At 38.5% G+C, this 57671-nt stretch carries 59 protein-coding genes, 1 other RNA gene and 1 riboswitch (2 of these 61 cut by a window edge); of the genes, 15 read left to right on the top strand and 45 right to left on the bottom strand.

Annotated elements, in window-relative coordinates; genetic code table 11:
• Positions 1-592, bottom strand: the 5' portion of a protein-coding gene (locus H0185_RS07445; protein ID WP_221872656.1) for an anthrax toxin lethal factor-related metalloendopeptidase. Its footprint begins 110 nt before the window's first position; the window shows 592 of its 702 coding nt (coding positions 1-592); its start codon is at positions 590-592; its stop codon lies beyond the left edge, outside the window.
• A gap of 175 nt (positions 593-767) precedes the next feature.
• Here H0185_RS07445 and H0185_RS07440 point away from each other — a divergent pair, with 175 nt between their 5' ends.
• The gene (locus H0185_RS07440) at positions 768-1019 is read left to right on the top strand and encodes a hypothetical protein (protein ID WP_221872655.1); all 252 of its coding nucleotides are present in this window, start codon (positions 768-770) and stop codon (positions 1017-1019) included.
• 80 nt (positions 1020-1099) lie between these two features.
• Here H0185_RS07440 and H0185_RS07435 read toward each other — a convergent pair whose 3' ends face one another.
• The 9 genes from H0185_RS07435 to H0185_RS07395 all read right to left on the bottom strand — a co-directional run bounded on the left by H0185_RS07435 (position 1100) and on the right by H0185_RS07395 (position 10401).
• On the bottom strand, positions 1100-1678 hold the full coding sequence (locus H0185_RS07435; RefSeq protein ID WP_221872653.1) for a YpjP family protein: 579 nt from the start codon (positions 1676-1678) through the stop codon (positions 1100-1102).
• 431 nt (positions 1679-2109) lie between these two features.
• Positions 2110-2892 (bottom strand): class I SAM-dependent methyltransferase, encoded by a 783-nt coding sequence (locus H0185_RS07430; protein ID WP_221872651.1) that lies wholly within the window; start codon positions 2890-2892, stop codon positions 2110-2112.
• Between the two features lie 100 nt (positions 2893-2992).
• Complete coding sequence (locus H0185_RS07425; RefSeq protein WP_221872649.1) at positions 2993-3427, bottom strand: BrxA/BrxB family bacilliredoxin; 435 nt, start codon at positions 3425-3427, stop codon at positions 2993-2995.
• Between the two features lie 88 nt (positions 3428-3515).
• Positions 3516-4655, bottom strand: coding sequence for a glucose-1-phosphate adenylyltransferase (locus H0185_RS07420; RefSeq protein ID WP_221872647.1), 1140 nt, complete (start codon positions 4653-4655; stop codon positions 3516-3518).
• 314 nt (positions 4656-4969) lie between these two features.
• Positions 4970-6094 carry a conserved virulence factor C family protein gene (locus H0185_RS07415; protein ID WP_221872645.1) on the bottom strand — a complete coding sequence of 375 codons (1125 nt, stop codon included), beginning with the start codon at positions 6092-6094 and terminating at the stop codon, positions 4970-4972.
• Positions 6095-6192: 98 nt separating this feature from the next.
• Complete coding sequence (locus tag H0185_RS07410) at positions 6193-8076, bottom strand: ABC-F family ATP-binding cassette domain-containing protein (protein WP_221872643.1); 1884 nt, start codon at positions 8074-8076, stop codon at positions 6193-6195.
• Positions 8073-8717 carry an HD domain-containing protein gene (locus H0185_RS07405; RefSeq protein WP_221872641.1) on the bottom strand — a complete coding sequence of 215 codons (645 nt, stop codon included), beginning with the start codon at positions 8715-8717 and terminating at the stop codon, positions 8073-8075. The genes H0185_RS07410 and H0185_RS07405 overlap by 4 nt, the downstream gene beginning before the upstream one ends.
• A gap of 100 nt (positions 8718-8817) precedes the next feature.
• Complete coding sequence (locus H0185_RS07400) at positions 8818-9666, bottom strand: DegV family protein (RefSeq protein WP_221872640.1); 849 nt, start codon at positions 9664-9666, stop codon at positions 8818-8820.
• A gap of 204 nt (positions 9667-9870) precedes the next feature.
• On the bottom strand, positions 9871-10401 hold the full coding sequence (locus tag H0185_RS07395; protein ID WP_221872638.1) for a PNPOx family protein: 531 nt from the start codon (positions 10399-10401) through the stop codon (positions 9871-9873).
• A 167-nt stretch (positions 10402-10568) separates the two neighbouring features.
• Here H0185_RS07395 and metA point away from each other — a divergent pair, with 167 nt between their 5' ends.
• Both metA and H0185_RS07385 read left to right on the top strand, forming a co-directional pair.
• Positions 10569-11477: a homoserine O-acetyltransferase MetA gene (gene metA, locus H0185_RS07390; protein ID WP_221872636.1), complete on the top strand. Its 909-nt coding sequence runs from the start codon at positions 10569-10571 to the stop codon at positions 11475-11477.
• A 116-nt stretch (positions 11478-11593) separates the two neighbouring features.
• Complete coding sequence (locus tag H0185_RS07385) at positions 11594-11809, top strand: DUF3892 domain-containing protein (RefSeq protein ID WP_221872634.1); 216 nt, start codon at positions 11594-11596, stop codon at positions 11807-11809.
• Between the two features lie 35 nt (positions 11810-11844).
• Here the strand turns inward: H0185_RS07385 and mntR are convergent, their stop codons facing one another.
• The 3 genes from mntR to H0185_RS07370 form a co-directional block, all read right to left on the bottom strand.
• Positions 11845-12273 carry a transcriptional regulator MntR gene (gene mntR / locus H0185_RS07380; protein ID WP_221872633.1) on the bottom strand — a complete coding sequence of 143 codons (429 nt, stop codon included), beginning with the start codon at positions 12271-12273 and terminating at the stop codon, positions 11845-11847.
• Between the two features lie 79 nt (positions 12274-12352).
• Positions 12353-14515 (bottom strand): DNA topoisomerase III, encoded by a 2163-nt coding sequence (locus tag H0185_RS07375; RefSeq protein WP_221872631.1) that lies wholly within the window; start codon positions 14513-14515, stop codon positions 12353-12355.
• A 148-nt stretch (positions 14516-14663) separates the two neighbouring features.
• Positions 14664-14945, bottom strand: coding sequence for a hypothetical protein (locus H0185_RS07370; RefSeq protein WP_221872629.1), 282 nt, complete (start codon positions 14943-14945; stop codon positions 14664-14666).
• 267 nt (positions 14946-15212) lie between these two features.
• On the opposite strand from H0185_RS07370, the gene cspD reads away from it, so the two are divergent.
• Entirely contained in the window at positions 15213-15413 is a 201-nt protein-coding gene (gene cspD / locus H0185_RS07365) for a cold-shock protein CspD (protein ID WP_046524220.1), read from the top strand.
• A 128-nt stretch (positions 15414-15541) separates the two neighbouring features.
• On the opposite strand, the gene H0185_RS07360 is transcribed toward cspD, so the two are convergent.
• Together H0185_RS07360 and H0185_RS07355 are read right to left on the bottom strand one after the other, a co-directional pair.
• The gene (locus tag H0185_RS07360; RefSeq protein ID WP_221872627.1) at positions 15542-15739 is read right to left on the bottom strand and encodes a zinc-finger domain-containing protein; all 198 of its coding nucleotides are present in this window, start codon (positions 15737-15739) and stop codon (positions 15542-15544) included.
• Between the two features lie 17 nt (positions 15740-15756).
• Positions 15757-16413, bottom strand: a complete 657-nt coding sequence (locus H0185_RS07355) for a ribonuclease H family protein (RefSeq protein ID WP_221872625.1) — start codon at positions 16411-16413, stop codon at positions 15757-15759.
• A 120-nt stretch (positions 16414-16533) separates the two neighbouring features.
• Here H0185_RS07355 and H0185_RS07350 point away from each other — a divergent pair, with 120 nt between their 5' ends.
• Both H0185_RS07350 and H0185_RS07345 read left to right on the top strand, forming a co-directional pair.
• Positions 16534-16941, top strand: coding sequence for a reverse transcriptase-like protein (locus tag H0185_RS07350; RefSeq protein ID WP_221872624.1), 408 nt, complete (start codon positions 16534-16536; stop codon positions 16939-16941).
• The gene (locus H0185_RS07345) at positions 16938-17882 is read left to right on the top strand and encodes a DMT family transporter (protein WP_221872622.1); all 945 of its coding nucleotides are present in this window, start codon (positions 16938-16940) and stop codon (positions 17880-17882) included. Before H0185_RS07350 ends, H0185_RS07345 begins: the two co-directional genes overlap by 4 nt.
• 28 nt (positions 17883-17910) lie before the next feature.
• On the opposite strand, the gene H0185_RS07340 is transcribed toward H0185_RS07345, so the two are convergent.
• Both H0185_RS07340 and H0185_RS07335 read right to left on the bottom strand, forming a co-directional pair.
• Entirely contained in the window at positions 17911-18183 is a 273-nt protein-coding gene (locus tag H0185_RS07340) for a DUF6123 family protein (RefSeq protein ID WP_221872620.1), read from the bottom strand.
• Between the two features lie 69 nt (positions 18184-18252).
• Positions 18253-18714 (bottom strand): divergent PAP2 family protein, encoded by a 462-nt coding sequence (locus H0185_RS07335; RefSeq protein ID WP_221872618.1) that lies wholly within the window; start codon positions 18712-18714, stop codon positions 18253-18255.
• A 160-nt stretch (positions 18715-18874) separates the two neighbouring features.
• On the opposite strand from H0185_RS07335, the gene sspL reads away from it, so the two are divergent.
• The gene (gene sspL / locus H0185_RS07330; protein ID WP_221872616.1) at positions 18875-19006 is read left to right on the top strand and encodes a small, acid-soluble spore protein L; all 132 of its coding nucleotides are present in this window, start codon (positions 18875-18877) and stop codon (positions 19004-19006) included.
• A 136-nt stretch (positions 19007-19142) separates the two neighbouring features.
• On the opposite strand, the gene H0185_RS07325 is transcribed toward sspL, so the two are convergent.
• The 9 genes from H0185_RS07325 to H0185_RS07285 form a co-directional block, all read right to left on the bottom strand.
• Entirely contained in the window at positions 19143-20009 is an 867-nt protein-coding gene (locus H0185_RS07325; RefSeq protein ID WP_221873073.1) for a 5'-3' exonuclease, read from the bottom strand.
• A gap of 200 nt (positions 20010-20209) precedes the next feature.
• Positions 20210-20386 (bottom strand): hypothetical protein, encoded by a 177-nt coding sequence (locus H0185_RS07320; protein ID WP_221872614.1) that lies wholly within the window; start codon positions 20384-20386, stop codon positions 20210-20212.
• Between the two features lies 1 nt (position 20387).
• Positions 20388-21146, bottom strand: coding sequence for a nucleotidyltransferase domain-containing protein (locus H0185_RS07315; RefSeq protein ID WP_221872613.1), 759 nt, complete (start codon positions 21144-21146; stop codon positions 20388-20390).
• Between the two features lie 12 nt (positions 21147-21158).
• Positions 21159-24818 carry a dynamin family protein gene (locus H0185_RS07310; RefSeq protein WP_221872611.1) on the bottom strand — a complete coding sequence of 1220 codons (3660 nt, stop codon included), beginning with the start codon at positions 24816-24818 and terminating at the stop codon, positions 21159-21161.
• A gap of 475 nt (positions 24819-25293) precedes the next feature.
• Positions 25294-25866 carry an isoprenylcysteine carboxyl methyltransferase family protein gene (locus tag H0185_RS07305; RefSeq protein WP_221872609.1) on the bottom strand — a complete coding sequence of 191 codons (573 nt, stop codon included), beginning with the start codon at positions 25864-25866 and terminating at the stop codon, positions 25294-25296.
• Between the two features lies 1 nt (position 25867).
• Positions 25868-26953 carry a type III polyketide synthase gene (locus tag H0185_RS07300; protein ID WP_221872607.1) on the bottom strand — a complete coding sequence of 362 codons (1086 nt, stop codon included), beginning with the start codon at positions 26951-26953 and terminating at the stop codon, positions 25868-25870.
• A 198-nt stretch (positions 26954-27151) separates the two neighbouring features.
• On the bottom strand, positions 27152-27925 hold the full coding sequence (locus H0185_RS07295; RefSeq protein WP_221872606.1) for an SDR family NAD(P)-dependent oxidoreductase: 774 nt from the start codon (positions 27923-27925) through the stop codon (positions 27152-27154).
• A 300-nt stretch (positions 27926-28225) separates the two neighbouring features.
• Positions 28226-29533 carry a nucleobase:cation symporter-2 family protein gene (locus H0185_RS07290; protein ID WP_221872604.1) on the bottom strand — a complete coding sequence of 436 codons (1308 nt, stop codon included), beginning with the start codon at positions 29531-29533 and terminating at the stop codon, positions 28226-28228.
• Positions 29530-30126 (bottom strand): xanthine phosphoribosyltransferase, encoded by a 597-nt coding sequence (locus H0185_RS07285; protein ID WP_221872602.1) that lies wholly within the window; start codon positions 30124-30126, stop codon positions 29530-29532. The genes H0185_RS07290 and H0185_RS07285 overlap by 4 nt, the downstream gene beginning before the upstream one ends.
• A gap of 124 nt (positions 30127-30250) precedes the next feature.
• Positions 30251-30352: riboswitch (purine riboswitch) on the bottom strand.
• A 382-nt stretch (positions 30353-30734) separates the two neighbouring features.
• Here H0185_RS07285 and H0185_RS07280 point away from each other — a divergent pair.
• From H0185_RS07280 to H0185_RS07270, 3 genes are read left to right on the top strand one after another with little or no spacing between them, the layout of a single operon-like run.
• A complete protein-coding gene (locus H0185_RS07280) occupies positions 30735-30884 on the top strand; it encodes a cytochrome c oxidase subunit 2A (RefSeq protein ID WP_221872600.1) in 150 nt (49 codons plus the stop codon).
• A 21-nt stretch (positions 30885-30905) separates the two neighbouring features.
• Positions 30906-31382 carry a cytochrome c oxidase subunit II gene (locus H0185_RS07275; protein WP_221872598.1) on the top strand — a complete coding sequence of 159 codons (477 nt, stop codon included), beginning with the start codon at positions 30906-30908 and terminating at the stop codon, positions 31380-31382.
• The gene (locus H0185_RS07270; protein WP_221872596.1) at positions 31382-33040 is read left to right on the top strand and encodes a b(o/a)3-type cytochrome-c oxidase subunit 1; all 1659 of its coding nucleotides are present in this window, start codon (positions 31382-31384) and stop codon (positions 33038-33040) included. Before H0185_RS07275 ends, H0185_RS07270 begins: the two co-directional genes overlap by 1 nt.
• A gap of 57 nt (positions 33041-33097) precedes the next feature.
• On the opposite strand, the gene H0185_RS07265 is transcribed toward H0185_RS07270, so the two are convergent.
• Together H0185_RS07265 and H0185_RS07260 are read right to left on the bottom strand one after the other, a co-directional pair.
• Complete coding sequence (locus H0185_RS07265) at positions 33098-33973, bottom strand: DMT family transporter (RefSeq protein ID WP_246629060.1); 876 nt, start codon at positions 33971-33973, stop codon at positions 33098-33100.
• Positions 33974-34016: 43 nt separating this feature from the next.
• A complete protein-coding gene (locus H0185_RS07260; protein WP_221872594.1) occupies positions 34017-35522 on the bottom strand; it encodes a carboxypeptidase M32 in 1506 nt (501 codons plus the stop codon).
• A 400-nt stretch (positions 35523-35922) separates the two neighbouring features.
• On the opposite strand from H0185_RS07260, the gene H0185_RS07255 reads away from it, so the two are divergent.
• The gene (locus H0185_RS07255; RefSeq protein WP_221872592.1) at positions 35923-36156 is read left to right on the top strand and encodes a DUF2249 domain-containing protein; all 234 of its coding nucleotides are present in this window, start codon (positions 35923-35925) and stop codon (positions 36154-36156) included.
• Between the two features lie 59 nt (positions 36157-36215).
• Here H0185_RS07255 and H0185_RS07250 read toward each other — a convergent pair whose 3' ends face one another.
• The 8 genes from H0185_RS07250 to H0185_RS07215 all read right to left on the bottom strand — a co-directional run bounded on the left by H0185_RS07250 (position 36216) and on the right by H0185_RS07215 (position 45662).
• On the bottom strand, positions 36216-38147 hold the full coding sequence (locus H0185_RS07250) for an ATP-dependent DNA helicase (protein WP_221872590.1): 1932 nt from the start codon (positions 38145-38147) through the stop codon (positions 36216-36218).
• Positions 38148-38234: 87 nt separating this feature from the next.
• Positions 38235-39368: a THUMP domain-containing class I SAM-dependent RNA methyltransferase gene (locus H0185_RS07245; RefSeq protein WP_246629059.1), complete on the bottom strand. Its 1134-nt coding sequence runs from the start codon at positions 39366-39368 to the stop codon at positions 38235-38237.
• 382 nt (positions 39369-39750) lie between these two features.
• Positions 39751-40136, bottom strand: an RNA gene (gene rnpB / locus H0185_RS07240) — RNase P RNA component class B.
• A gap of 83 nt (positions 40137-40219) precedes the next feature.
• A complete protein-coding gene (gene gpsB, locus H0185_RS07235) occupies positions 40220-40519 on the bottom strand; it encodes a cell division regulator GpsB (protein WP_221872588.1) in 300 nt (99 codons plus the stop codon).
• 85 nt (positions 40520-40604) lie between these two features.
• Complete coding sequence (locus H0185_RS07230; protein WP_221872586.1) at positions 40605-41165, bottom strand: SLOG family protein; 561 nt, start codon at positions 41163-41165, stop codon at positions 40605-40607.
• 147 nt (positions 41166-41312) lie between these two features.
• Entirely contained in the window at positions 41313-41648 is a 336-nt protein-coding gene (locus tag H0185_RS07225; protein WP_221872584.1) for a CotD family spore coat protein, read from the bottom strand.
• A 425-nt stretch (positions 41649-42073) separates the two neighbouring features.
• Positions 42074-43345 carry a ribonuclease H-like domain-containing protein gene (locus H0185_RS07220; RefSeq protein ID WP_221872582.1) on the bottom strand — a complete coding sequence of 424 codons (1272 nt, stop codon included), beginning with the start codon at positions 43343-43345 and terminating at the stop codon, positions 42074-42076.
• 61 nt (positions 43346-43406) lie between these two features.
• A complete protein-coding gene (locus H0185_RS07215; protein WP_221873070.1) occupies positions 43407-45662 on the bottom strand; it encodes a DEAD/DEAH box helicase in 2256 nt (751 codons plus the stop codon).
• Positions 45663-45878: 216 nt separating this feature from the next.
• On the opposite strand from H0185_RS07215, the gene H0185_RS07210 reads away from it, so the two are divergent.
• The gene (locus H0185_RS07210) at positions 45879-46571 is read left to right on the top strand and encodes a Crp/Fnr family transcriptional regulator (RefSeq protein WP_221872580.1); all 693 of its coding nucleotides are present in this window, start codon (positions 45879-45881) and stop codon (positions 46569-46571) included.
• 282 nt (positions 46572-46853) lie between these two features.
• Here the strand turns inward: H0185_RS07210 and H0185_RS07205 are convergent, their stop codons facing one another.
• Positions 46854-47393, bottom strand: a complete 540-nt coding sequence (locus H0185_RS07205; RefSeq protein ID WP_246629057.1) for a YppG family protein — start codon at positions 47391-47393, stop codon at positions 46854-46856.
• Between the two features lie 188 nt (positions 47394-47581).
• Between H0185_RS07205 and yppF the strand changes: the two genes are divergently transcribed.
• Positions 47582-47776 carry a YppF family protein gene (gene yppF, locus H0185_RS07200; protein ID WP_221872578.1) on the top strand — a complete coding sequence of 65 codons (195 nt, stop codon included), beginning with the start codon at positions 47582-47584 and terminating at the stop codon, positions 47774-47776.
• 60 nt (positions 47777-47836) lie between these two features.
• On the opposite strand, the gene H0185_RS07195 is transcribed toward yppF, so the two are convergent.
• From H0185_RS07195 to H0185_RS07185, 3 genes are all read right to left on the bottom strand, one after another.
• Positions 47837-48208, bottom strand: coding sequence for a YppE family protein (locus H0185_RS07195; protein ID WP_221872576.1), 372 nt, complete (start codon positions 48206-48208; stop codon positions 47837-47839).
• A 163-nt stretch (positions 48209-48371) separates the two neighbouring features.
• Positions 48372-48638: a hypothetical protein gene (locus tag H0185_RS07190; protein ID WP_221872574.1), complete on the bottom strand. Its 267-nt coding sequence runs from the start codon at positions 48636-48638 to the stop codon at positions 48372-48374.
• 327 nt (positions 48639-48965) lie between these two features.
• Entirely contained in the window at positions 48966-49961 is a 996-nt protein-coding gene (locus tag H0185_RS07185; RefSeq protein WP_246629056.1) for a DUF2515 domain-containing protein, read from the bottom strand.
• Between the two features lie 110 nt (positions 49962-50071).
• Here H0185_RS07185 and recU point away from each other — a divergent pair, with 110 nt between their 5' ends.
• Both recU and H0185_RS07175 read left to right on the top strand, forming a co-directional pair.
• The gene (recU, locus tag H0185_RS07180) at positions 50072-50686 is read left to right on the top strand and encodes a Holliday junction resolvase RecU (RefSeq protein WP_221872572.1); all 615 of its coding nucleotides are present in this window, start codon (positions 50072-50074) and stop codon (positions 50684-50686) included.
• A 37-nt stretch (positions 50687-50723) separates the two neighbouring features.
• Entirely contained in the window at positions 50724-53354 is a 2631-nt protein-coding gene (locus H0185_RS07175; RefSeq protein WP_221872570.1) for a penicillin-binding protein 1A, read from the top strand.
• A 16-nt stretch (positions 53355-53370) separates the two neighbouring features.
• Here H0185_RS07175 and H0185_RS07170 read toward each other — a convergent pair whose 3' ends face one another.
• The 5 genes from H0185_RS07170 to H0185_RS07150 form a co-directional block, all read right to left on the bottom strand.
• Positions 53371-53892 carry a YpoC family protein gene (locus H0185_RS07170; protein ID WP_221872567.1) on the bottom strand — a complete coding sequence of 174 codons (522 nt, stop codon included), beginning with the start codon at positions 53890-53892 and terminating at the stop codon, positions 53371-53373.
• On the bottom strand, positions 53892-54551 hold the full coding sequence (nth, locus tag H0185_RS07165) for an endonuclease III (RefSeq protein ID WP_221872564.1): 660 nt from the start codon (positions 54549-54551) through the stop codon (positions 53892-53894). The genes H0185_RS07170 and nth overlap by 1 nt, the downstream gene beginning before the upstream one ends.
• 200 nt (positions 54552-54751) lie before the next feature.
• The gene (locus tag H0185_RS07160; RefSeq protein WP_221872562.1) at positions 54752-55459 is read right to left on the bottom strand and encodes a DnaD domain-containing protein; all 708 of its coding nucleotides are present in this window, start codon (positions 55457-55459) and stop codon (positions 54752-54754) included.
• A 170-nt stretch (positions 55460-55629) separates the two neighbouring features.
• Positions 55630-56925: an asparagine--tRNA ligase gene (gene asnS, locus H0185_RS07155; protein ID WP_221872560.1), complete on the bottom strand. Its 1296-nt coding sequence runs from the start codon at positions 56923-56925 to the stop codon at positions 55630-55632.
• Positions 56926-57150: 225 nt separating this feature from the next.
• Positions 57151-57671 carry the final stretch of a pyridoxal phosphate-dependent aminotransferase gene (locus H0185_RS07150; RefSeq protein ID WP_221873067.1) on the bottom strand. The gene runs 664 nt beyond the window's last position, so 521 of the gene's 1185 nt are visible here — the last part of the coding sequence; its start codon lies off the right edge, out of view — the gene reads right to left on this strand; the stop codon is at positions 57151-57153.

Below are 57671 nucleotides of genomic sequence, written 5' to 3'. Positions count from 1 at the left end.
CCGGATAGTTCAAAAAGTAATCTCTTCCTGGAAACAGATATTTGGTTTCCCTTTTCCAAATTTCAAGAAATTTTGGATCTTCACGAATCAGCTTATATACGTGACGATCAATTGAATGAGCTAGTTCATGTAACTCTAAATTAACAGAACTATGGCCTAACCCTTGTTCACTACTTCCAATTTTAGCTAAAACTAGTTTAGATCCACCAACTCCCGGTACCTCGTCCCATGTTTTATCAGATTTATAGCCCCTAGGGATCACACCTCGAAGATCACGAGCAGACGGATTGTCTGTGAGCTTTCCGTTAAAAAGAGCTAAATAGATTCTCTCTTCTGTAATTTTCCTCAACATCTTTTCTGGAAGGGCATCAATTCTTGAGATAATTTGGGCTACTTCTTCATAATCAAAGGACTCTTCAGGTAATAAAATAATTTCGCCAAGTAAGTCGAGATGGTTTAGGTTCAAATTTTCATATAGTAATGAATGTTTAGGGTAGTTTTTTAATGGCGTTCCATTCACATTCGCATGTAAACTACCTGGAAGTAAAAAAGTGAGGACGGCAATGAGGAAAAATTGACTCAACCTGCGCATCTCATCGTCTCCCTTTTAAATGGTGTTCTATTATGAAGCTATTAAAATTATATCATATTTATTACATTTTCCCGTTTATCCTAGCAATTTACAGAATAAGGAATACCCTTCGTCCTCTCACACTTTTCAACTCTGATGCATATAGTTCAGTACATAGTGAAGTAGGTGAAATAACATGTTTTTCACGGGATCGAAACGCAAGCAGTTTACAGCTTCTGATCTAGAGCTGTATCAGCAAGTGGTCACTTCCGGTAAATTAATCCTGCTAGACTTGTTTTTCTACACATTGTTCTTTGTTGTGATGTTTTACAGTGTACCAGTGCAAGTCTATGTTTCTACTAGTATCGTGTTCGCGCTTTATCTTCTAACATCTTTGTTCCTTTATCTGCAAACAAGAAGAAAGAGAAAAAGAGCAATCGATAACTGATTGCTCTTTTTCTCTTATCACTAATTGAGTTAATTACCGTACCAATTTAACGTTCTATCTTTATGAGAACAGCTTTATCTTTAACTTTTCCACTTAGGTGGGGTATTTTTATCCCAATAGATGGTACCTAATTCATAATGCGTTTGAAATTGGTCATGGTACGTATGGTAATGGAAATTAAACCAATATCCTTCTTGAGGAGGGTTATCCCTTCGAACATGGAAACGAATGATATCGCTTTTTTGCTCATTTACAATATGAAATATTTTTTCGGAAAATCCGCCGCCAGGTACTTCCGTAACTTCAAGGTTTACTAGAACTTCTTCGGGGAATTGTTCAGAAACTGTTGCGATTGCAGCCTCCATATTTGGGAGAATAATATCACGGAATTCGTCTTCTATTATAGGACCAATCCTAGTTCCAAATTTAGCAAGTGATTGTTCTTCTGCTTCTTTCATCATTCTACTCACGAAGCTTTCATGAGTTTCTTGACTCGTCGTTAAATGATCTGCAGGAATTGATACGTTTTCATAAGTATCGGTACGGTCAGTATCTTTTTGATCAATTGATAGTAATTCTGATGCTTGTGCAGGTGAAACCAAGCCAAATGTAATAATGGATATTAAAACAACGAGTGAATTCCTCAACCACAACGGCATAATGACTCCCCTTTCGTACAATGTTTCTATTAAACGTTCCTATTATTCTAGTTTATCTATTAAGAATATTATACAGTTTTTTTTGGGGGGGAGAAAGGTTTTCCATCTTTTCATGAAGGTTAAATTTTAAATACAAGTATTACGGTACATCGATTGTACATAGTCTTAAGACAGAAGCAAAAAAAAGGGGGAATTCGCATGACTTGGACAGTCGCCATAATCAGTTTAATCATGCTCGGATATTTTATTTACCTAACAGCGACAGATTAATGAGGGAATTTCGGAGAAGAATCTATTGTAAATTCTCTTTTACAATTAACCACATAAAATTTCAGCAACATCTTTTAGGAATGCTTCGGACAGATTTTCCTGCGTTTCACCTGAGTCTGTCCGAATCCCTACATATCACAACGAAAGTGAAAATGTAAAAATTACTTTCCGTTTTTTTCAATAACCCCAAAATGGAACTTAGCTGATTTTCTTCGATGGACTGTAAAATCAAACTGCGCAAACCTTAAACTACGAAAATGATCTTTTAAAATAATTCGTTTTCGAGCCACTCGATGAGCCTGTTGCATCATTTCAATAGAAAGACCTTCAGCTCTAGCAAATTTTGTTAACCCTCTAATTCCATCTGATTCAAGAATGGTTTCCTCAAACATTGGGTCAAAGTATACACAATCAAAACTGTTGTCATTAAGCTTTCGTAGTACTTCGAGTGATTCATTCTGTTGGATTGTAATTCTTCTCATTGCCTCATTCATAACATCTATGCCTGAGTTCCACTGTTTCAAACCTTTGTTGACAATATAGGCCAGATACGGATTTCCCTCAATCCCGACGACATTTCCGGTTTCTCCAACCGCAAAACTAGCTACGATACTATCAGAAGCAAGTCCTAACGTACAATCCAGGATACTCATTCCAGTCTTTAGTTGAGCTGCTTCTATAAATGGATCTTTTTCACCTTTCAACAACCGTTTAATTCGAAACATAGACGAATTAGGATGAAAGAAAAAAGGGACTTCCTCCCCTAAAGGATAGAGCTCCAGTCTGTCCTTCCCAACAACAATACAATCTTCCTGTTCAGCTTCCATGACGGACAGAACGGAACGTTTTCTTCTAGTAACATACCTTGATTCTAATGCAAGTGCTGTTTGCTTTGCTTGCTCAACCATTTCTTCGGTTGTTCGTCCGGCCGTTGTAACAATCACCTCTATGCCACCCACATTCTTTTATAGTTGTAAAATGAGCCCAAGAACAAATAGAAAAAAGGACGTCATCGACATCCTTTTCTTCTTTAAAAATTCTTCATTAACAATTGGTTTCAAACGCAGTCTCGAGGTTTTCCATTACTTCTTCCATTGATCTACCTTCAATTTCATGGCGAGGGATGAAGTGAACTACTTCTTTTCCTTTTAAGAGTGCCATAGACGGTGAAGATGGTTCAATTCCGGTAAAGTATTCACGCATTTTCGCGGTAGCTTCTTTTTCCTGCCCTGCAAATACAGTGACAAGGTTATCTGGTTTTTTCTCTGCACGAAGCAATGCCTGATTGACAGCAGGACGAGCTAAACCAGCAGCACAACCACATACTGAATTTACGACAACAAGGGTTGTACCTGATGCATTTTCAACATAATTTTCAACATCTTCAGGTGTTAATAATTCTTTAAAGCCTGCTTGAACTAGTTCCTCACGCATTGGCTTTACCATTTGTCTCATATATTCTTCATAAGCCATTGACATCTATATCACTCCTATCATTAGTTGCAGTGTTAGCATACTATCTTTTACCATTGATTGCAATTTAGACGCGCCACTTGAGTGTGTCACCTTACTGTCGGTTTAGGATCCTCCTGTCATTGATGCGAAGGATATTGCTGAAAGATTCATTAAATTTAAGATTGCTATCAATGACTGTGTTGCCATTAATGACCGAATTTTCAATTTCCACATTCTCTTTGATAATTGTATTTGGCAAGATAACAGAGTTTTTAATCACCGACCCTTTACCTATTGTGACATTATAGGAAATAACCGATTTTTGTATTTTTCCATAAATTTCACACCCTTCCCCTATTAGCGATTCAGTAAAAGATGAGTTTGCATCAAAATAGGTGGGGGGCAATGAACAGTCTGCTGTAAAAATAGGCCAATCCTTTTGGTGAAGTAGAGGATTTTTCTTTCTTGAAAGCAAATCCATATTTGCCTCCCAATAGCTTTCAACAGTACCTACATCCTTCCAGTATCCATTGAATTCATAAGCGAACAAACGATAGTTCGACTTTAACATGAAAGGGATAATGTCCTTACCAAAATCATTTAAATAATCTCGTTCATCTTGAAACTGCTCAAAAATAGTCTTCAAAGTGCGCCAATTGAAAATATAAATGCCCATGGATGCAAGATTTGAATGAGGAATTTGAGGCTTTTCTTCGAAGCCGAGGATACGTTTTGTTTTCGAATCTACATTCATCACACCATATCTTGACGCCTCCTCCCAAGGTACATAGGTTACTGAAATGGTTACATCGGCTGCATTCCTTTTATGTATATCAAGTAACTTGTTGTAATCCATCTTGTAGATTTGATCGCCTGAGATCACTAAAACAAATTCAGGGTTATGGTACTGGATATATTGGCGATTTTGCGCAATCGCGTGTGCGGTCCCTTCGTACCACCGATCCATATCATCGCATTGGAACGGAGGAAGAAATGTAATACCTGAATCTCTGCGATTAAGTTCCCAATTCTCACCGTTGCTAATATAATTTTGCAGTGTATGAGGTTGGTACTGGGTAAGGATTCCAACCGTATTCATTCCCGAATTCCGACAATTACTCAGAGCAAAGTCAATAATTCTATATTTCCCTCCGAAAGGGACTGCTGGTTTAGCCATTTTTTCCGTTAATTTCTTTAGTCTTGTTCCTCTTCCCCCCGCTAATAATAAAGTTAAAATTTCCTTTTTTTTCATAAGAATCTCCTTTGGCACTATTTTTCTGGTGAATGTCACCTTGTTTTTCTAACCAAAGCTTCCTAATCTAAAAATCCTTTATTTATATAATCATTTTCAACTTAACAGACCCTCACTAAGAATTAAACCTCATTTTACCGACTAATTTTCCATTTTTTTGACAACTTTCTAAATTATATCCCAATAAAATATAAAATAACGTTGTACACTCAACTCTATTCGGTTTTTTTGTCACTAATGCTCTTAAAAACAGTTCAAAAGACCTATCCACACAAAAAAAAAGCCTGTCTCATATAAGAAACAGACTTTTTCGTTTAATTATTTTTCCTTGCTTCAGTCATTTGCTTCCAAACGGACCCCTTCGCTTCTTCTCCATGTTCAATCCGAGCAATCGCTAGTTTTACTTGGAGGCTAACTTCAAATTCCGGGTCTTGCTCCGCTTTTTTTAGTGCAAGAAGGGCGCGTTCATCACCGACCTCATATAAAAACATTGCAGCACGCCAACGGACGAGCTTGCTAGAGTCTTCTAGTGCCTCCATCATCGCTTCCATTGCTTCGGGATGACCCAGGTCGGAGAGACAATCCCCCGCTGTTCGTCGAACAGTTACACTTTTATCCTTCAATGCTTGGTAAAGGTAAGGGAGTGCAGCTTTATCTTCAATCATCCCAAGATAAACAGTAGCAAGTCTTCTAATCGATGCCTTTTCATCGGATAACGCTGCTTTCAATAAAGAAAGATCCTCAACTGTTGGATCAGGCATTTGTTCTAATAACTGATAACGAACCCGCCAGTCTGGATGATTAAAGTCGGCTAAGCTGACTTGTTTACGTTCCTTCCCAGTCATTTGTGTTCCCGGGTTTTTTGCTTGCTCAATAAGTGTATTCAATCTTTCAGGCGGGTAGGCTGCCATTAGCTCTTCTTTCATTTCAGCTCCAATTTCATCCCACTCACCATAGCGGACACCATAATCCTTCCATCTTCTAACCATTACAAGATTATCATCTGGTCCTTGAACCTCAAGCGCTGCTTTAGCAAACGTTTCAGGAAGAGCATAGCGCTTTTCCTCTGTCCCATCTGTCAATTTGATTTGCACAGGGACTCCTTTATACATATGAACCTGAACCTTAATCTCACCAAAATGTTCGTCGATTTCAGGATTAGGTTCGCCTGCACCTCCTTGTTCCTGGCCAAATGCTTTGCGAACTTCAGGTAATATCACCTTCCAGTCATATCGTGCATTCCGCTCTACAGCAAGGAAATCTGCGACATGGTATACCCCTTTTACCCCTTCTATCTCAAGGATCTCTTGAACAACTTCAGGCGCCCCATCTTGCGCTTCCTTTTTATAGTTATTGCTTTTCCCCATCGGAAGCTCTTCATCAAGATTGATTTTCATCGTATTTGGGCTTGGAGTCGGTTCGATTGATTTTATTTTCATGATTCCACCCCTATAGTTTCGCTAACAGTTATTTTATCATAAGAACATAGCGAGTTCATGGACTCTGCTTATTACACTCGGATCCTGAGGAAGAAACCTTAATCAGCGAATTCAGATAAATAACTCCAACGTTCAATTAACTGTTCGAGTTGTTCATTTAACTCTGCTTCTTCCTTCATCAGGTTCTGACCTTTTTCAAAGTCACTGCCAATTCCAGCCATCTCTGTTTGAATTTCTTCTATTCTTGCTTCAGTTGCAGCAATTTTGTCTTCAATCTCGTCCCATTCTCGTTTTTCCATATAGGATAGTTTTTTCTTCTTGGGTTGTTTGTCCTCATTAACGACTACTTTATCTTTTTTTCCTTCGACCACTGGAGCAGCTTTTTCTGTCTGTTTTTCCAGGTAATCCGTATAATTGCCATAAAACAAGGAAATTTTTCCTTCGCCCTCTAGTACAAGCAAGGTATCCACGGCTTTATCAAGGAAATACCGGTCATGGGAAACGGTGATGACAACACCTGGGAAATCTTCGAGATAGTCCTCTAGCACTGTCAATGTCTGGGTATCAAGATCATTTGTAGGCTCATCAAGAAGAAGGACATTTGGTTCTTCCATTAGAAGCTTTAAAAGATATAAGCGACGTTTCTCTCCACCAGACAGCTTACGAATTGGCGTACCATGACTAAATGGAGGGAATAAGAATCTCTCAAGCATCTGTGCTGCTGAAATCGTTTTTCCATCAGAGGTGTGGACGATTTCAGCCGTCTCCTTTAGATACTCAATCATACGTTTATTTTCATCCAAGTCTTCGTTTTCTTGTGTATAATAAGCAATCTTTACTGTCTGCCCAGTAATGAGTTCACCAGTGTCAAGTGGGAGTCTACCTGAGAGAATATTTAGTAAGGTTGATTTTCCTGTCCCATTTCGGCCAATAATGCCTAACCGATCTTTAGGTTTAATAAGTAAGTCAAAGTTACGAAGAATGGTTCTGTCCTCAAAAGACTTTGTGGCTTCTTTTAACTCAAGGACCTGTTTACCTAACCGACTACCACTAAGGGAAATATCTAGTTTTTCAGTTGTCTTTCCTGATGCAACCTGTGTTTCAAGCTCTTCAAACCGTTGAATTCTTGCCTTTTGTTTTGTCGATCTCGCCTTTGCGCCTCTACGAATCCATTCGAGCTCATGACGAAAAAGATTCTTTTGCTTATCAAGTGTGGCTGCCTCATTTTCCTCTCTAATTGCTTTTGCTTCTAGAAAGCTTGCATAGTTCCCTTTATAACTATAAAGGGAGCCCCCATCTAACTCAAAAATGCGATTCGTCACACGATCAAGAAAGTAACGATCATGGGTCACAAGCAGCAATGATCCTGTATAACGACTTAAATATTCTTCGAGCCACTTAACCGTTTCATAGTCTAGATGGTTGGTTGGCTCATCGAGTATTAGTAAATCAGGTGCTTCAATTAATACTTGAGCAAGTGCAACTCGCTTTTTTTGTCCTCCAGAAAGCTCAGCAGTTTTTTTAGAAAAATCAGTAATACCCAGTTTCGTTAGTATTGTTTTGGCGGCAGTATTGGCATCCCATGCATCAGCACTATCCATATGTTGTTGTAGGTTCATTAGTTCATCTTGGACTTTCGGGTTTGCAGGATCATTTTCTAATCTTAACAATGTCGTTTCATATTCCTTCATTAACTTAAGAATAGGTGCTTCCCCGTAAAACACTTGCTCTAGCACAGTTAATTCAGGTTCAAGATCTGGCTGCTGTGATAAAAAGCTAGTGTGATAATCTTTCCCTGAAACGATATCCCCGCTATCTGCCTGATCGATACCTGCAACTATTTTTAATAATGAGGACTTCCCTGTTCCATTTACACCAATTAGCCCGACCCGCTCACGCTCCCCAATCGTACAATTGATATCATGGAATAAAACCTTTTCTCCATATGACTTTGTAATATTTTCAATCGAAATCATTTTCAAGCCTGACCATTCCATTCCCTGTAAAATTGTTTTAGAAAATTTTCCATAAACTCATGTCTCTGTTCCGCAATCTGACGAGCGGCATCCGTATTCATCAATTCTTTTAACTTAAGTAATTTTTCATAAAAATGATGAATGGACGAACTTTTCCCTGTTCTGTACTCCTCATTCGTCATCTGAGTACGAACATCAATCTCTGGATCATAAAGAGGCTGCCCTTTTTTTCCTCCAAAAGCAAAGGTTCTCGCGACGCCAATTGCACCTATCGCATCAAGACGATCGGCATCTTGAACGATTTTTGCTTCAATACTCTTTAAATTCGTTTCACGCCCCCCTTTAAAAGAAACAGATTCAATACAATCAACAATATGTGATACTACAGACCCTGGAAGACCAAGACTGTTTATGTACTCATTTAACTTCCTCCATCCAGCTTCTTCAGAACTATTCAACTTCTCATCAGGAATATCATGAAGCAAGGCGGCCATTTCTATCACAAAGAGATTTCCTGCATCTTCCTTCTGCTGAATTAAGAGGGCATTTTTCCAAACTCTTTCTATATGGTACCAATCATGTCCTGTTGCTTCATCTTCAAGCACCCTTCGGACAAAATCTTCTGTTTTCTTTATTGTTTCATTCATTAAAACACCTTCTTCCTACCGTGCTATTTTAACACGAATAGTACTTCAAACTATAACCTTCGTGAACTTGCAAATAAAAAAGTGCCAATCAATATGGCACCTAGATTTCTTCATTATACCAACTAATACCGATAGTGTCTTCACCAGCATGAACACCAATTACTGCGCCTAGTGGATAACAACTAAATTGAACCTCTTTATATTCAGCTTCTAATTCTACTTTCCACTGCTTAGCCGTTTCTGGATGCAATCCGTAAAGCAACCACGCTTCCTTGAACTTATTCTTCTGATATGCATTTCGGAATTGGTCGAAAATTTTCTCTTTCGCCTTCTTTTCACTCCGAGCCTTATCCCTAACTTCTAGAGCACCGTCTTCAATTGAGATAATTGGCTTAACCTTTAAAACACTGCCTAGAAAGAACTTTGCACTGGACATGCGACCACTACGGTGCAATTGTTCTAGACTCCCTATTAATACGTACGTTTCATTGCGCTCACAAATTTCTTCCAACCTACCCTTGATCTCCTCTACGGTAGCTCCCTGTTCAGCTAGTGCTATTCCTTTTTTTATCAGGGCAGTCTGCGGGTATGTTAATATTTTCGAGTCAATTGTCGTAACGGGCTTATCAAGGAGTTTGGATGCCTGCTCACTGGAGTCTATCGTCCCACTTAGCTTTTTTGAAATAAGTACAGCAATAATTTCATCATATTCCTTACTTAACTGTTCATAGAGTTCCTTAAATGCTCCTATAGCTGGCTGAGAAGTTTTTGGAGGCTCTTTTAACGTTTTTAGCTTGGCATATAACTCTTCTGCAGTTAAATCAACGCCATCCGTGTAGGCTTCACCGTCAAGTATTATCGATAACGGAATGAAGTAAATATCTGGATGATCTTTCAGTTCTTCATCTAAAATTGATGTACTATCGGTAACCCATGCTATTTTTGTCACAAGTAGCTCCCCCTTTAACACATGTAATTTCTTATAAAAACTGTGTAACTTGGAGTTGATTCATGCTCTATTCACCATGAAGAATCAACGTGTACATTAACACAGCCTATTAAAAAGATGTAGAAAGTTTTTCCCCTTTTCCCTGTTAAGAACTAATTATTGCAAGTTATTTGTCACTACTCTTACTATACTTATGTAATTGTCTTACTTTATGACGTTTTCCAGTTGTTTTAAAGTTAGAACGATGTAGTCAATCATCTCTGTTAGGTCCTCTATTTGGTCCTCTAGAACGAGCCTATTGAAATGGACGGTTGCTTCGTTGACGATTGTATCTGCTCTTTTTAGTGGGTTTATTTTTACAGCTTGTTCTATCTTTCTACCTTTACCCCAAATATCCTCCAAAACTTTCTGAATGTTTAAAAATATTTTCTCGTCATTACCGTGAGTTAAATGAAAATGAATCGTAACCATACAACCTGCTAATGTGCTTGCATGGTCCATTTCTAATAGTTCTGAAGCAAGGTTTTTTAGACCCGCTTGAAGTTTAAGTACCGCATAAGATTTGCTTTTGTCCGATTGAACGATTGAGAAAGCAAGGTTACATGTTCGTGATAAATTTGCCAAATCGACCAAGTCTTCACGATTAGTAACCATTAACTCCCCATCAAGGTCTTTGTCATAAATTGCTCCTTCGACTACTACCTTAATATTATCGAAAGCTGTTGGATCAAACATATTTCATCCCCACACTTCCCTGTTTTTAGTATCGTTATTTTACCATTTGTCTTTGACTCATCCAAAAAGTTCGATTTATCTAAAAAGTTGGGATTCTTAAATTGCTAGAAAGTACAACTGCCTTTATAATTAATCATACGGAAATGATGTAAAAGGAGGGGTATGGATTGCCAATTACAATTCCTAGGCTTTTGCCAGCGCGGGAGATACTTGAAGAAGAAAATATTTTTATTATGGATGAGGATCGGGCGAGTCAACAGGATATTCGACCATTAAATATCTTAATCTTAAATTTAATGCCTGAAAAAGAAAAAACAGAGGCACAATTTTTACGTTTACTCGGCAATACGCCACTCCAGGTTAATATCACGTTTTTAAAAACGGCTACATATGAATCTAAAAACACCAGTAGATATCACCTGGAACAATTTTACACAACCTTTGATGAAGTTAGACACAAGAGGTTTGATGGAATGATTATTACAGGGGCACCAGTAGAATTGATTCCCTTTGAAGAAGTAAGCTATTGGAACGAACTTAAAGAGATCTTTGAATGGACAAAGTCAAATGTTACGTCGACCCTGCATATTTGCTGGGGAGCTCAAGCTGCCTTGTATCACCATTACGGGATTGGTAAGCAAGAACTACCAGAGAAGTGTTCTGGTATTTTCGCCCACAGAATTTTTGATAAAACGGAAAAGATTTTGCGAGGCTTTGATGATGTATTTTTTGCACCCCATTCACGCCATACTGGTACATCAGAAGAAGCCATCTTGCATTCACCAGATTTAAAATTATTAGCTTCTTCTGAGGAAGCAGGGGCCTTTATTGTTCAATCTTTAGACCGCAAGCAGATTATGGTAACTGGCCATTTAGAATACGAAACCGACACGTTAGCATTAGAGTACTCACGTGACCTAGAACGTGGTTTAACCGTTCCTGTGCCAGCTCATTACTTTCCTGGGGATAACCCAAATCAAATGCCAATTAACTGTTGGCGTTCTCATGCGCATTTATTTTTCTCGAATTGGCTAAATTACTATGTGTACCAAGAAACACCATTTGAGTGGAAATGAAAGAACCAAAGGAGTATTCTTTTTTGAAGAATACTCCTTTTTTTATATAAAACTTTAAAACTTCGTTTATTTTCCCCCTAAAAATGAAACACTAGGATTAGAAGGGAAGTGAAGAGTTGAAAGAAGAGCAGCTAACAGGTGTATATCGTAATAATGCTGGAGACATTATTTCTTTCTTAACGTCAGAAGGAAGGGTCATTTCTTATCGTAAAGCGTTGATGGAGGCTGAGGAAGGTATGCTCACTGGATTTAATATTGCAGAAACGGATGCCAGCGACCCCTCTGTTGGTTTTGAATCCACATTTGTAAATCGACTACCTGAACTCTATTAAAAAACACCTGACATATCAGTCAGGTGTTAGGTTTATTATGCTTCATTATCTTCATTTTTCCGTTGAACTTCTCTAAGAGATTCAAGTCTATTTTCATCTTCCTCGAAATATTGAACTAAATCACCGATACGATCAATCGCATCCCAACTTAAATGGTGCTCTATCCCTTCAACATCCTGATAGATATTCTCATCTTTCACACCGATTATTTTCAATAATTGTTCAAGCAATTCATGACGGTAAACTAATCGTTTCCCCGTCTTCTGACCCTTAGCAGTCAACACTAAGCCACGATACTTTTCATACACCAGATATTGATCTTTATCTAGCTTTTGAACCATTTTAGTTACCGAGGAGGGATGGACGGACAATGCTTCAGCGATATCTGATACCCTCGCATATCCTTTATCCTCAATTAAAATATAAATCTGTTCAATATAATCTTCCATACTAGGTGTCGGCATCCCTTAACCTCCAATATTGTTCCATGACCACATAAATTTTACTATAAATGCTATAGTTAGACAAGGATTGACCCATATTTCACCCATTGTTGGCGAAGTTAAACTTTGTTTTCCCTTCTTTTTCATCCCAAGCAAGCTTAGCATTAAAAGACTTCTCTTTCCCTTTGAAGCCTTCGATTACCTCAGTAGTTCCATCCTTTAATAATTGTTTAATATGTTTTTGTGTAATGTTTTTTCCAAGGATTTTCTTCGAGATGCTGAAAGAGCATTTTGTTTTTTGATAGTTTGAACATCCGTATAGGCTTCCTTTGTCCACAACACTGCCGCCACATAATTTACAGTCCCCCAGACTGGTATTCCGTACTTTTTTTCCATTCTTTTTACCAGGTATAAAGGCATCCTTTATATCTGTCTCGAAGCTCCATGAGGCTGAAGCTTCCGTTGTTTGCATGACTAAATGGGCGACCATTTTTTCTGTCTGTTCAATAAATTGTTTTGGTGAAGCTTCACCTTGACCTATCTCTTTTAGCCTTTTTTCCCACTTTGCCGTCATTTCAGGTGAGGCTAGGACTTGTCCACCTAAGGCTTGAATGAGGATTTTCGCTTTTGCAGTGGCATAAACGAGGTTTTTTTTGATTTCAATATATCCTCTGTCTTTAAGCATCGTAATGATGCCCGCTCTCGTGGCTTCGGTCCCGAGTCCTTCGGTTTTCATTAGCACTTTCTCTAATTCTTTGTCTTCTATATGTTTCCCAGCGGTCTTCATTAAAGTGATTAATTGACCTTCTGTATAACGCTTTGGCGGCTGTGTTTTGCTTTCCTTCACTTCCGCTTTCCGGACTTCACCTGTATCTCCTTGGATAATCTTAGGTAGCTCAGGTTCTTTGTCCTTTTCTTTTTGAGGTAGAACTTTACGCCAGCCTTCTTCAAGTTGAACCTTTCCTTTTGAAATAAATTCAGCTCTTCCATCGACTTTTGTGCGAATTGTTGTGTATTCTGAAACTGATGCAGGGTAATGGGCAGCGATTAGGGTTCTGGCTAGTAGATCATAAAGCTTTTTTTCATCCGGCGTTAACCTATTTAAGTTAGGGACTTGTTCGGTGGGAATAATCGCATAGTGATCAGTTACTTTCTTTTCGTTTACATATCGATTGTTGTTCTGAATAGATTCAATGGGCAACGGGAAAAGCTCAGTATACTCCTCACTTGCCTGGAGCTTAGATAAAATTGTAGGAAACCCCTCCGCCTCTCCCGGAGTAACATACCTAGAATCAGAACGAGGATAAGATACAATCCCGCGTTGATAAAGTCCTTGGAGAACATCTAGCGTCTTCTTAGGCGAAAATTTATACCTTTTGTTTGCTTCTGCTTGGATGGCAGACAAATTATAGAAAAGCGGGGGTGAAAATTCTTTTTTCTCCGATTTTACTTCCACAGCTTGTGCTGGTTTGCCCATACAAAAACCAGCAATCTTTTCAGCTAGTTCTTTTGACTTAATCCTTGAATCGCCGTCATTCTCCCATTTTCCGTTGTATTTTTTACCATTAAGATTGAAATTAGCGATAACTTCCCAAAACGGCTCTGAAACAAATTGGTCAATTTCTTGCTCACGCTTCACGATGAGCGCAAGTGTAGGCGTCTGCACACGTCCTAAGGAAAAGACATCGGAAAATCCTTGCTGTTGCAGAAGCAATGTGTAAAGCCTTGAGGCATTCATACCCACAACCCAATCTGCACATGACCTTGTATAGGCTTCAAAGTAAAGGTTTTTTGTTTCTGATTCATTAAGGAGCCTTTGAAATCCATCAGTAATAGCTTTTGGGGTTAGAGACGAAATCCATAACCTTTTCATTGGTTTTGAACACCGTGCAAGTCGTAGTATGTTACGGATAATCAATTCCCCTTCTCGCCCAGCATCACCGGCATGAATAATTTCCGTAATTTTTGAATCAGAGGATAAATTTTTTATGATAGAAAATTGTTTTGTTTTAGATTTAACGACCTCGTACTGGAACTGCTCTGGAATAATCGGCAATGTAGATAGTGACCACTTTTTCCAAGAGGCATCATATTTTTCTGGAGCAGCTAGTTCGGTTAAATGACCAATTGCCCATGTGACGTAAGCTCCATCAGGGAAAATCTCATTTGGAAGGATCTCAATAAACCCTTCTCGTTTTCTCGTTTTAAAAACGGAGGCAAGCGTCCTGCCTTGGTCAGGCTTTTCCGCAATAATTAATTTCATAGTTCCTCCTACACAATTCTAAAATAAAGTCTCATCTTATTTTAGCCGAGCATATCTTAAAAGGTAAAGACACAAATAAAAAGAAGCAGCTTTTTCCAGACTGCCTCTGCCTTTATTCATTCCCATTCGCTTTGTTCAACAAAACCTCTTATTTATAGGGGTTAATAAGCTCCCCATTCTTCCTATACCACTGTTCTTTGGGAACTATTGTGGATACGGTTAAGATAAATGAAGGGACCGTTTCAATGTTAAATACAATGACTCCCATTTCTTTATCACATAGTAAGAACGAGTCACCATGAGAAAAACCCTTCAGTTTCGGCCAATTGATCACCGATTGGATAATGCTTTCTTTTTCTTTCTCTTCTATTTCAAGATGTTGAGAAAATCTTAAGATCCATTCACGTCCGTCAATTGAGAATCGGTACATCCCCTCACCCTTTTCTCTTTTAAATAAAAGTATGAGAGAATCATAATTTTTATTCTAATTCCTTGGTAACAATTTGTCCAAAGATCTGTGAACTTTATGGTAATTCTTGAATTGTCATCTTGACTGGCGGGGGCCCATCATGTATATTAAAAGCATCATTTATCAGAATATATTATTATTTTAAAACAAGTTATATCTCTGCTAAATGAAAATTTTTACTTTGACACATCATTTGTGTCTCGAAAAGGCTTAGGAGGAAAAAGTAACATGCAAAACGGTAAAGTAAAATGGTTCAATAATGAAAAGGGTTTCGGTTTTATCGAAGTTGAAGGCGGAGACGATGTATTTGTACATTTCACTGCTATTCAGGGAGAAGGCTATAAGTCTCTAGAAGAAGGCCAAGAAGTTTCTTTTGAAATCGTTGAAGGAAACCGCGGACCTCAAGCTGCAAACGTCGTGAAATTATAATAGATGATCATTAAGCGATTGAACTGAGGCTGGCCTAGTGCCAGCCTTTTTTAGATTATCAGCAAGAAAAAAATTTAGATTGTAGACAATCCTGTTCGGTGCCTTCTTTTCCATGCTTCTATTTTCCCTCACCGTGTTAAATTCCTTTCATCCAATAACTTTTCCCCACATCCCCTTATTTTTTCACCAACGGTGCAGTTCTTAATGCAAAATTGGTGTGCATACCGCTTTCCATAGTCTTTTTTAAACTGTTGCTTTAAAAAGCAGCCACTGCAATAAGTATTGATGAGATTTTCTACTTCTGCAAGTACCTGTTTTCTAGACAAAATTTCTTCCACCTTTCTTAGAGGATTTGCATCTTACTATAAATTGATTTTCCTTCTAGGGCCTGAGTCGCCAATTTATCTGCTTCTTTGTTTAACTTCCGTTCAATTGGGATGTATCTTGGATGAATGCCCAGTTTTTTCATTTTTTCTTCAATCCGATCTAACCAACGATTAAGCGTTTCCTCATAACACGGCCATTCACCTTCAAGTTGCTTTAGGACGACCTGTGAATCCCCTTTAAAATCACATGGAAGATGGTGAACATCTAACTCCTCTAACAAATTCAATGCAAAGTAAAAGGCTGCGTACTCGGCCTCATTATTCGTGTCAAGTTCCTCAATAAGTTGATTCGCTCGCAGTCGATATTTCTTCTTCCCTTGTTGGTAATACACGATTGCCCCTAATCCTGCTTGATTGCTTTCCCTTTCAAACCCACCATCAAAAAAGACCGTTAGATTATGAGGTTCCTCTTCAATTTCACTTAAAAGCTTCTTCATTTCTTTGATTGACCAGGATGTACCAATCTCATCAGCGAAAGAAATATCAATGGCCTTTCCAGAACTTTCGAGGGCTTCTCCAGTAGATAAAGCATGGTCCCCCTCTAGCCAGTCAGAAGTAAAGGATACCGGTTCTTTTCCTTTTAGTTTATACTTCCATTCTAATTTATATTTCACTTTATTCGCCTCTCATTTCAGAAATATGCTATGTTGTTTTATACTGGTTTTATTAGCGTTATCATCTAAAATATTATGATACACTGAAATTATACAATATATGAATAGGGGAAATGATTCTTGATTGAAGTTTATATTGATGGGGCAAGTGCGGGGAATCCTGGTCCAAGTGGAGCTGGCGTCTTTATTAAAGCGAATGGAGAAGTGTTTTCGTATTCTATTCCTTTAGGGAGCATGTCGAACCATGAGGCCGAATACCACTCTTTTATTAAAGCATTGGAAATCTGTCATGAAAAGGGGTTTAAAACGGTATCATTTCGAACCGATTCGGAGCTTGTCAATAGGGCCGTAGAAAAGGAGTTTGTTAAGAATCAAACCTATAAACCATTGCTTGAGAAGGCATTAAGTCTATCAAGTCAGTTTGACCTCTTCTTTATGAAATGGATTCCCTCCTCGATGAATAAAAGTGCTGATGAGCTTGCACGGAAAGCAATACGCAGCAACAAACCCGAGGGAGGAACACAATGAAATCTTCTTCTCTTGCTGATTTTTCTTTATTATTTGTTGCTTTGATTTGGGGTGCCACATTTGTTGTCGTCCAAAATGCGATTTCATTTTTGGAGCCCTTAACCTTTAACGCGGTACGATTCACAATCGCAGCCATACTTTTAGCTGTGTGGTTATTGTTATTTGAACGCAAACAATTAAAAACCTTCAACATTAAAATGCTCGGAGCAGGACTCGTACTTGGTTTTTGGCTTTTCATTGGTTATGGCTTTCAGACATTAGGTTTGGCGTACACCACCTCCTCTAAGGCGGCCTTTATTACAGGACTTAGTGTTGTGATGGTCCCATTGTTTACGATCTTGCTCTTACGTAAGCGCCTTTCTTTACACGCTTATATTGGCGTAGTTACGGCTACACTCGGACTTTATCTATTAACCATGACCGATGTATCGGGATTAAATCTTGGTGATGGGTTGGTATTTATCTGTGCAATTGGCTTTGCCCTTCAAATCCTTTTAACAGGTAAATACACGAATCAGTATCCGACTTTATTTTTGACCGTTATCCAAATTTCAACCGTAGCAGTTTTATCTACTATTTCATCTCTTTTGTTTGAGAATTGGAAGCAAGCACTTGAACCATCGATTTTATTCACTACCGAGGTTACATTGGCTTTAGTTATTACTGCCGTTTTCGCAACAGCGATTGCTTACCTTATCCAGACAAACTTTCAAAAATACACCACTCCTACCAGAGTTGCACTCATTTTTGCTATGGAGCCTGTATTTGCAGCGATCACAGGCTATATTTGGGCAGGGGATCGTCTTTCTTTAAGTGCCATGGTAGGTTGTTTACTTATTTTTGCAGGGATGATTTTCGCTGAAATCCCTGCTAATAAAGGGATTAAACTAAGGACCAAAACTGATGTCCGGGCAAAAAAAGGAGCTGATTCAGAGGTGTAACAACCTCTAAATTAGCTCCTTTTTCAGGTTATGACATAGGGAGGATCTGCTTATCCTGTACAAAAGCAATTGCTTCACTACGGTCTTTGATCCCATTTGCCGTAAAGCTTTCCAGCAATGAAATATAAAAACTTCCATCAAACTCTTTTTGTATTTTTAATGTCAACTCTATCGCTGTCTTGATTAATACGTCTGATGCTTCAGTATATTGTTTTCCAAAATAAATGAAGCCAATTGCATCTTCGCCAAAATGAAAGCCCTTGCTTCTTAAAATGAGCAAGTATTCCTCTAATGTACTCATTTACCGGCCAACCCTCTCTGGTGAATCTCCATTTCCTAAATAGATATTACCAGATAATTCGACATACTTCTATGATTTTTTCGAAAATTGATATCCAAGTATTCCTAATGCGATTCCAACAGCTGCACCTGCAATTACTTCCCCAGGCTTATGCCCAAGGACTTCTTTCAGGGGCTCAGGGGTTTTCTCTTCATACTTGACTGTCTCATGGTCATGAATTTTATCAATCAATTCATCAAGGTCATTTACCTTTAATGTTAGTTCACCTGTCTGCCTTCTAATTCCTTGTGCATCATACATAACAATCATTCCAAACACCACTGAAAGAGCAAAATCAATTGTTGGTACTCCTCGTTTCAAAGCAACATACGTACTTAAAGACGCTACTCCCGCAGAATGGGAACTAGGCATACCTCCAGTTGCAAAAAACAAATCCGGTTTCCATTCCTTATTCTTTAGATAATGGATTGGGATTTTTAACGCTTGTGCGATTCCGATACTTGATAATGCGATAGCTACACCCTTATTCAAATCGCTCACCTCTTTATTAATTTGAAAAAAAGCGGCTGTTTTTATTCTTTCGAAGCATAATAAGGATGAAATAAACTGAAATAGCCCTTTTTATTGGGCATCTGTTTCAGTAAGGCTGTAATATTTCAGCCACTACTTAATCGTAAGGAGTGAAAAAGGATTGAGTAAAAAACATGGACGAGGAACGAAGGCACCAGGTGTAAATCCTCAGGGATATGGTCAAGACGCTGAATTTACGGAGAGTCCCAAGACAAAACTTGAAAACGCTGCAAAAAAGAGTAATACGAAGTAAACAAACAGCTTTTGTATCCTTTCAACGAAGGCCCTCTAGTCGCAGTGTGTTCGCGCTAGACAATTTTCAAAGTGATACGTTTCCATGATAATCCTTAAATAACAAAAAAACGGCCGAGGTATTTCGGCCGTTTCTTCTAAGCAAGTTCCTTTTCATTAGGTATAAATTTATGCAAACCTTTAAATTCCACTTCCTGAAATTTGTTTAGCACTTTTTCACGATTTATTTGAAGTGATGCTGTTTCTAGAGAACAACTCACCTCAACATCGCATTTAATTTCAGCGAGTTGGCGACTAAGATGGAGCATTTCCAAATCTTGCTCAATTTTCGCTTTTTGGGATTTCGTTAATGAATCAAGGTTTTCTAAGATCCCCTCAACGTTCTCAAATTGCTGTAATAGCTTTATCGCTGTTTTCTCCCCAATCCCTTTAACGCCTGGATAGTTATCACTAGGGTCTCCCATCAATGCCTTTAAGTCAATCATCTGTTCTGGCCAGATCCCCTTTTCATTATATAGGGTATCACGATTATGAACTTGATAATTTCCATACCCTTTTTGTAATAAAATAACAGAAGTCCGATCATTAATGAGTTGGAGGATATCTTTATCGCCAGTTAAAATAGAGACTTGAACGTCCTCATCAGAGGTTCGCGCAATCGTTCCAATACAATCATCAGCTTCATAGCCAGGAACGCCAATATTAGGAATATCAAAAGCTTCTACAACTTCCTTAACGAGTTCAAACTGAGGAATTAATTCAACCGGTGCTTCCCCACGGTTCGCTTTATACTCTGGGAACATCTCTGTTCTAAATGTTTTGCTTCCCATATCCCAACAAACTGCTACATGACTAGGGTTGAATTTTCCAACTGCTGTCATCATATGCTTTACAAAACCCTGGACGCCATTCGTCGGGACTCCTTTAGTATTAATCATAAATTGCCCTGTTACTGCAGTTGCATAAAAGGCACGAAATAATAAGGCCATACCATCTACTAACATTAAGTTTGAATTTTTCAAATTATACTTCCTCCTTATTCTTCTTCAAGCAATTCTATCCTTGAGATTTCAGGTGGACTTTACGAAAGACAACCTATCCATTATAACATGCTTAGGAGAATTTTGAGGAAAAGAGAATAAATTGTTTCCTAGAAACATAAGGAAGCCCGAGTAATTATAATGTTCCGGCACCTATAGTGAGTTTACCCTTTTCTTTTTTCCATCAGCCTTTTAACCTGTGGTTTGGGCTCCCAACAATTAAACTTATATGTGGTTTTCGTTTCATACCCAAGTCGACGACAAAAATATTTCATCCCATCATCCGTTCGAACTGCTTGGAAGTTGACACAGGAAGCACAGACATGAAAACGTTCTACCATGCTATTCCCCCCATAGGCCAAGTATATCCCATAACCACTCATTTAGTGGTTTGGTTAGATTTGTTCCTTTTGCCAATGCACTTATTTCCGATGAATAGTCACAGATTAATTGTTCGATTAAGCTATGAGCGATTTTTCTATCTTCCGCTACAATCAGTTCGTCTTTCCTCTTAGCGTTTATTAATTTCAAATAAACCCTTTGTTCAGAAACAGACCCAATCATCTTTATATTCTCTTCAGTTGGTATAAGTTGCCTAGAGACCGTACTGGAATGAGTTAGACCTTTAACGATCATTAACGACCTAAGACAATAAAGAAGATGTTTTTGCTCTTGGTTTGTAAATTTATTTATGTCAGTGTCTTTAAAAATACGCTTAGCAAGGTTTAAATAATGCATCCCCAAAGAATAAGAAGAATACCCGGTTTCTACGATATGCTGCAATTTCCTCTGAAATTCAGATTTATTTTTATAAACGTTTGGAGAAAAGGACCACTCAAACAAATTAGGATTTGATTTCCGTTGTAAGTGAAAAGCTTTCTGAATATCCCAACCTTGAGCATCATACGGGGATTTAACCGTAATGACCTGAAGGGGCAGATCAAGTGAGAAATACTTACGTGTGTCTCGGTGTTTATAGATGAAACGGATATCCTGATCCGAACTTACCGAGTCATATCCCCATGCTCGACTTCCCACTTCACATGCAAACAAAATTTCAATCTCGTATTCTGTTTCAATCTGCTCTAGCCAATCTTCCATTCGTTCACGTCCTTAAGATAGAGACTTTACCTTATTATAAGTATTTTTTAGTTCTTCTATTGGAAAATCGGTTGAAAGGGTCGACTTGACGCCTGTGTAATATTCTTCTGTCTGTTCCTGCCATTCATTTCGTATGTGTTCAAGATGCTTTTCTAAAGCATTGAGATAATGTTCCCTCAAGAATTTGCCTTGAACTTGCAAATATTCATCTGCTGGCAGCTGTAGAAGCCTTTCTATCTCTTCACTCATGGCTCTTTTTTCGTCTTTTTCAAAGAATGCTTTTGGATTTTTAAACATACCAAGTGCTTTCCTGAAAATCTTCTTATCTAGTTCTTTGAAAGCAATGTTAAAATCAACTTTTTCATAGTTCGTTATTTCCAATTTTGAAATAGCTAAATCAGCAGACATTTTTTGTAGCTCATCACTCAAACGATTCTGAAATTCCTCTAACAGTTTTGTGATGAAGGATTCAACCCTTAACGTTGTAGCCCGCATTTCTTGAAGAAAATCAAACCCTATTGTTTCGATTAATTCATTAAGAGCGGATTGTAAAGCTTGTTTTAAGTCACGTCCATCATCTTTAATCACCGAAGGATTAAACGATTCTCGGAAGAAATCACTAAACCTTAAGAAGACTCTTTGTTTAATATAATAAACCAGTTCATCTGATTCTTGAATGAGTTGTTTTTGTAAAAAGTCAGTATCTTTCCCTTTGATATGCTGAAGGACTGTTTTCCTTTCTTCCTCAAGCGCTGCAAGTTTTTCCTCTTTTGCCTCCTGACCTTCTTCTGCAGATTGAAGAAGTTTGCCAAGAGTCTGCAGGGATAATTGCCACTTTGCTTCCGCAGAATCCATTGCCATTTTCATTAAATCATCAGAAATAAACGAATAGAAGGATTGTTCAAATTGGTCAAATCTTGAATTTCCTCCCTTATTTTCAGTTTTTTCCTTCAAAGCTTGTAGACTTGACACAGGGTGTAGGTGTGGATTCTTTATCCCATATTGCACAAGTTGACCTGTAACATATTCTAGAACGTCTTCCAATTCTTTTTCTGAATTGGCCAAATCAATAGCATTAACAATAAAAAACATTTTATCAAGCTCAAACGTATCCTTCACCCTACCGAGTTGAATAAGAAATTCTCTGTCTGCTCTAGAGAAGGCGTGATTATAGTAAGTAACAAACAGAATTGCATCAGAATTTTTAATATAATCAAAGGCAACACCTGTATGTCTAGCATTGATCGAGTCAGCCCCTGGTGTATCTACAAGGCTAATCCCTTCCCTAGTTAACTCACAATCATAATAAACTTCTATCCATTCAACAAAACACGACTTTTCTTCATCGGCTACGTAACCTCGGAATGAATCCAAATCAGTTGAGAAAACATTGCCCATCCTATTTTCAAATAGGTAATACCCTGTTGAGAAGGCTCGTAAAAAGGAATGATGAAGTTTTTCTGCAGCCCCCGTTGTGGCTTGACTCAGTTGAATGGAATCAATACGATCAATCGCCTGGGGAAAATCAGCACTTTCAAGATTAAACAGTTTTAAGGAGCGGTTTATTTCCTCAAGCAATTGTTTATTGTCTTTAACCTTCACTAGAACAGTCCCATGTGGGTGCTCATCATCAATTGGTTTAATTTTGTTAATCGCAGCGGTGGTTGGATTTGGCGACACAGGAAGCAGATTTTCTCCAATCAAGGCATTAGCAAACGAAGATTTCCCAGCACTAAATGCACCAAATAACGCAACAGTGAACTGCTGATTTTCAAGGCGCTGAGATTTATCGATGAGCTCTTTTCGAATCCTTTTTAATCCAGGTAAGCTTTCGACTTCATCTGCTGTCACTCGTAATTTTTCGACCAGCTTGTTTACCTCGGCATGGTAGTTTTCCAGATTCTCTTTACTAACACTTTCACCATTAGGCTCTTCTTTCTTACTGGCTTTCCCTTCGGAAGGCTTCTTGAGTATGTTATTTCCAGAATTCAGTACAACCTCTTCATCAATCTCTGAAATAAACAGAGAAGCAGCTTCTTCCAAATGTGGAAGGGATTGTACGTCTCCAAATAACACCTCAAAGACGGCCTTTTTCCTAATAGAAAGTGATTCTTGTATTTCCAGCAACTCCTCATAGGAGTCAACCAACTGCCGAAGTTTTACTTCCTGCTTACTTGCTTCTGCCATTTCCTTTTCGGATAATGATCTAACAGCATCTAGGTATGACTCTCTAAAGATTCTAAGTTGCTCACGTGCTTGTTTCTTTACCGCTTCTGCAACATCATTGGTATAATTTAGGACGTAATCCCCTGATACAACTGCTCCCGTTTTAATTGTTTGTTGAAGCAGTTCCTTGGGGAAATTCACTTTAAAGGATTGAGCCATTCCCCGAAGACCATCATTTTCAATCCCTTGTTCCTTCAAATTAGTAAGAAGGAATTCCTTCAAGTGCCAATCCAATTGAGCTTGGACTTTCTCTGCTAAATCTAAATAAAATAGTTCGAGCCTATCTGCTCGTTCTTGAAGGGTCTTCTGTTTTGCAAAGAATAAACCTACTTTAAAATCAGGTTGCATGGACGTAAGGTAAGATTCTGCGAGTTCACGCGTTTTAAACGGCATTAAATAGGCATTCTTTAAGATATCTTCCATTCCATTAGTAAAGTTCGAAAGTACTTTGTTTTCCTGACTCTTTAGCTCATTTATTTTTGATTTTATTTTTTGATGTTCTTCCGTTAACTGAGCCCAATTCGCTTCTGGGACCTCTTGTAAACGGTCCGTTCGGACTAATATCTGATCCTCAGCCTTTTCTGTCAAAAGCTTCACATGATCTTCTGAGACCTTAACAAGTGATTTATATACAGACTCAGGAAGCATTTCTTCACGTTTTTGGATTCGTCCTTGAAGAAACTGCTGAAGTTCATTAAATTGGTTATGCTTCAGGCCCGGTTTTTTGAGCGATGTAAAGTAAATTCCTTTCGGGTGGACTCCCCATGCAGCAAATGAGTCAACTACACTCTTCTTAAAATCTTCGAACCGTAGTTCCTCTTCGCGATGCTTATCAATCATGTTTACAACGAGGTATAGCTCTTTCCCTGCCTCAGTTAATTGCTTTGTAAACAGAAAGTTCAACTCGGATTGGACATGATTATAGTCCATCACATACAAGACTAGATCCGCTAGGTGGAGAGCAGACTCGGTTGCGATTCGATGAGCATCATCTGCGGAATCAATTCCTGGTGTATCCATGACGACCACATCATTTAATAAGCCTGAGCCTTTATGACTAATCTCTAAAGATTCAATTTGGTCTCCATCCTTACAGTAATTTTTTACTGTGTCATAATCATATGGGGCAGGATATAGTCTTGGTTTTCCTTCTTTAAAGTAAACACGTGCGTATTCTTCACCAGATTTAACTTTTACCAAATTGGCACTAGTAGGAATCGGACTAGAAGGAAGGATGTCTTCTCCAATTAAAGAGTTGATCATGCTTGATTTTCCAGCAGAGAAATGACCGCAAAAGGCAATTGCAAACTCTCTTTCCAATGTCTTTCTTCCTAGCTCCTTTGATTTTGCCGATGCCTCGAGATCTTCATGCTGAGTGAACAAATGGTGAAGCTTCATTATTTTTCCTAGAAGCTGTTTATCTTTTTGAGCAACTAATAGACCCATAAATTAAACCCCTTGTGACGAATTTGTGAACACCTTCATTTTATATGATTTTTCACTTTATTCCCAGAATAAAGTGAAACTTCTTATAATAAAAGCTGACTGTATGTGGATGTTGATTCCCGCCCGTGGTACGAAATGTTCGCGGGGATTATGGAATGCCTAGACTGCTTTAGATCACGATATCCAAATTCTGAATGAAAAATTTGACAAAATAAAAAACCCGGTTCCCCGAGTTTCAAAAGTAAGAATAAAATTAATGCGCTTTCACAACGTTGTCTAATACATATTTCATAACGACAGAGTACACAGCTACAGTCGAAACCACAAACAATGTTGTCATTGTTTTCCACCATCCTTGTAGATGATACTTAATTGAGAATAATTTTCATCTTCAATTGAAATTTTATCATGTTTCAGATTAATCTTCAATAATCTGTTTTGAATTGTCACACTTCTTTAACAAATTCCTTACGTGTCATGACCGAGTTGGCGTTTTCTTCAACAACGGGAGGAATCGTCGATTTCCTTCAAGCTCAATCTCATAACTAGTCCACTCCGTTAGCGCTCTTTCTTCAGCACGTATTCGCACAGTTAGAATCATCATATTTAATACTGTAAATAGTGCCGCAGTGGTATATGCACTAAATAACAACGGAATCAGGATAATTTCTAAGGTTACAATGACATAATTCGGATGTTTGATAAATTGGTATGGTCCCTTTTTCACGACTTCAGCGCCCGGAAGCACAATAATCTTTGTATTCCAATATGGCCCTAGAGACCGCAGAGCCCATACTCTTATTGCCTGTGTGAAAAGGAATCCGATGAGCAATACCCCCCACAAAGAAGATAGCTCCCGATGAAAATACAATACTTCAAAACTCAATGTCAGGATGAAAGCTGAATGAAGCAAGACCATGATTGGGTAATGACCCGATCCAAATTCAACCGCTCCTCTCGCTTTCATCCAGCGTTCGTTTCTTCTAGCGATGATTAACTCTGTTAACCGTTGAGCAATAATAAAACCCACAAACACATAAAAGTCCATCCTACTCCCACCTCATTAGCAACATTTCTGAACTAAATCCTGGTCCTAACGCTACAGCAAGACCTAAATCTCCTAATGTGGCATGCTTCATGAATCTGTTTAAGACATATAGAATCGTCGCAGAGGACATATTTCCATATTCCTTAAGAACTTGTAAGGGAATTTCCGTCATGCCTTTAGACAAACCTAATGCCTTTTCGTAGGCATCTAACACTTTCTTCCCACCCGGATGAGCAATGAAATGGGATACATCCTTAATAGTCACATTCTGTTCTTGTAAAAAGGACTGAACATTAGGCTCTAACCAATTCTCAACGATTGTAGGAATATCCCTTGAAAAAACCACATGGAGTCCTTCATTTTTCATCTCCCACCCCATGACATCCAGAGATTCCTTCATCAATGTTGACTTTGTACCGATTATTTTAGGTAAAGCTTGTAGCTTTTGGTAAGCATGAAAGTGGGACTCTTCTCCACAAACAACTACCGCTGCAACACCATCAGCAAAAAGAGAAGTACCCACAAGGTTGCTCTTTGATCGATCATTTCTTTGAAAAGTTAGGCTACACAATTCTACCGAGAGAACAAGGACTTTTGACTTAGGGAAGGCTAGGCAATACTCATAGGCCCTTGATAGCCCAGAGGCTCCTCCAGCACAGCCCAATCCCCAAATTGGAATACGTTTTGTATGTGCGGAAAAAGGAAGGAGGTTCATAATCCGTGCTTCCAAGCTCGGAGTTGAGATTCCAGTACTCGTTATCGTAAAAATGGCATCAATTTCTTCATAAGGGATATTTTTGTTAAGATATGTAGGTGTTGATAAACATTTCTTAATTGCCTCAACTCCTAAAGCAACTGAAGATTCAAGGTAAGCTTCATTTTTATCCTGGAGAGAAGAGTCTTTCTTAAACCAGTCTAATTCTTTGGCGAAATGACGCTTCTCAATTTGACCGTTCAAAAAAACCGGTAATAGCCTTTTAATATCTTGAAAAGACTCTGAAAATAACTCCTCTGCAAATTCCATCACCTGATCTTGTGAAATAGAAAACGGCGGTATAGCTTCAGAAACAGATAGTATCGTTGGCATCCTATAACTCTCCTCATGTCTAATAAGGTTACTTTTTCCATTTTTTGAGAGAGTATACACAGGCTAGGCCCAAAATAAAAAAGGCCTCCCCAAGAATTGGGAAAGCCTAACGTTTTGAAGGAGTTGCTGTGCTCTTTTATTATATCTGAGTCTAACCCTGATTACAGTAGATAAACTTTTCCAATTTCAATCCAAGCATTAAAATCCATGAATGGTCATTCCACCATCAACAAATAGTGTTTGGCCAGTCACGTAGCTTCCTGCATCAGAGCTCAAAAACACCACTGGACCAACAAGCTCCGGTAGTTCCCCAACACGCTTCAACGGTGTTACAGCTAAAATGTCCCCCACATAGTCTTCATCTGCTAGTAATTTCTCTGTAAGGGGGGTTTTAAAATACCATGGACCCACTGAATTTACATTGATCCCGTATTTTCCCCACTCCATCGCCAGGACTTTCGTCATCTGAATCATCGCTGCTTTTGTAGATGCATAAACAACGCCAGTTCTTAAGGCAACGTGACCAGCTACTGAAGAAATGTTAATGATTCTACCCCCTGTAGCCTGTTCTTTCATGATTTCACCTATTTCCTGCGACAACATAAATGCCGACTTTAGGTTTGTATCCATAATCGTTTGCCACTCTTCGTCGGTTACTTCTAGCGCCTTTGAACGAATATTCATTCCAGCATTATTAATAAGAATATCGATATTTTTCCACTCGCTATGTACCTGTGCAACAGCCTTTTGGACTTCATCTCTTTTTGTTACATCTGCCTGGAGAATCAGCGTACGTCGCCCTAATTCATGGATGGTAAACGCCGTCTCTTCCAAATCCTCACGGGTACGAGCGATTAAAGCGATATCTGCTCCCGCCTCAGCAAGTCCAATTGCAAGCGCTCGCCCAATTCCTCTCCCAGCTCCAGTGACGACGGCGATTTTTTCATCCAGTCGAAATGAAGGTAAAAACATATAGATCACCCCAATAGATAAATTTTTCTTTATTCTATCATGTTTTAGAATGCAACAAACAAATGAGCACCGATTAAATCGGTGCTCACGCTAATCGTTCTGTTCAGATTGGTTTTGAACTTCAATCCAAATTTCCTTTAATTCAGCCGTGCCACAACACGTACAATTGTTTGACTGGTTGTATAAACGCCGGCAACGGTCACAATAATATTTACGCATTTAGATACACATCCCTGACATCATCCATTTACTATTAGTGTATTAAACAAGTCAGAAATGGTCCTTAAAATGACTAAAAAATTATGATGCTTTTTGCTCGTTCAAAACGGTACTTGCCTTCTTCTTATATGGGATTACATTAAATAGTATGTTTAACATAATGGCTGTGATACTTCCTGCCACAATCCCGTTACTTGTTAAGATTTGAAGACTACTAGGAAATTCAGAGAATAAATTGGGTACGGTTGTTACCCCCATGCCCATTCCCACCGAACAAGCGATAATCAATAAATTTTCTTGTGCTGAAAAATCTACTTTCCCAAGCATTTTAATTCCATAAGCCATAACCATTCCAAACATCGCTACCATTGCTCCCCCCAGAACTGCTGCAGGAATAACAGTGGTTAATGCACCGATTTTCGGCATGAGACCTAATACGATTAATAACCCCGCCGCTGTATAAATGACGTTTTTGGTTTTAATACCTGACAACTGGATAAGACCGACGTTTTGCGAAAAAGTTGTGTAAGGAAATGAGTTAAACAACCCACCAAGTATAATCGCTATCCCTTCTGCACGATAGCCTTGTTCCATATCTTTCCCAGAAAGCTTTTGTTTGTAGATATCACCTAGCGCTAAGTAAACGCCAGTTGCTTCAACCAACCCAACTAATGAAACTAAAATCATCGTTAAAATAGGCGTTACCTCAAAAGTTGGCATTCCAAAGTATAATGGGGCGGGCATATGGAACCATGATGCTTCCGCTACCGATGAAAAATCAGTTTTCCCCATAAAAGAAGCCACTATCGTACCCGCTACTAAACCTAGTAAAATCGCAATTGAACGGATAAATCCAGCAGAAAATCGAAACAGTAGAATGATAAAAGCTAAGGTACCAAATGCTAGAGCAATATTTGATAATGAGCCAAAGTCTGCACTTCCCTCGCCACCGGCCATATTGTTCATCGCTACCGGAATCAAGGTAATCCCAATGATGGTAACAACGGAACCCGTTACAACTGGTGGAAAGAAACGAATTAATTTCCCAAAGGACTTGGATATGAGAACAACGAATAATCCTGAAACTAAGATTGCCCCATAAATAGCAGAGATTCCATACTCCGCCCCGATTGTAATCATTGGACCTACGGCCGTAAAAGTACATCCAAGAACAACTGGTAGCCCAATCCCAAAATATCTATTTTTCCAAACCTGAAGCAATGTGGCAATTCCACACATTAAAATATCAATCGAAACTAAATAGGTTAGCTGTTCACCAGTAAGTCCGATTGCTCCTCCGACAATAAGGGGTACAACAACCGCACCTGCATACATAGCTAAAACATGTTGAATCCCAAGGGAAGCGATTTTCAAGGGGGTGTTTGTCATTTTAGTACTTCCTTTCTATTATCGATTAAAAACTCAACCTGTTTATTTTTTAATGACTTAATCCGGGCAAGAGATTCTACCTTGAACCCCATTTCCCTAAGTCGGTCTCCTCCATCTTGAAAGGATTTCTCGATAACGATGCCGATACCAGCGACGGTTGCACCAGCTTGCTTGGTTAAATCAATCAGTCCAAGCGCCGCCTGACCGTTCGCAAGAAAATCATCCAGAATCAGAACTTGGTCACTCTTTTGTAAAAAAGAACCCGAAACCGAAACCTCGTTATATTCATTCTTCGTAAATGAATATACTTTGGTACTTAAAAGGTTATCTGTCAAAGTTAGCGATTTTCTTTTTCGAGCAAATATGACAGGCACATTCATATATAAACCTGCCATCACTGCAGGGGCTATTCCTGATGATTCAAGGGTAAGAATTTTCGTAACAGGTGTCTGACTAAATCTTTCCGCAAACTCTTTACCAATTTCCTTCATAAGTTTTGGATCTACTTGATGATTTAAAAAAGAATCTACTTTTAAAACATGATCCGATAATACTTTACCCTCTGTAAGAATCTTCTTCTGTAGTAATTCCATGATATCCCCCTATTAATAATAAAAATAAAAAATGCCTGGAGGTCATTGCTCACTCATTTAATGAATGTAGCAATGACCCCCAGGCATCTAGCACAAAGGTAAGTAGAGACTCCCAATATAGAAGTACTCCTCATTACTCACTCATAGTCAGACTGTTTACGGTAGTCTGGTAGAAACTTGCAGGCCATATCCCTGCGATTATATGAGAGAAAAATTAATTTATAAGTAATTATACCATTAATCCTGTTTATTTCAACAAGAAAGACGAATGATTTTAAAAGAGAATTATTAAAAGTTCGGAATAATAACCGAACCTTCTTTCAATAACCTGTCAATGCGTCAAATCACAGTTTGAATACCCTAGATAAATGTTCATATTTTCACACTTTAGCGTTCACATATCTTTCACAATTCCACCATTATTAATGTGACAAAAATCACCGTCATTTCAATTTTTTACTATTATCATAGTGAATATATAACGAATGAACAATTTGTGAACTGCCAGAAACAGTCTGGAAATATGCGAATTGTTTTGTATGATGAAAATGTAATCATTCTAATTTTAAAACAAAAATTAAAAAAATCACCTGAAAGGAGTGGTCATTGTGGCTCAGCCAGGACTCGAAAAAAAAACGAGTACGAAGGTAGAAGATCAATCCTCTTTAAAAGGAACACTAGCTTCTGTTTTCTTGTTGGGGTTCTTCTTAATTATTACATGGGTAGGAGTATTTTTATTATTTGTAAATCGTTTCTAAGAGAAAAAGGGGAGAAAAAACATGCATATCCACAAGTTTGAGAAAATTTGGCTTATCTTTGGAGTCACGACACTACTCGTTTTCTTATCTGTCATTGGTGTAAGTGCCTTTTACCTTGGAAATCAGCCACCTAGTTGCCTAGCTACGATTAATCCAGAAAAAGTCGATACAACCGCCCCCTTCGATAAGCCTGGTTTAAATAAGGTTGAAGGCAAAGAGTGGGATTATGAACTAGTTTACGTTGCATCTGCTTTTAACTATACGCCTGGTGAGGTGGAAGTTCCACTAGGAGCAAAGGTTAAAGTCCTCGCGACAACAAAGGATGTTGTCCATGGCTTCAATGTCGCTGGAACAAACATCAATATGATGCTTGAACCAGGGTATATCTCTGAGTATGTCACAACTTTTGACAAAGCTGGGGAATACTTGATTGTTTGTAACGAATACTGTGGTGCAGGACACCATATGATGTCTTCTATGATTAAGGTGGTGGAATAATGAATTCTTTCGTTGAAAAGATAAAAAAGGTTGATTCTCGCGATGCTAAACTAGGAATGGCACATTTTTATGTCGCATTCATTGGTCTTTTCATTGGTGGGATGGCTGGGTTACTACAAACACTTGTTAGATCAGGACAGTTTACTCTACCGGCTGGGATTGGTTATTACCAGCTCCTAACCTTACACGGCGTTGTGTTAGCTCTTGTTATGACCACTTATTTTATTATGGGATTCCAACTTGTATCCGTAAGCCGTACAGCTGGGACACTAACGAATAAACAGAGAAACACTGGTTGGGTAGGTTTCTGGTTGATGACAATCGGAACCGTCATGGCAGCTGTCATGATTCTATTAAATGAAGCATCTGTCTTATATACCTTTTATGCTCCACTTCAAGCTCATGCCCTTTTCTATGTCGGGTTAACCCTTGTCATTGTTGGGAGCTGGGTTAGTGGATCGGCGATTATTATGGCTTACGTGGCTTGGAGAAGGAAAAATCCTGGGCAACCAAGTCCATTGCTCACGTTTATGTCTCTTGTAAACACACTTATGTGGATTGTTGCAACAATTGGGGTAGCTACAACAGTATTGTTCCAGCTATTACCTTGGTCTTTAGGACTTGTTGAACGCGTCGATGTTGCGATTAGTAGAACCTTGTTCTGGTATTTCGGCCATCCACTTGTTTACTTCTGGTTATTGCCTGCCTATATGGCGTGGTATGTCATTGTACCGAAAATAATAGGTGGAAAGATCTTCTCAGACTCGCTTGCACGTTTATCGTTTATCTTATTCCTACTGTTTTCAATTCCGGTAGGATTCCATCACCAATTAATGGAGCCTGGAATTGATCCTGCTTGGAAGTTTCTACAAGTAGTACTTACGTTCATGGTTATCATTCCATCATTGATGACAGCATTTTCTTTATTCGCCACCTTTGAAACCTTTGGTCGTTCAAAAGGTGCAACCGGCTTGTTCGGCTGGCTTAAAAAGCTTCCATGGGGTGACGCTCGCTTCCTTATACCATTTATTGGTATGCTAAGCTTCATTCCAGGTGGAGCAGGTGGAATTATTAATGCTTCGAATCAGATGAACCAAGTTATCCATAACACCATTTGGGTAACTGGACACTTCCATTTAACTGTGGCTACTGCCGTTATTTTAACGTTTTTCGGAATTAGTTATTGGCTCATCCCGCATTTAACGGGACGCACATTGACGAAAGCAATGAATAAGCTTGCAATCCTTCAAGGTGTTTTATGGGCGATTGGAATGACTTTTATGTCCGGTGCAATGCATTTCGCTGGTCTTCTCGGAGCGCCTCGTCGTTCTGCTTACTCTGAGTACGGTGGAGCTGCACAAGCTGCGGAGTGGGTTCCCTACCAAATTGCACAAGCAGTTGGAGGTTCTATTCTTTTCATCGCTATTATTCTTGTACTATACATCTTTATTAATTTAGCGTTCTTTGCTCCTAAAGGAGAAGAAGAATTCCCAGTTGGAGAGGCAGCTAACACTACAGAAAAGGCACCAATGATTCTTGAAAATTGGAAGTTATGGCTTGGGCTTGTTGTATTATTAATCGCATTTGCGTATACGATTCCATTCATAGACTTGATTGAAAATGCTCCTATTGGATCTAAAGGATATAAACTGTGGTAGGATGTTACATGTAAAAACGCTCCCTCAAAAGGGAGCGCTTTTTTGATGGTCCTTTTTTTAAATTAGATATTTTCCCTTTGGGAGATTAACCAAGGTAACAGATGCAAGAATCAGTACAATACCCATTCCCTGAATAAAAGAGATTTTCTCCAGATAAACCATTACTCCTAATATCGTTGCTGCTACTGGTTCAACTGTAGCAATAATAGCGGCACGACTACTCTCAACTTTCTCAAGCCCCCAAGAATAGGCAAAATAAGCCAACACGGTAGGAACTAGCCCTAAACCAACAGCATACAAAAAGACATCCTGTTGAATGAGCAGGTTTACATTAGGCTTCCCAATAAAGGAAGGAATTAAAAAGAGTGCAGCAGTTAAAAACGTATAAAAGGTTAGAGTAAAAGGATGATAGCTTTGTAGCGCAACCTTGCCGAAAATGCTATAAAGTGCGTAGCCGAGTCCAGCACCTAACCCAATAAAAATGCTTGAAGTTGAAAAGCTACTGCTCTGAGTTAAGGTGATCTCGGCAACTAAAGCAGAACCAAGGATTGTTCCGCCTACAGCCAAAAGCTTTCTAAGGTTAATTTTTTCCTTTAAAAAAAGTACGGATAAGGTAATGACAAATGCGGGTGATGTGTAGAGCAACGCAGCCGCAACAGGGATATTCATCCTATCAATTGCCGTAAAGTAACACCAGTTAAAAAACACAATACTAAATAAACCAGTCCCAATAAACAATGGTACATCTCGTAGTTTAATTTTCAAGCGTGTTCTAAAAAAGCTCAATCCAACAATCAAAAGCATAATGGCCGCTGTGCCTACTCTTATGGTGACAATCTCCATCGCACTAAACCCTATTTCTGATAGACCTTTCACAAAGAAACCAATAAGTCCCCACATCGTTGCCGCAAAAGCAATCATCAAATAAGCCAAGAGCCAACATATCCCCTTTTATTTAAGTAGTGAATCGAAAACTTTAAGCTAGCTGATAGACGTCTGTATACTTCTTCAGTAAATAATCAGCAAGATAATCAGCATTCAGGCCTTCCCCTGTCACACTCTCAAGAATCTCAAGAGGCTGTTTTAATTTGCCATATTGGTGGATATTCTTCGTTAACCATTCCTGTATAGGCTTTAAATCTCTATTTTCAAGCAATTGATCAAATTGCGGGATATCCTCTAGCATGGCATGCTTGAACTGAGCAGCATACATATACCCAAGGGCATAAGATGGGAAATAACCAAAACTACCACCAGCCCAGTGAACATCTTGCAGCACCCCTTCGGCATCGCTTTCAGGACGAACTCCGAGATATTGATTATATTTTTCATTCCAGATTTGTGGCAGGTCCTTCACTTCAATCTCATCATTGAATAATCCCTTTTCAATTTCATAACGAATCATAATATGAAGTGGGTAGGTCAATTCATCTGCCTCAATTCTAATTAACGATGGTTTTGATTCATTAATTGCTCGGTAATAATCTTCCAAAGGAACGGAAGAAAACTGACCATTTGAGTATTCCTTCAACAAATCATAATTCTTTTTCCAAAAAGCAAGGTTGCGTCCAACAAAATTCTCGAAAAATAACGACTGCGATTCGTGAATTCCCATTGAAGTTCCTGTACAAAGTGGAGTACCGATGAGTTCTTTTGAGAGATTCTGTTCATAAAGGGCATGCCCACCTTCGTGAATCGTACCAAACACAGCTGTTCGAAAATCATTTTCATCATACTTTGTCGTAACACGTACATCTCCAGGATTCATCCCAATTGCAAAGGGATGGACAGTTTCATCCAGTCTTCCTGCTTTAAAGTTATACCCCATTTGTTCTAGAATCTTGAGACTAAAATCACGTTGCTTTGATTTAGGAAAGTGTTCATATAAAAAGTTCGTTTCTGGTTGGTTAGGTGCATCACCAATCTGTTTTACTAATGGGACAATTCGCTCCCTAAGTTGCCCAAACACCTTGTCTAACACATCAACCGTTACCCCTGGCTCATACATATCAAGCAGAGTATTATACTTATTCCCTTTATAACCCCAATACTCAATGAATTTCTTTGTTGTAGTTACAAGCTTTTCAAGATATGGTAAGAACAAGTTGAAATCCGACTTTGCCTTCGCCTCTTCCCAGACGCTTTCAGCCTTTGATTGGAGAATAACGTAATCCTTGTATTCATTGGCAGGTATTTTTTTATTGCGGTCATATTCCTTTTTACACTCTTCTACCGTTTTTTTCACAAGTTGTGATACTGAATCATCTGATGATAACTCGGTTATGTATGCTGCCATTTCTGGAGAAGTTGACATCTTAAAAATTTCCGAAGATAAAACCCCAATGACCTCTGAGCGCTGTTCCACTCCCTCTTTCGGCGCTCCAGTTCGTAAATCCCAAAATATAACGGATAATGCTTCTTGATATGCAGTCATTTTCTTTACATACTCAAGAAATTTTTGTTCAGTAGTCTCAGAATTCATGTTTTTCCCTCCATTTCTTTTCTCAAACCATATTATCATATTTTTCTAAGAACTGTTATTGATAGCGTAGTTTGCCCCCTGCTATTACCGAAATCATGGTAACATGATTACAAAGGAAAATCAGGGAGGTTAAATAATGAGGGAACTTGTTGGCAACTGTATAAAATGCGGGAAAGAAATCTTTTGTCTAGATGGCTTTTTCAACGGGGTCCTTCTAAAAGGGAACACAATTTATTGTTTTGATTGCGTGAAGAAAGATAGTACGTTGCCTGATCAATCATCTACAGAAAAAAAATAGCAACTTATCACTCGATATGATGAAGGTCACTTAACTTTTGTTCATCTCTTGTTAAACTTGTATTAATGCAAACCACAATCTATTTTTTCAGGAGATGTTCAGATGGAAACAAAAGTGATTGAACTAGATGTCCGTGAAGATATTAAAAATAACCAAGACCCTTTCGAAACAATCATGTTGACGATTTCCCCCTTTCAAGAAGGAGATACCCTTATTCTTCATGCGCCCTTTCAACCTGTTCCTTTGTACAGTGTATTAAAATCTAAGGGCTTTGGATACGAAACCGAAGAGATAAATGGAAAGCATTTTAAGATTACTTTCACAAAAAACAATTAAAAGCAGCCCTACTCAAAAGAGTAGGGCTGCTTAATGATTATTTAGTTAGATAGAAATCATTACCGTATCGCCTTTTTAGGCTGAACTGGTAAGACAGAAAGGATTCGATCCATCACTGAAGCCTCTAGTTGAGTATCCAAGAGTAGATGCACAGTGCCTCGATCTGCATGACTTCGAATTAACCTGCCGATTCCTTGCCTCAATCTTAGAATCATATACGGCATATCGACTTCATTAAATGGATCCTCAGCTTCTTCTCTTTTTGCCGCAAAAACAGGGTCATTAGGTGGGAATGGCAGATCAAATAAGATGACATTTTCTAATGCTTCTCCAGGTACATCCAGTCCCTCCCAAAGATTTACTGAACATAATACGGTATCAACATCATTTTGGAACCGCGAAACTAGGGTAGAAATCTCCGCATCCCCTTCAAATAAAATTGGGAAATCAATATTGTATGCTTCTGTGTATTTCTTAAACGAGTATAATTCGTTTTTATCTGTAAACAAGACAAGTGCTTTCCCTTTAGTTGATTTCAACTGTTCTAATGTGTACTGAGCTTTTGATTGGAAATCACCAGAAGCAAAATCCGATAAAAAGATTTCCATCATTTCCTCGTATTCAAATGGTGAATTTACCGAAAATGAAGCATATTCATCAATCCCGAGACTCTTTGCTAGGTAATCAAAGGATTTATTATCAGAAAGAGTGGCCGATGAAAAAACAAACGGCTTGTCCTGAGAAAATACCTCTTTGCGCAGAATTTCCTCTACCATTTTCGGCATGATAACCAATGTTTTCTCCCCATTGTGATTTTCAAGCCAGTTGATTCCTACAGAGCGGCGAGCAAACAATGTTAAGGAATAACTAATTTGGTCAAGGTACTCTTCAACAATTTTTAAATTATAATCATTGATCACAAACATTTCACTCTCAAAGACTAACTCTTCTTGAAGAGATTCGAGGGTCCAAAGTAGATTTTCAGCTAAACTATTAATGGAAGGTGTCTTTTTGACGGTCATTTTTTCTGAAGATTTACTCTCTGAACTATATTTGACTAACTCCGCAAATAACTGTTCATTAATCGTAATTGCATTCTCCATCAAACCAAGCGTCTTATCTCTTATGTCGTTGTCCATTATTCTGGTTAAAAGAGTTTCAAGTGTTCGTTCCGTATAACGATACGTTAATGCCTTCTGACTGGCAAATTCTAGTAGGTGTCCTTCATCAAAGACCACACAGCTACCATCAGGTAAAAAAGGCAATTCCCCTTCTCTTTTCCGTGATTCCTTTGTCCAAATATGCTCCATGTAAAAATCATGGGAACATACAATCAAGTCTGCAGCATTGCGGTAATGTTCCCGCTGTAAAGTCAACCCACAGCGATGACGGCGACTACAGGCTAAACAATCTTGAAGCGCATCCCACCCAATATTTGACCATTGTTCATCCGTTAGATGTGGATAATCGGTTCGCTCACCATATCGATGAAATTTTTGAAGCGTTGAACTTTCGTGTACGAACCTTGGTAGGGATTCATGAACAGAGTTATAGGCCTCATTATCATCATTAATGAGTGCATCCAACTTGTTCAAGCATAGATATTGGTCACGAGATTTTGCTAATCGAACGTCCACATTTAAATCAAGTGCCTTTTCAAGTTTAGCTATGTCTCCTTCCTTCTTGACTAACTGTTCAATTAAACGCTCATCTGCACAGGCAATAATCGCTGGCTGGTTTGTATAACGTGCATAACAGATCGCATATAAAAGGTAGACGATGGTCTTCCCAGTACCAACTCCTGCTTCAGCAAAAATAACTTTTTTATCTTTAAAGGCTTTTTCAAGTTGAAACGCCATAAAAACTTGTTCGTCTCTTAAATCAAATCCAGCTTCAGGCAAGATGTCATAAAAAACATCCCCAATCCACTCATTTAATTTTTCAAAGAATGATTCTGATTTTGATATCGAAAATGGCAAGCTGCCAGGCAAAGTAAACCCCTCCAAACAATAGTAAAGCGCCGCATTCGGCGCTTTATAGGTTATTTAAATGTATCAATTCATATTCAGTTTATACTACTAGCTACGTGGAGGTCTTTTTCCCCAATACTGATAATAATCAGTACGAATAAAGCCATTGAACAATTTTCGTTTTTTTGTCGCAGGTTTTCCATACACTTTCTCAAAGTCTTCATTTGAAGTCAAAATGTATACGGACCAAGTATCAAGTGGAATCAAGACCTTGCCCATTTCTTTGTACATTTGTTCAACTGCCTTCTTGTCTCCTAGACGTTCACCATATGGTGGATTACTAACAATAACACCATAGTCCCTTTTCGGATTAAAATCCTGAACCCGCATTTGTTTAAAAGTAACAAGGTCGCCTAGGCCTGCTTCAAACGCATTTTCCTCAGAAATCTTCACCATACGATGATCAATGTCGGAACCCACAATATCTAGTGGCTGGTCATATTTTGCTAAATCCTCCGCTTCCGTCCTGACCTGATCCCAAATAGCTGACGGAATCCAATCCCATGACTCAGAAACAAACTCACGATTAAATCCTGGAGCGATATTTTGACCAATTAGCGCAGCTTCAATGGCGATTGTACCAGATCCGCAAAACGGGTCTGAAAATGGACGGTCAGGGGTCCAGTTGGTGAGCTTAACGAGAGCAGCAGCAAGTGTTTCCTTTAATGGTGCTTCCCCCTGATCAACTCTGTACCCACGTTTGTGAAGCCCACTGCCGCTTGTATCTATTGTTAGAGTTGCAACATCTTTTACAAGAGCTACTTCAATTTTAAATAACGGTCCATTTTCTTCAAACCAGCTTGTTTTTTTATAATGTGTCCTTAATCGTTCAACAATTGCTTTCTTTACAATTGCCTGACAATCAGACACACTAAATAACTTTGATTTTTGTGATTTACCACTTACTGGAAACTCAGCGTTTTCCGGGAGGAAGTGTTCCCATGGTATAGCTTTCGTCTTTTCAAACAATTCATCAAACGTATATGCTTTGAATTCTCCGGCTTTTATTTTTACTCGATCTGCGGTACGTAACCACATATTACTTCTAGCGATGGCTAGCTCGTCCCCCTTAAAGGTAATACGGCTGTTCTCAACCTCGCATTCATACCCAAGCTCACGTACTTCCTTTGCCACGAGAGCTTCAAGCCCCATTGCAGAAGTAGCTATTAATTCATATTTCATCTATTTCACCCTTAGTAATAAAAGTCAAATTCCTTTCATCATCATACCAGTTTTACTTTTGGGATACCAATATGTAAGAAAAAAAGTGCAAGCGCGCCTCGTTAGCATTAGTTAGACTCCTCAAAAAGCTACTGCTTCTTCTTCCTGAGATGCCTTATGTGGCCGAAAATTCTATATGGAGCTCTCTAACCAAAAGAAAGAAACACGAAGAGCATTAGCGCATTCGTGCAAACTAAAGAAGAAAAGCGAAGTCCCTAGCATCTTGCCAATAGTGATAGCTAATTCTTAAGTTACTCCATTTATACATTATATTCTTTTAAAAAACAAAAGCTCCCCCGAAATAGGAGAGCTTAAAACACTCATACAAAATCGATTAATAACGTCCTGTAAGCCATGTTTTGTTCCTTTGTGCTGCAAACGACAATGTCTCGCACTCCGGTGGTAATCATCTATCTACAGGTGAATACTCACCTGTCCTTCTCTTCGTTCAATTCCTCCGAGAAAGTGCCCCTACCATAGTTTGGGTTTCTCGCTCGCGGGGTTTACCTCGTTCCACCCTTCCCATTTCTGAGAAGGCTACGTCACTGTGGCACTTTTATAGGTATTAATGCCATATCGAAATCGACTTAGGCACTTTCCCTGCCGTCAGCCATGCTAAACACGACTGCCCTGGCTTATGAATTGGCCAGGCACGAACACTACGGGCATCTCAGCCCGTGCGAGCATGGACTTTCCTCTGCAGCAGAGCTACAGCGATTACCCGAACGTTATTAACGACTACAAAACATATTATAAGTAATTGTAGGAAATATAGCAATGGTAATCAATTTGAAAAAACGGAAGAAAATGGGTCAATCTGATAATTTGTTCCCAAAAACATGTTTTTCGAGATTAGATAATCTCTTTAGAATATCAAAATTAGTGGTTCCTGCAGGCTGCGTTGTTGGACGTTTCGCTACTTCCTCTAACTGCTTTTTAAGCCTCAAGTTTTCTTGTTGAAGATCTTCAATTTCCTGTTGGAAGCTCTCGTAATCCTTAATCACTAAATCCAGGTACTTGTCCACTTCCTCAGGCTTGTATCCTCGCATACCTGTTTTAAATTCTTTTTCTAAGATTTCTTTAGCTGAAAGTTTTATTTTATCGGATATCATTTCTTATTCACCTCATCTTACCCCAATCATCACTTTATATTCTTTCAAAAACCTTGTAATTTGTCAATTTTCAATACACTCAATATTAGAAATCTTGTTGTTTAAATTGCTCATCTTCTATAATTAATTGTAAATCAGAAAAGTTAATCATCCGAATATCGTAAGCTTCTTTTAATTTCCGTTTCTTAGCCTCTTCTAGTATAAACCTTGGGCTTCCTTCTTTTTCATCATCATAGAGCAACACTAATACATCACTTTTTTGAATTAGAAATTGATTGCCCATTTTAAGCTGCCAAGGTTTTTCATACGGCCTCTTGGTAATGGAATCCACATGATCTGCTTGTACAAGCACCGATTCATACCACTCTTTGTTAGCATCGCTCCATTTTTCTTCTTGATTTAAAAACGGCGTGAGCACGGATAATTTTAGGTCCGGAAGATATTGCTGCAACTCAAAAACAACCTCTGCTGCCCATAGCTCTACACCTGGTTGACCACTTATAACTACCCATTCAAGTCCTTCTTCAACCAATGTAGTCAACTGGTTTAACAACGCCAGCTTTATATATTGAACAGCTGGATGGCTTTGCTTAAATATCCCGAGCTCATACCCTTTATAACCAGATATCACAGCAACCTTTGCCATATATGTACTCCTTTTGACTCGCCTTAATAAAAGCTTTTTTCTCAATAACTTGCTGTTATTAAATCAACCGGCTTTTGGATTTCAACATTTATTAAAACAGCTTAATTAAAAAGAACAAGGGCTTGAAGAAGAGCCCTTGTTTTTTCTTTATCGTCCGAAACCTGGTCCAAATCCTGGACCTGCTCCGAACCCAGGACCTGCTCCAAATCCAGGGCCTGCTCCAAATCCAGGACCTGCTCCGAATCCTTGGCCTGGGCCACCCATAGGTGGTCTAGGACCTCCATAGAAGTGTTGATGAGTCACCTCATTCACATTCGATTGAGTGTGAGTGTTGTAATGAATGTGGTCAAAGTTTTCATGATGAACATTTGTTGTGTGTGACGGGTGAATATGAGGGACTACGTTATTCGAAAAAGTGTGATTTACACAGCATTTTGTCGGATGAACAACTGCTGGTAAAACTTTATTAGGTCTACAATGCATCTTACATTCTCCTTCCTCAAATTAGTTTTTTAGTTATTACACTAATAGGCTATGTCAGGAGGGAGAATCTTGTACTAATGAAAATACCTAATTTTATTTTAAAAAAACAAGAAGTTAGTTCTTGTTTGTTTTATAAGAAAGCATAGAAATTATCTTTTAAGTTAGTAAAAATAAACGCTGTTAAACAAACTACAATGAAAAACATGACTAAAATTGCTTTATACATCTTAACATCCCCGCTTAAAGTTTATCTCATACAAATTAACATTTTAACGCCGGGATCGCGGATATACAATATAAATCTCAAATTTTCCCCCTCGAAAATATTAAATTTTTGTGACAAACTGTTGTATTTTAGGGAAAGCCGCATAATTTGTTCAGTTATCAACGAATATTGCGCTTACCCAGGAAATTACACAAGACATTTATTGCCTATTCAATTTAGATAGTAGTCTATTTTTACGTTTCTGCAAATCTTTTTGCAACCTAGCAACTTTTTTCTCATTTTCTACCTCTATTAACTGGGAAACTGCCTCTTCGCAAGAGGTTAACGCTTGTTGATAGTCTTTGCTTTTATGTTCATAGTATTTAGCAAGTTCAATATACGCTTCGATTCTTATATCATGATTCCCGTACTTCGCCGTTTCCTTCCAAAGATTTACAGCACTCTTATAATTGCCATTCCTTTTATATTCAAAAGCTAACGCATGCTTTGCAAGTATCGCATCCGTTTCGTTTCCATCTGCTATTTGTGCGAAGTTCTCTTCCGCTTTTTGTCTATCTCCTAAGTAGGAATACCATCTACCAACTTCGAATGTTTCCCTGACACTCCTGTTATTATCCACACCTAGCAATTGAAAAGACAAATGGGTATACAATGTAATCAATGAAAGAATATCTAGTTCATTGTGTTTCATGACTCCCAGTAGTCCTTCAGGGTGTTTCCGTTCTACGAAGTCAAAATAGATCATTGGAGCAAGAAAACCAGGAATATCATCCTGCCTTTCAAAGCCAAGTATTTCTTTTTCGACCATTGAAAGCTTCATTCTTTCAATCTTATGTTTCCACATTCTCCTAGCGGCATGATAAAGGTCAAAGTGCCCAAATGAAGGCAACTTTGGTACATGATTTCGAACAAGGGTGTGCCTTGTCTTTACCTGTGGCCAGTCAAACGCTTTGCCATTATAAGTGACCAATGTTGTATAATCAATTTCTTCCAGAAAGCTTTGATATAGCGCCACCTCTGCCCCAGGCTGTGGGAGAATATGTTGTTTTAACACTACTGAATCTTCTCGTAAGCTTGCATATCCAAGTAAAAAAATGGTATTACCGGCTCCACCTCCAAGACCGGTTGTTTCCGTATCAAAAAAGAATAAATCTCCTGGGGTGTGACCTGAAGCAGATAATGGGTGATCGAAATTAACTTCATTCCATTGCCTTACCGCTTCGATTGCCTCGGCAAAAAAATAGTGGCCATGTTTATACGTTAATGGATATTTTACTTCTCTAACAAGACAGTACTCATTATCTAAAATATACGGTTTTACATTCTCACTTTCCCATATTTCCTTATAGGGAATGTCCAAATCAAAAGACTCAGATTGCTGAGCCTTTTCAATGACACCTTGCCTTTCTTGATGAGTAACTCCACTTGATAAATGAGGCTTTAGTCGATTCAACTTATTCTTCAGAGACATGTTATCCCCCCTTTTCCCCCACATCCCGCCTGCATCCTCAGATCCTTTGGATGAACTGGAACTATTTACTTTGTAAAAATAAGTCAATCATTTTTATTACATCTACCTTCCCTGTATCAGATGTATTTTCTGAACCGATACAGGAAGGACAACCTGACTGACATTGACACCTTTCAACCATGCTCTTTGTTTCTGAAAGGATCGCATCCATTCCTTCATACACTTTCTCACTAAGACCAATCCCACCTGGATAACGATCATAAAAGAATATGGTCGGCTTTTCATTATGTGATGCTTTTACCTGTGGAACAACATGCACATCTTGAGGGTCACACATAACAAATAAAGGGATTATATGTTTTAAAGATTGGGCTGTACCTATTAATCCCTGTTCAAGCCTCTTATCACTTAACTTTGAATGATCCTTATCAAGCGATATCCAGGAAGAGCTTGTATGGAGTTCTACTTCTGGAAGGTGAATAGGTCCTGAACCAATGTTTTCGTGCGTTTCAAATTTTATTTTCTTAAAAATGGTCGCCATTGCTCGAACGCTGACATCACCATATCCTATTTCTACTTGTTCCAGGTTACGGTGCTTATCCTCTTCTAGAACGTTTAATTGAACTGCCAAATTCGCATCAGTAAAATAATCTACCGTTACCTCTCGAACAAAGGCCTTTTTCTCTTCCCAGTCAAGCTTCTCAACTTGAAACTGTCTTCCTTGATGAAGGTAAATGGCTTCATCGTGCAAGAGTGTGAGCGCTGAAAAAGTATCCATTTCTCCAATGACTCGAGCATTTGCCACATCGGACTGATCAATGATTACGACATTTTCTTGAGAAGCAGATCTTAACGAAATATTATGGGCAGGAAATGCATCGTGCATCCAGTACCACTTATCACCATTTTGATGAAGGATTCTCTCTTCAGTCAAGTAATCTAGAATTTCTTCTACTTCTGTTTTTCCAAACCGCTCTCCTGCTTTAAAGGGTAATTCATACGCTGCACATTTAAGATGATCAATTAAAATAATTAAATTATCAGGATTAATTCTTGCTGTTTCTGGACTACGGGTAAAGAAATAATCAGGGTGCTGGATAATATACTGATCTAGTGGGCTAGAACTAGCCACCATTATCACTACTGATTCTCCATGTCTTCTGCCGGCACGCCCTGCTTGTTGCCAAGCACTAGCGATTGTTCCGGGGTAACCGTTCATAATACAAACTTGAAGTTGCCCGATGTCTACACCGAGTTCAAGTGCATTCGTACTTACAACTCCATAAATGTCTCCCGTTCGCAATCCTTTTTCAATTTCTCTGCGTTCCGTTGGTAAATATCCACCTCGGTAGCCCCTAATGGCTTTAGTTCCCAGTTTGTGTTTGACCAACTCTTGAAGATACGTTAATAGAATCTCCACCCTCACTCTGCTCCGAGCAAATACAATGGTTTGAATTTTATTTTTCAAGAATTCGCCCGCAAGCCAGCGTGTTTCAAGTGTAGCACTTCTACGAATATTAAGTGGTTTATTGACAATTGGTGGATTATAAAAGAGAAAATGCTTTCTCCCCGAAGGTGCACCGTTATTATCAATTAGCACCATCTTTGTTTCTGTTAAATGTTCTGCCAATTCAAGTGGATTGGCAATCGTAGCTGAAGTACAAATAAAGACAGGGTTACTTCCATAGTACTCACATATTCTTTTAAGTCTACGAATTACATTGGCAACATGACTACCAAAAACACCACGATAAATATGAAGTTCATCAATGACAACAAACTTTAAATTTTCAAATAGTGAGACCCATTTTGTGTGATGCGGTAGGATCGCTGAATGGAGCATATCTGGATTGGTAATCACAACATGCCCAGCTTTTCGAACCTTTTGACGAATATTTGCAGGCGTGTCCCCATCATATGTATAGCTATTTATGTTCAAACCAGATTCCTGAATAAACTCATTGATTTCTGATTTTTGATCTTGCGCTAGTGCCTTTGTCGGAAATAAGTAAAGTGCTCTTGAATTAGGATCATTCATTATCCCCTGTAGAACAGGCAGATTATAGCAGAGCGTCTTACCCGATGCAGTAGGTGTAACAGCAACAAAACTCATCCCGTTTTTAGCGGTTTCATACGCGGTCCTTTGGTGTGTATAGAGCTCCCCAATGCCTCTTTTTACCATAGCCTGTTTTAATAATGGATGAATATCTGTAGGGATATCAGAGGTATTTGCACTCTTTGGCTCAATGGTTTGCCAATGAATAATATTTTCTTTGATTGTATCATCCAATTTTAATTGCTGGATGACGTCTTGCATATTGCTTATAAACTTCACATCGCTCACCTCGGTAACTCTATTTTAGCGAATAAATGTTCGTTCAAAAAGATTAATTTCAATCTTTTTTTCGTTATTTTCTTCCATTTTACATTTCGGCTCTATTTTCTTTAAAGAAATAAGTACAATCACGACAGCAAGAAACATTTTTTTTTGTTACAATGTTTAAAGTGGTCCTTACTAGAGAGGTGAAAAAAATTGAACAAAAACGAGCTAAAAACATTTCTGTCTAATTATGCACTTTTTCGTGACTTAGATGATATGGAAATAGAAAAAATTGCCGATATCTCTATTACTAGAGAGTGGAATAAGAATAGCCATGTTTTCATGCAAGGAGATCCAATTGAAAATGTTTATTTTATTCATCAAGGGAAAATAAAGATTTACAAAAGTGACATCAATGGACGTGAGCAGATTGTGAATATTTTAAAAACCGGAGAAATGTTTCCACACGTTGGCTTCTTTCGCAAAGGAGGGTATCCAGCATTTGCCGAAGTATTAGAACCTTCCATTCTTGCTGTTGTCCCCATCTCCCATTTTGAGAGAGTTCTGGTAGAGAATCCGGAACTTAGCATCAAAGTGTTTAAAGTTCTAGGTGAAAAAATTGTTGACCTACAAGAAAGGCTTGAAGCACAAGTTCTTAATAATACGTATGAGCAAATTATTAAACTGCTTATCCGCTTAGCTAATCTGTATGGGGAAAAACGCGAAGATGGTACGATTTTATTAAAGGCTGAGTTTACAAATAAAGACTTAGCCAATATGATTGGCACTACCCGTGAAACCGTTAGTAGGACCCTTACAAAGATGAAAAAAGACGAGCTCATTGAAACAGATGCAAATGGAGATATGATTCTTGAAACAGAGGTATTATTAAATGAATTAATCTAAAAAACCCACTAAAATCAGCGGGTTTTTTTATTTTTAGAGGCTTTGCTTAGCATTGGTTGTTGATTTCCACTCCCCGTGTAAGGTGTAATAATCAACAATGGATTTTTTTGTGTATAATAAGCATTTTTCGACCACTTCACTAACCAAATTATGCATTTGTTGTTTGAAGTATTGCTTCCAAAATTGTTCAAAAAATGTTGCCTAAATTAAGCTAGGTCCATTACAACAAAATAAACCCTCAGAATTATCACTGAGGGTTCGTGACCTAATCTACTCATACCTTTATGTCTTCAGAATCCCACCTAGCCCCTTAACCATGGATGATACTTGTGTAACAGCGTTCATCATTTGACCAGCTGTATCAACCATTTTATTAATATCCAGATTTCCATCCTGACTTTTAAATGAATTCATAATTGATTGTATGCCCCCAGTCTGTTTAGGCAGAAATGCCTGCTGTGGATAGGGGTTCATATTTTGGTAGGGTATTTCTTGTTGATAATACCCCCCATATGAAGGTTCATTTGTTGGCTGCAGAGGGTTTTCAAATAAAAGATGAGAAAGATTCTGTTGTTGTCCGTAGCCACCATTATAGCCGGAGTCTATTTGACCCGCTGCATACGGCTGATGATAAAAGCCTGAATATTGAGTTGGGAAATTTATTGGCACACCATTCCAATATGGATTATAAGGTGTTTGGGTATTTGGTTGAGGCATAACCCGTTGGTCAAATCCATTCACGTTGACCGGAAAAGCATGATAAGGTGTTGTGTAATTCATGTATGGGGCATACATTTGCCTTTTTCTTTTTCGACCAAACATTGAGACTTCCTCCTCATTTCTTCGCTACAACATTTTATGTGTCAACCGCCTAGATGGTGATATCTCTGGAAAATTTTTCACACTTTGTCTAACCATGGAGAATGTTGTCTGAAATTTCATTTTTTAAAAAATAATAACAACCTGGATATTCATGGTAAAATAGGAGAAAAGCTGAGGGAGGAAAAGTCATGACTGTGCAAGAATTAACATTTATGTTTACGCAGGCACGAAAACATACACCTGAGCATGTAAATGAATTGCTAGACTTCGCCAAGAGAGCTTATGTACAAAATGAAATTTCCTTCAATGATTATCGTAGCCTTATGCGAGAGCTCGAGCTTCAGGGAGCTGTTATCCCTGAAGACTTCAAGCAACTTTCCTAGGTTGTTTTTTAAGTACCCTAATAAGGGTACTTTATTTTTTAGGAAAACATTCCCTTTTATTCAACTTTTCTGGTCCTCAATCGCACTAACCAGACCCTTTAGGACATATTCAATCGATTGGACATGATCTAAGAATTTCTTCTTGCTCGTATTCGGGAAGAAGGCAGATACGGAAACCATTTCCAGGTTTTCAGCGGTTGCGTCTATTTGGCGAGCATGTAAGTGACGCTGTGGGTTCTGAGACAGCCATGATAAGGTAAGACCTCTCCAGTCATCAGTCATCTGCTTAACTTCATCAGCAAATGGCTTTACCTCTTCATAAAAGTCTCCCTGTTCTCCTGTTTTTTTTGACTGTTCAAATCGTTCCACGATGAACTGTCTATATTTTAACAAGTTATTTGTCATCTCTAGCAAAGCTTCGTTCGATTTCATGTTGAACCTCCTATAGTGGCTATGTCCTTCTCGGATGTTGCTTCCCGCTACATACACTTCTCTCGCAGTATTTCGCGGGAACCTTTGTGATAAATGGTGAAAAAGCAAAAAAATAAAAGCAGCTTCTTGAAAAGCCACTTCTCTTTCTTTCATTTTATTTTGTTTAGTACCCTAGTTCAAGTTTTACCACTTTCTTGCTGGGGTAAGTCATTTTCATTTCTCGCTTTCCTGCATCAAGTTTGTCTATGCTTTCCTCAAGAGCGGAAAGTTTTTTATCACATTGATTTAGACGTTCTTCGTGTGATTTGTACCAACTGTTACAGAATTCTTCCGTTGAGGAGTGCAATTCAACTTCCAATTTATTAAGCTGTTGATTAATATCCGCGAGCATTAGAATAATGTCTTCCCTCTCAATACCGTTTGTTTTCATATTTGCAAACCTCCCTTGTGAACTTAAGTATCTTTATTCGTGGTTTTGTCTCTATGTCCTCTACTAGTGACAAAACTAGTAGGGATTCGGCAAAGAAAGTGAATTTTTGAAAAGCTAAGCATGATTCGACAACACCTAGAATGAAATAGCCCAATTTGAACAGACTATAAATCGGAGGTGTTATTTGTGAAAAAACAGGAAAAGTCAAATAAGCAAGAGCAAAAACATTTAGAAGAGAAGAAAACTGGATATGGGGACAAAAAGCTCGAAGGTCCAGATCGTCCATCTACTTAGAAAACAAAAAGCAAGGGGAATCCCCTTGCTTTTTTATCTGTCTTCTTTTGACAATAGTTCTTTTAAAGAGATTAACGTTTGAAATTGCTTTTGTTTATCGAAAAACCACTCCGTCAAAAGGATTGGATGTTTATGATAGATATCAGGGTTCAACCATTTTTTATTAAATTTTCTTTCTAGAAACCAGTCTGGCTGCCATTTGTCATGATGACTAATCACAGGATATGTCATCCTAAGAAATGGAGTTTCTCGCTTTTTATTCACCATATACTGTTCATAGTCATGTCTCGACCCTGTATGTTCTGTTCGAAGGGAAAATTCTAAAAACTGAGGATAAAGTTCTGGATCAAACAAAATAGATGCAATTCTTTGACCAAGATTTATTCTTTTATGTACAGATATAAAACCATTTACGCTCGCACCATAAATCTCGCCCCTCATTGTTGGGAGCAGCACTGCGCTAAAATGGAAAAAATCTTGAAAGAGAAATCTTAATGTATGAAACACTTTCTTTTGGTATTTGTGATGCTTAATAACCGAATGGTGAATGACATTCTGTTCATTTATGATAAGCGCATTCATCAAGCGATATTTGTCCCTTTTTCTCCAAAAATACTTCCATTCTGTTTCCATAAAAGAAGATATATTAAAATGTGTTAAAAGGTGAAACAAAGGCTTGCCAACTTTCGTCGAATAATGGTACAGAAGTAATTGGGGGAATGCATCATGAAAAATTGTCCAATTAGCCCGCTCATAGGTAAGAAAAAGTTGTTGTCTTACGGGAGGATCGAGAATTCTCGGAAACCAATCACCTTCTAGGTCGCACATATTGTATCCTCCGTTACGCGAGACCATACTGGCTAAGAAGGACCAAATAATTTCAGGATGTTTTAAGTAATAATCAAAATATGCGTTTGTTCTGGAAACATTGTCCACATTTAACTCGCTTGTTTCCAGGCGGATCTTAAAAATAAGCTGTTCCTCTGTATCCGATATTCCTGCTTTTCCAGCTTTAGCTATAGGTTTCAATGCGCTCCCCCCTTGGTTACTTTTTAGGTTAGGATGAAATAGGGCTAATTATTCAACCATTCCAGCCAAAGATTTGGTATGATAGGTATTAGTTTGCGAGGTGGACAATATTGAAATTTCATTATCCCAACGGAAAACCATATGTTCCGAAAACTAATTCTGTTGAACCACAATTAAAACAATTTAAGAACCAGACCTATAGCAACCGTGGGATGACATTAGAAGAGGACCTTAATGAAACAAATTCATACTATTTGGAACGAAAGATTGCCATTATACATAAGAAGCCGACTCCGGTCCAAATAGTGAATGTAGATTACCCGAAAAGAAGTGCTGCTGTAATAAAAGAAGCTTATTTTAAACAAGCTTCCACTACAGATTATAATGGAGTTTATAAAGGGAAATATATTGATTTTGAGGCTAAGGAAACTAAATTTACAACATCTTTTCCACTCAAAAACTTTCATCCCCATCAAATCCGTCATATGGAGGATATTTTAAAACATCATGGAATCTGTTTTGTTATTTTACGGTTTACGAAGATTGAAGAAGTGTACCTTCTTGAGGCAAAGCACTTATTAGCTTTTTGGGCAAGAATGGAGGAAGGCGGTCGTAAATCCATTACAAAGCAAGAAATTGAAGATTTGGGATATCATATCCCTCTAGGACTTCAACCCAGAATTGACTATATTAAAGTAATCGATTATCTTTATAACCTTAGTTAACTATTAATTTAGTTCTTTAGAAAGGAAGGAAATATATATGGCAGATAAACCTCAAACAAGGGAGGAGCGCCGTAAACAGCAAACCACTAAGAAACCTAAGGCGAAGGGAAAGAAAACCCAAAAAGGTTTATTTAAGAAGGTATTCTTAGGCTTAATTATCCTTGGAATTCTTGGCCTTCTTATCGGTGCTGGTACTTTTGCTTTCATGATTCAAGATGCGCCTGAGCTAGACGAAGCAATGTTAAAAGATCCAATTATTTCAAAAGTATATGATATGAATAGTGAATTAATCACAGAGATAGGTTCTGAAAACCGCGATTATATAGAATATGAAAACATACCTGAAGTGGTTGAAAATGCTGTAATAGCAACGGAAGATGTACGATTTTACCAACATAATGGATTAGATCCCATTCGCCTAGCAGGAGCTGTCATTGCGAACTTTACCGACGGCTTTGGCGCAGAAGGTGCGAGTACGATTACCCAGCAGGTGGTTAAGAATTACTTTCTTACCTTTGATAAGACATTAGATCGTAAAGCGGAGGAAGCATGGCTCTCCTTCCAACTTGAACGAAAATATACAAAAGAAGATATCTTTGAAATGTATTTCAATAAAATCTTCATGTCAGAAGGCAGTCATGGAATTGGTACTGCAGCAAAAGTTTATTTTGGAAAAGAATTAAAGGACATTGAATTACATGAAGCTGCGTTATTAGCAGGGATTCCGCAGAGTCCTAACAATTACAATCCTTTTACACACCCTGAAAATGCAGAAAAACGTCGCAATATCGTCTTAACGCTCATGCACCAACATGGTTTTATCTCAGAGGCTGAGATGACGGAAGCAAAGGCCGTTCCGGTCACGTCCTCACTACTCCCTGAAGAAGAACGTGAAAAACGGAAAGAAAAACCTTTTGATGCCTTTATTGATCAGGTTATTGACGAAGTGGAAGAACAAGGAGATTTTGATATTTTTTCCGATGGACTAAAAATTTATACTACTTTAGATCCTAACGCGCAAACTTATGTAGAAAACTCATTAAATACTAATGAGATTGTTGATTATCCAAACGATGAGGTCCAAGCTGGGATTGTCCTTATGGATACACAAACAGGAGAAATCCGAGCAATTGGAGGAGGACGGAACAGAACTGGCGAGCGCGGCTGGAACTACGGTACCGATCTTAAGCGTCAAACTGGCTCAACAATCAAACCTATCCTTGATTATGGCCCTGCCATTGAACATTTAAACTGGGGAACATTCCATATGCTTGAGGATAAACCATACCAATATTCAAATGGTGAGAAAATCTCGAACTGGAATAATAAATATAATGGACCAATGACAATGCGAGATGCATTAGCACAATCAAGAAATATTCCTGCTTTACAGGCACTTCAAGAAGTAGGTTTGGTTAAGGCCCGTGATTTTGCCGAAGGTCTTGGTCTTGGAGAATCCTTACCATCAGAACTTACAGAGTCAGCTGCCTTAGGAGCCTATGAATTATCACCATTGGAAATGGCTGGTGCCTATGCGGCATTTGGAAATAACGGTTACTATACCGAACCTCATGCTGTAAAGAAGATTGTTTTGCGCGACAATACCGAAATTGATATGTCTCCTGAAACAGAAGTTGCAATGAAAGACTATACTGCCTTTATGATTACCGATATGCTCAAAACGGCTGTTACGAGCGGTACAGGTGGATCTGCAAATATCCCTAATCTTCCTGTCGCAGGAAAAACTGGAACAACAAATTATACAGATAAAGAAATGAGAGAAAATGATATTCCTGACGGCGCAGTACCTGACTCTTGGTTTGTCGGATATACGAGCAGATACACAGCCGCTATATGGACTGGATACGATAAAAGGAGTAAAGGATTACTTGCCGATGGGTTTCAACAAAAAATCCCACAAATATTATTTAAAGGGATTGTATCAAAGGTATCCGAAAATATTGATACTCCTGACTTCACGACGCCTAATAGTGTAGTTCAAGTAGCGATAGAAAGAGGTACCATTCCTGCAAAATTAGCTAGCGAATACACACCAAGAGATCAAATAATAACCGAATATGCTGTTAAAGGACATCTTCCAAGTGAAACTTCGAAAAGATTTGAGAAGCTTGCTGCGCCAAAAAAACTTTCAGCAAAATTCGATGAAACTACAAATTCAATCGTAATTACTTGGGAATCAAAAGAGGAAGGTGCGAACTTTGAGGTTAGTGCCTCCATCGACGGTGGCCCATCTCAAGTCCTTAAATCAACAACTGACACCAGTCTAGCAATCGCCTCACCTGACCCAGGGAGTACTTACTCCATTTCAGTAACGGCTAGCCGTGGTGAATTGCGAAGTGATCCAGCTAGTACAACGATTAAGATTCCTGAACCTGAATCTGAAGTTCCCAAAGAGGAAAATGAGCTTCCTGAGGAAGAAAGCAATGAAAATGAGGATGGGAATAGCAACGAGGATGAGAACGGGAACGGAAACGGCAATGAGAATGAGAATGAAAATGGAACCGAGAACGGAAATGGGAACAGCAATGGAAATGGAAACGGAAACGGAAATGGAAACGAGAATGGGAATAACAACGGAAACATCAATACTGAAGACCCTAATACAAATGTAGAAGAGACTCCTGAAGATGAGAGTGAAAACCAATAAAGAAACGTCCGGGAATTTATTCCTGGACGTTTTTCAATTTACTCTTTAATAGTAACTCTCTAGTAAAGTGTTTCTGTTGTTCAATGTATAGTTCCGAAAGCTGTGCAAAGGAATGATAGAGCTTTGGCCTTGAAATGATAAACTCTATTCTCTCTTGAACATTAACAGGCTTTATATTTAGTTGCTGGATATTGTGTAATGGGAAATGAACAGGTTGACCATTTGTCCAGAACAGCATTTCAACGAAAATCGCAATAGCATGTTTCATTGGACCCAGAGCCGATGAAGCATCCCTAGCTGAGAATATTGATTCTAGTTGTTTCTTATGTTTCTTCCATTCTTCCAGAAGAAAGGGAATTACCTTTTCTGGACTCTCCCATGGCCTTATCATGTTTAACCCATGATAAAAGCCTATTTCATAAATAAATGGATCGCTAGAAATAAACTCTACGGGTAGTTTGTCCTCTATTTCCACTATATCTTTGGGAAAGAAAAAAGAATGGTCCAGTTCGCTTGGTACCTTAAGTGTAATCCCCATTACTTTCCTTTCTCCTTACTTTTCATTCGTTTTTTCCCTTCCCTACATATATCCAGTAATGGGCAGATTTCGCATTGGGGATTTTGAGCTTTACAATGATATCGACCAAAGAATATCATTCTATGGTGAGTAATGGACCATTCTTCCTTTGGAACCTTTTTCATCAGTGTTTTCTCTACTTCTAATACGGAATCTTTCCAACGACATATTCCAAGTCTTTTACTTACACGTTCCACATGTGTATCGACCGCTATCGCTGGAACATTATATGCTACAGAAACGACAACATTGGCTGTCTTTCTCCCGACACCAGGAAGCTTCGTTAATTCGTCCCGATCATTGGGCACAACTCCATCATAATCTTCTATTAACAATTTACATAATTTTTGAATATTTTTTGCCTTATTTCGAAAAAGCCCTATTGATCTAATATCGTTTTGAAGTTCATCAAGGGATACTTGGAGATAATCTTCTGGAGTCTTGTATTTTTGAAAAAGATTTTTGGTTACTTTATTTACCAATGCATCGGTACATTGCGCAGATAAGGCTACCGCAATCACCAATTCAAATGGATTGGAATGATTTAATTCACAATGTGCATCAGGAAATAACTTCCCCATTTCATCTAAAGAATATCGGATTTGATTTTTATTTAGCATGTAGATTCACCTATAGTTTTATTTATATTATTGTCTGTGTCTATCGTGGGGGGGCAGACTTCCGTTCCAAGCATTTCGCTTTCATCAAGCAAGTCAGGAATCCCCAGGAGTCTTCGTGCACCCATTCCAATTATACTGTGAACATTATCACAACCATATTAATAAAAACGAGAGATTTTTTCTCTCGTTTCGTCACTTCTTTATTGTTCCAACCAATTATAAAATGGCACCGGTCTTGATTGTACTTTAACATCCTTTGGAGCTGGTTTTTGTTGTCCCTGGTGTTGTCTAAACTTCCTGCCATAGCTTTTCGCCTGTTCAATTGTCTTAATTCCGTTTTTCTTCCATTCAAACAAAATTCGGTCAATATAACGAAAGTTAAGTTTTCCAGAAATAACAGCCTCTCGTAAAGCGGCTTTAATAATAATAGGATCATGATGATCATCATCCATCCACATTGCAAGTGTTTCACATTCAAATGGAGATAAAGGGCGACCAAATTCCTTTTCAAAACAAGTATATAAATCGGTCTCTTCTACCTGCCGTGCCTGCACGCGCTCTTGCTTCTGATTCTGCATAAATCGATCAATTAATTTTTCCCAGAGCGGATCTAATGAATACCGTTCAAATCGAATCCCATCTGCAGAATCTCCATCTATAATATCAATAAACCCCTTTTGTATTAAAGCATGAAGGCTTTCTGTACAATCCACTACTGAAACTGCCATCCGAGCCGATATCTCAGCAGGAGTAGGAAATTCATTCCCCTTTTCTGCAAAATGAATAACTTGGAGAAGCAGGACTAGTTCTTGCTCTGATAAATGCATGTTTTTGTATTCTGTTAATAAAGCTGCCGGGATTGTAATCGTACCTTCCCGAAGCCATTGGATAAAATCAGATTTTTGCATAGCGGACACCTCATTTCTAAGTATAACATGAACAAAGACACCAGGTAACAGAATACAAGAAGTTTAGGGTTGGAAATAAAGTGAAATGCGCTGTTCCCAAAAACGTTACATTGTACCAAAACGAAGCGCCCTCTCTAGCCATGCTAGAAAGAGCGCTCTTATTAGTATTATTAAGGATATAATCTATTTAGTAGACGTGGGAAAGGAATTGTTTCCCTAACATGCTCAACGCCAGAAATCCATGCAACTGTTCTCTCAAGTCCAAGGCCAAAACCAGAATGAGGAACAGAACCGTATTGTCGCAATTCTAGATACCATTTATACGCTTCTAGTGGCAAATTATGCTCGTCTAAGCGTTGCTGTAACAAATCAAAGTCGTTAATTCGCTCCGACCCCCCAATGATTTCACCATAACCTTCTGGTGCAATCAAATCTGCACAAAGGACTAACTCAGGACGCTTAGGATCAGGCTGCATATAGAATGCTTTTAATGCGGTTGGATAGTGTGTGATAAATACTGGTTTATCGTAGTTCTCAGCAATTGCCGTTTCATGTGGAGCACCAAAGTCATCTCCCCACTGAACATCATTAAAGCCTTTTTCATGTAAAAACTTTAATGCTTCATCATAGGTAATCCGTGGAAATGGAGCTTGTATTTTTTCTAATTTCGACGTATCTCTACCAAGTATTTTAAGCTCAATTTGACAATTTTTCAAAACAGATTGAACGATATATGAAACGTATTCTTCTTGAACCTTTAAGCTGTCTTCATGGTCATAGAATGCCATTTCTGGCTCGATCATCCAAAATTCAATTAAATGACGGCGAGTCTTAGATTTTTCTGCTCTAAAGGTTGGCCCGAATGAAAATACCTTACCTAGAGCCATTGCAGCTGCTTCTAAATGAAGTTGACCACTCTGTGAAAGGAACGCATCCTCGTCAAAATATTTTGTGTGGAAGAGTTCGCTACCACCTTCAGGTGAGCTTCCAGTCAAAATAGGCGGATCAACTTTCGTAAAACCATTATCATTAAAGTATTCAAATGTAGCACGGATAATTTCATTACGAACTTTCATAACCGCATGTTGGCGTTTAGAGCGTAGCCATAAATGGCGATGATCCATTAAAAATTCTGTTCCATGTTCCTTTGGAGTAATTGGATAATCAACCGCTTGATGGATAACTTCAAGCCCTGTAACCAATAATTCAAAGCCCAGTGGAGAACGTTCATCTTTTTGGACCTTACCGGTAACATAGATAGATGATTCCTGTGTAATTGATTTTGCTAACTGAAATACTTCCTCTCCAACATCACTCTTTGCTACAACACCTTGAATAAAGCCTGTCCCATCTCGCAATTGCAAGAAGGCAATTTTCCCGCTGGAACGTTTGTTTGCTAACCAAGCGCCAATCTTCACTTCTTGATCAACATATTTATGTACTTCTGAAATAGTTGTTTTATTCACTGATTATTTCCCTCCAAAACTAAGTAAAACTCACTTGGTGCTATGTACGTGTTCTATTATAACTTTGGTTCAATCTAAGGGCAACTATGAAAAGTGGAGCCCCTTTATCACCCTACAGGAAAAGCCTAGCTCATATAAAATAGGCTGACGGATAAAGAGCAGAGGCACAACTAACTACAAATAAAAAGGCAGGACCACAAATTCATTAGCCCCCGCCTTTTTCATTTATTTTTGATTGGTTTCAATAAAGTTTTTCATGCGATTAACTGCACTTTCAAGTAAGTCTAACGACGTCGCATAGGATAATCGGATGTTGTCAGGTGCCCCAAAACCTGAACCAGGTACTACCGCTACTTGTTCCTCTGTTAGGAGTCTCTCAACAAATTCATCAACATCTTTACAGCCTGTTGCAGTTGCAGCTTCCTTCACATTAGGAAAAAGATAGAATGCTCCTTGCGGCTTAAGACAAGTAATCCCGGGGATTTCAACTAGCTTTTGATGAATGATATCCAGACGCTGTTCGAAAGCTTTACGCATCTCTTCAACCGGCTCCTGACTACCTGAATAAGCGGCAATTGTCGCGTACTGAGCATTTGAAGTTGGATTTGAAGTACTATGGCTCGCAAGGTCTGTCATAGCTTTAATTACTTGACTATTTCCAGCAGCATAGCCAATTCGCCACCCCGTCATGGAATGGGATTTGGATACTCCATTAATCACAATTGTCTGCTCTTTTAATTCAGGAG

The sequence above is a fragment of the Mesobacillus maritimus genome (genome assembly GCF_019749255.1).
GTDB lineage: Bacteria > Bacillota > Bacilli > Bacillales > Cytobacillaceae > Mesobacillus_B > Mesobacillus_B maritimus_A.
The sequence above is the reverse complement of the archived record's forward strand: the minus strand, read 5'-3'. Positions and strand labels throughout refer to the sequence as shown.

Bases quoted from the DNA above. Each gene is read 5' to 3' on its own strand.
- H0185_RS07345 (WP_221872622.1), top strand. From the start codon at position 16,938: ATGAAATCTTCTTCTCTTGCTGATTTTTCTTTATTATTTGTTGCTTTG.
- H0185_RS07260 (WP_221872594.1), bottom strand. From the start codon at position 35,522: ATGAATTCTGAGACTACTGAACAAAAATTTCTTGAGTATGTAAAGAAA.
- H0185_RS07285 (WP_221872602.1), bottom strand. From the start codon at position 30,126: ATGGAATTACTACAGAAGAAGATTCTTACAGAGGGTAAAGTATTATCG.
- H0185_RS07425 (WP_221872649.1), bottom strand. From the start codon at position 3,427: ATGTCAATGGCTTATGAAGAATATATGAGACAAATGGTAAAGCCAATG.
- H0185_RS07215 (WP_221873070.1), bottom strand. From the start codon at position 45,662: ATGCAAGACGTCATCCAGCAATTAAAATTGGATGATACAATCAAAGAA.
- H0185_RS07195 (WP_221872576.1), bottom strand. From the start codon at position 48,208: ATGAAATCGAACGAAGCTTTGCTAGAGATGACAAATAACTTGTTAAAA.
- H0185_RS07415 (WP_221872645.1), bottom strand. From the start codon at position 6,094: ATGAAAATAAAATCAATCGAACCGACTCCAAGCCCAAATACGATGAAA.
- cspD (WP_046524220.1), top strand. From the start codon at position 15,213: ATGCAAAACGGTAAAGTAAAATGGTTCAATAATGAAAAGGGTTTCGGT.
- H0185_RS07370 (WP_221872629.1), bottom strand. From the start codon at position 14,945: ATGTACCGATTCTCAATTGACGGACGTGAATGGATCTTAAGATTTTCT.
- H0185_RS07175 (WP_221872570.1), top strand. From the start codon at position 50,724: ATGGCAGATAAACCTCAAACAAGGGAGGAGCGCCGTAAACAGCAAACC.
- H0185_RS07220 (WP_221872582.1), bottom strand. From the start codon at position 43,345: ATGTCTCTGAAGAATAAGTTGAATCGACTAAAGCCTCATTTATCAAGT.
- gpsB (WP_221872588.1), bottom strand. From the start codon at position 40,519: ATGATATCCGATAAAATAAAACTTTCAGCTAAAGAAATCTTAGAAAAA.
- H0185_RS07190 (WP_221872574.1), bottom strand. From the start codon at position 48,638: ATGAAAACAAACGGTATTGAGAGGGAAGACATTATTCTAATGCTCGCG.
- H0185_RS07325 (WP_221873073.1), bottom strand. From the start codon at position 20,009: ATGTTAGTAGATGGTATGGCCTTATTATTTCGTGCCTTTTATGCAACT.
- yppF (WP_221872578.1), top strand. From the start codon at position 47,582: ATGACTGTGCAAGAATTAACATTTATGTTTACGCAGGCACGAAAACAT.
- H0185_RS07405 (WP_221872641.1), bottom strand. From the start codon at position 8,717: ATGAATGAAACAATAAAGAAAACAGAAGATTTTGTCCGAAGGGTGCTT.
- H0185_RS07310 (WP_221872611.1), bottom strand. From the start codon at position 24,818: ATGGGTCTATTAGTTGCTCAAAAAGATAAACAGCTTCTAGGAAAAATA.
- H0185_RS07375 (WP_221872631.1), bottom strand. From the start codon at position 14,515: ATGAAATTAATTATTGCGGAAAAGCCTGACCAAGGCAGGACGCTTGCC.
- H0185_RS07315 (WP_221872613.1), bottom strand. From the start codon at position 21,146: ATGGAAGATTGGCTAGAGCAGATTGAAACAGAATACGAGATTGAAATT.
- H0185_RS07300 (WP_221872607.1), bottom strand. From the start codon at position 26,953: ATGCCAACGATACTATCTGTTTCTGAAGCTATACCGCCGTTTTCTATT.
- H0185_RS07230 (WP_221872586.1), bottom strand. From the start codon at position 41,165: ATGGCAAAGGTTGCTGTGATATCTGGTTATAAAGGGTATGAGCTCGGG.
- H0185_RS07275 (WP_221872598.1), top strand. From the start codon at position 30,906: ATGCATATCCACAAGTTTGAGAAAATTTGGCTTATCTTTGGAGTCACG.
- H0185_RS07160 (WP_221872562.1), bottom strand. From the start codon at position 55,459: ATGCAAAAATCTGATTTTATCCAATGGCTTCGGGAAGGTACGATTACA.
- H0185_RS07245 (WP_246629059.1), bottom strand. From the start codon at position 39,368: ATGAAATATGAATTAATAGCTACTTCTGCAATGGGGCTTGAAGCTCTC.
- H0185_RS07440 (WP_221872655.1), top strand. From the start codon at position 768: ATGTTTTTCACGGGATCGAAACGCAAGCAGTTTACAGCTTCTGATCTA.
- H0185_RS07255 (WP_221872592.1), top strand. From the start codon at position 35,923: ATGGAAACAAAAGTGATTGAACTAGATGTCCGTGAAGATATTAAAAAT.
- mntR (WP_221872633.1), bottom strand. From the start codon at position 12,273: ATGCCGACACCTAGTATGGAAGATTATATTGAACAGATTTATATTTTA.
- H0185_RS07340 (WP_221872620.1), bottom strand. From the start codon at position 18,183: ATGAGTACATTAGAGGAATACTTGCTCATTTTAAGAAGCAAGGGCTTT.
- H0185_RS07290 (WP_221872604.1), bottom strand. From the start codon at position 29,533: ATGACAAACACCCCCTTGAAAATCGCTTCCCTTGGGATTCAACATGTT.
- H0185_RS07435 (WP_221872653.1), bottom strand. From the start codon at position 1,678: ATGCCGTTGTGGTTGAGGAATTCACTCGTTGTTTTAATATCCATTATT.
- H0185_RS07295 (WP_221872606.1), bottom strand. From the start codon at position 27,925: ATGTTTTTACCTTCATTTCGACTGGATGAAAAAATCGCCGTCGTCACT.
- H0185_RS07225 (WP_221872584.1), bottom strand. From the start codon at position 41,648: ATGCATTGTAGACCTAATAAAGTTTTACCAGCAGTTGTTCATCCGACA.
- H0185_RS07270 (WP_221872596.1), top strand. From the start codon at position 31,382: ATGAATTCTTTCGTTGAAAAGATAAAAAAGGTTGATTCTCGCGATGCT.
- H0185_RS07420 (WP_221872647.1), bottom strand. From the start codon at position 4,655: ATGAAAAAAAAGGAAATTTTAACTTTATTATTAGCGGGGGGAAGAGGA.
- H0185_RS07320 (WP_221872614.1), bottom strand. From the start codon at position 20,386: ATGGTAGAACGTTTTCATGTCTGTGCTTCCTGTGTCAACTTCCAAGCA.
- nth (WP_221872564.1), bottom strand. From the start codon at position 54,551: ATGCTAAATAAAAATCAAATCCGATATTCTTTAGATGAAATGGGGAAG.
- H0185_RS07205 (WP_246629057.1), bottom strand. From the start codon at position 47,393: ATGTTTGGTCGAAAAAGAAAAAGGCAAATGTATGCCCCATACATGAAT.
- H0185_RS07305 (WP_221872609.1), bottom strand. From the start codon at position 25,866: ATGGACTTTTATGTGTTTGTGGGTTTTATTATTGCTCAACGGTTAACA.
- H0185_RS07170 (WP_221872567.1), bottom strand. From the start codon at position 53,892: ATGGGGATTACACTTAAGGTACCAAGCGAACTGGACCATTCTTTTTTC.
- H0185_RS07395 (WP_221872638.1), bottom strand. From the start codon at position 10,401: ATGTTTGATCCAACAGCTTTCGATAATATTAAGGTAGTAGTCGAAGGA.